The 57,671-nt window shown below is 34.3% G+C and carries 41 protein-coding genes (2 of these 41 cut by a window edge); 19 read left to right on the top strand and 22 right to left on the bottom strand.

The window, feature by feature from the left end; all coding sequences use genetic code 11:
* Window positions 1-1,028: the 5' portion of a glycoside hydrolase family 88 protein gene (locus tag AC3Y25_RS11090; RefSeq protein WP_489902790.1), read on the bottom strand. Its footprint begins 151 nt before the window's first position; only the first 1,028 of its 1,179 coding nucleotides appear in the window; its start codon is at window positions 1,026-1,028; the stop codon falls past the left edge of the window.
* Between the two features lie 211 nt (window positions 1,029-1,239).
* On the opposite strand from AC3Y25_RS11090, the gene AC3Y25_RS11085 reads away from it, so the two are divergent.
* Window positions 1,240-1,623, top strand: a complete 384-nt coding sequence (locus AC3Y25_RS11085; RefSeq protein ID WP_489902789.1) for a ribosomal maturation YjgA family protein — start codon at window positions 1,240-1,242, stop codon at window positions 1,621-1,623.
* On the opposite strand, the gene AC3Y25_RS11080 is transcribed toward AC3Y25_RS11085, so the two are convergent.
* Window positions 1,604-3,382, bottom strand: a complete 1,779-nt coding sequence (locus AC3Y25_RS11080) for an ABC transporter ATP-binding protein (protein WP_489902788.1) — start codon at window positions 3,380-3,382, stop codon at window positions 1,604-1,606. The two genes, AC3Y25_RS11085 and AC3Y25_RS11080, sit on opposite strands and share 20 nt — an antisense overlap.
* Before the next feature lie 76 nt (window positions 3,383-3,458).
* On the opposite strand from AC3Y25_RS11080, the gene AC3Y25_RS11075 reads away from it, so the two are divergent.
* The 3 genes from AC3Y25_RS11075 to AC3Y25_RS11065 all read left to right on the top strand — a co-directional run bounded on the left by AC3Y25_RS11075 (window position 3,459) and on the right by AC3Y25_RS11065 (window position 7,196).
* Entirely contained in the window at window positions 3,459-4,037 is a 579-nt protein-coding gene (locus AC3Y25_RS11075) for a non-canonical purine NTP diphosphatase (protein ID WP_489902787.1), read from the top strand.
* A gap of 204 nt (window positions 4,038-4,241) precedes the next feature.
* On the top strand, window positions 4,242-6,161 hold the full coding sequence (locus AC3Y25_RS11070; protein ID WP_489902786.1) for a DEAD/DEAH box helicase: 1,920 nt from the start codon (window positions 4,242-4,244) through the stop codon (window positions 6,159-6,161).
* 252 nt (window positions 6,162-6,413) lie between these two features.
* Window positions 6,414-7,196, top strand: a complete 783-nt coding sequence (locus AC3Y25_RS11065) for a carboxypeptidase-like regulatory domain-containing protein (RefSeq protein ID WP_095929943.1) — start codon at window positions 6,414-6,416, stop codon at window positions 7,194-7,196.
* Window positions 7,197-7,499: 303 nt separating this feature from the next.
* On the opposite strand, the gene AC3Y25_RS11060 is transcribed toward AC3Y25_RS11065, so the two are convergent.
* Window positions 7,500-8,960, bottom strand: coding sequence for an aminoacyl-histidine dipeptidase (locus AC3Y25_RS11060; RefSeq protein ID WP_489902785.1), 1,461 nt, complete (start codon window positions 8,958-8,960; stop codon window positions 7,500-7,502).
* 178 nt (window positions 8,961-9,138) lie between these two features.
* Here AC3Y25_RS11060 and AC3Y25_RS11055 point away from each other — a divergent pair, with 178 nt between their 5' ends.
* From AC3Y25_RS11055 to AC3Y25_RS11045, 3 genes are all read left to right on the top strand, one after another.
* Window positions 9,139-10,200, top strand: coding sequence for a DUF3810 domain-containing protein (locus tag AC3Y25_RS11055; RefSeq protein WP_489902784.1), 1,062 nt, complete (start codon window positions 9,139-9,141; stop codon window positions 10,198-10,200).
* A gap of 155 nt (window positions 10,201-10,355) precedes the next feature.
* Window positions 10,356-10,850, top strand: a complete 495-nt coding sequence (locus tag AC3Y25_RS11050) for an RNA polymerase sigma factor (RefSeq protein WP_008462500.1) — start codon at window positions 10,356-10,358, stop codon at window positions 10,848-10,850.
* Window positions 10,851-10,858: 8 nt separating this feature from the next.
* The gene (locus AC3Y25_RS11045) at window positions 10,859-11,491 is read left to right on the top strand and encodes a DUF8845 family protein (protein ID WP_095929939.1); all 633 of its coding nucleotides are present in this window, start codon (window positions 10,859-10,861) and stop codon (window positions 11,489-11,491) included.
* Window positions 11,492-11,726: 235 nt separating this feature from the next.
* Here the strand turns inward: AC3Y25_RS11045 and AC3Y25_RS11040 are convergent, their stop codons facing one another.
* The gene (locus AC3Y25_RS11040) at window positions 11,727-12,536 is read right to left on the bottom strand and encodes a lysophospholipid acyltransferase family protein (RefSeq protein ID WP_250835391.1); all 810 of its coding nucleotides are present in this window, start codon (window positions 12,534-12,536) and stop codon (window positions 11,727-11,729) included.
* A 126-nt stretch (window positions 12,537-12,662) separates the two neighbouring features.
* Entirely contained in the window at window positions 12,663-13,313 is a 651-nt protein-coding gene (locus AC3Y25_RS11035; protein ID WP_489902783.1) for an NUDIX hydrolase, read from the bottom strand.
* Between the two features lie 92 nt (window positions 13,314-13,405).
* On the opposite strand from AC3Y25_RS11035, the gene AC3Y25_RS11030 reads away from it, so the two are divergent.
* On the top strand, window positions 13,406-13,846 hold the full coding sequence (locus tag AC3Y25_RS11030) for a DUF4268 domain-containing protein (RefSeq protein ID WP_489902782.1): 441 nt from the start codon (window positions 13,406-13,408) through the stop codon (window positions 13,844-13,846).
* A gap of 137 nt (window positions 13,847-13,983) precedes the next feature.
* Here the strand turns inward: AC3Y25_RS11030 and AC3Y25_RS11025 are convergent, their stop codons facing one another.
* Genes AC3Y25_RS11025 through mnmA form a run of 4 tightly spaced genes read right to left on the bottom strand, consistent with a single transcriptional unit; the run spans window position 13,984 to window position 18,204 of the window.
* Window positions 13,984-14,394, bottom strand: coding sequence for a hypothetical protein (locus AC3Y25_RS11025; RefSeq protein ID WP_489902781.1), 411 nt, complete (start codon window positions 14,392-14,394; stop codon window positions 13,984-13,986).
* A 20-nt stretch (window positions 14,395-14,414) separates the two neighbouring features.
* On the bottom strand, window positions 14,415-15,359 hold the full coding sequence (locus AC3Y25_RS11020) for an NAD(P)H-dependent flavin oxidoreductase (protein WP_489902780.1): 945 nt from the start codon (window positions 15,357-15,359) through the stop codon (window positions 14,415-14,417).
* A 5-nt stretch (window positions 15,360-15,364) separates the two neighbouring features.
* A complete protein-coding gene (locus AC3Y25_RS11015; protein WP_489902779.1) occupies window positions 15,365-16,972 on the bottom strand; it encodes a S8 family serine peptidase in 1,608 nt (535 codons plus the stop codon).
* A 44-nt stretch (window positions 16,973-17,016) separates the two neighbouring features.
* Entirely contained in the window at window positions 17,017-18,204 is a 1,188-nt protein-coding gene (gene mnmA / locus AC3Y25_RS11010) for a tRNA 2-thiouridine(34) synthase MnmA (protein WP_489902778.1), read from the bottom strand.
* 344 nt (window positions 18,205-18,548) lie between these two features.
* Here mnmA and AC3Y25_RS11005 point away from each other — a divergent pair, with 344 nt between their 5' ends.
* Window positions 18,549-20,426 (top strand): PEP/pyruvate-binding domain-containing protein, encoded by a 1,878-nt coding sequence (locus AC3Y25_RS11005; protein ID WP_489902777.1) that lies wholly within the window; start codon window positions 18,549-18,551, stop codon window positions 20,424-20,426.
* Here the strand turns inward: AC3Y25_RS11005 and AC3Y25_RS11000 are convergent.
* The gene (locus tag AC3Y25_RS11000) at window positions 20,423-20,980 is read right to left on the bottom strand and encodes a DUF4956 domain-containing protein (protein ID WP_250835384.1); all 558 of its coding nucleotides are present in this window, start codon (window positions 20,978-20,980) and stop codon (window positions 20,423-20,425) included. The two genes, AC3Y25_RS11005 and AC3Y25_RS11000, sit on opposite strands and share 4 nt — an antisense overlap.
* Window positions 20,981-21,067: 87 nt before the next feature.
* Complete coding sequence (locus AC3Y25_RS10995; RefSeq protein WP_489902776.1) at window positions 21,068-21,781, bottom strand: toxin-antitoxin system YwqK family antitoxin; 714 nt, start codon at window positions 21,779-21,781, stop codon at window positions 21,068-21,070.
* Window positions 21,782-22,079: 298 nt separating this feature from the next.
* Here AC3Y25_RS10995 and AC3Y25_RS10990 point away from each other — a divergent pair, with 298 nt between their 5' ends.
* Entirely contained in the window at window positions 22,080-23,057 is a 978-nt protein-coding gene (locus tag AC3Y25_RS10990) for a fasciclin domain-containing protein (RefSeq protein ID WP_489902775.1), read from the top strand.
* Window positions 23,058-23,127: 70 nt separating this feature from the next.
* Here the strand turns inward: AC3Y25_RS10990 and yidC are convergent, their stop codons facing one another.
* From yidC to AC3Y25_RS10955, 7 genes are all read right to left on the bottom strand, one after another.
* Complete coding sequence (gene yidC, locus AC3Y25_RS10985; RefSeq protein WP_489902774.1) at window positions 23,128-25,044, bottom strand: membrane protein insertase YidC; 1,917 nt, start codon at window positions 25,042-25,044, stop codon at window positions 23,128-23,130.
* A gap of 79 nt (window positions 25,045-25,123) precedes the next feature.
* Window positions 25,124-26,740, bottom strand: a complete 1,617-nt coding sequence (gene pyrG / locus AC3Y25_RS10980) for a CTP synthase (RefSeq protein ID WP_095929926.1) — start codon at window positions 26,738-26,740, stop codon at window positions 25,124-25,126.
* Between the two features lie 240 nt (window positions 26,741-26,980).
* Window positions 26,981-27,214, bottom strand: coding sequence for a DUF3820 family protein (locus AC3Y25_RS10975; RefSeq protein WP_250835380.1), 234 nt, complete (start codon window positions 27,212-27,214; stop codon window positions 26,981-26,983).
* Window positions 27,215-27,510: 296 nt separating this feature from the next.
* Window positions 27,511-29,439 carry a glucosamine-6-phosphate deaminase gene (gene nagB, locus AC3Y25_RS10970; RefSeq protein WP_489902773.1) on the bottom strand — a complete coding sequence of 643 codons (1,929 nt, stop codon included), beginning with the start codon at window positions 29,437-29,439 and terminating at the stop codon, window positions 27,511-27,513.
* A gap of 24 nt (window positions 29,440-29,463) precedes the next feature.
* Window positions 29,464-30,843: a sugar MFS transporter gene (locus AC3Y25_RS10965; RefSeq protein WP_489902772.1), complete on the bottom strand. Its 1,380-nt coding sequence runs from the start codon at window positions 30,841-30,843 to the stop codon at window positions 29,464-29,466.
* 165 nt (window positions 30,844-31,008) lie between these two features.
* Window positions 31,009-31,890 carry a sugar phosphate nucleotidyltransferase gene (locus tag AC3Y25_RS10960; protein ID WP_489902771.1) on the bottom strand — a complete coding sequence of 294 codons (882 nt, stop codon included), beginning with the start codon at window positions 31,888-31,890 and terminating at the stop codon, window positions 31,009-31,011.
* Between the two features lie 6 nt (window positions 31,891-31,896).
* Window positions 31,897-32,988 (bottom strand): mevalonate kinase family protein, encoded by a 1,092-nt coding sequence (locus AC3Y25_RS10955; RefSeq protein WP_489902770.1) that lies wholly within the window; start codon window positions 32,986-32,988, stop codon window positions 31,897-31,899.
* Window positions 32,989-33,219: 231 nt separating this feature from the next.
* Here AC3Y25_RS10955 and AC3Y25_RS10950 point away from each other — a divergent pair, with 231 nt between their 5' ends.
* Window positions 33,220-34,260, top strand: a complete 1,041-nt coding sequence (locus tag AC3Y25_RS10950) for a LacI family DNA-binding transcriptional regulator (protein ID WP_482500562.1) — start codon at window positions 33,220-33,222, stop codon at window positions 34,258-34,260.
* Between the two features lie 123 nt (window positions 34,261-34,383).
* Here AC3Y25_RS10950 and AC3Y25_RS10945 read toward each other — a convergent pair whose 3' ends face one another.
* Entirely contained in the window at window positions 34,384-35,019 is a 636-nt protein-coding gene (locus AC3Y25_RS10945) for a sugar-binding protein (RefSeq protein ID WP_489902769.1), read from the bottom strand.
* A 678-nt stretch (window positions 35,020-35,697) separates the two neighbouring features.
* Between AC3Y25_RS10945 and AC3Y25_RS10940 the strand changes: the two genes are divergently transcribed.
* The 8 genes from AC3Y25_RS10940 to AC3Y25_RS10905 all read left to right on the top strand — a co-directional run bounded on the left by AC3Y25_RS10940 (window position 35,698) and on the right by AC3Y25_RS10905 (window position 53,084).
* Window positions 35,698-38,784, top strand: a complete 3,087-nt coding sequence (locus AC3Y25_RS10940) for a SusC/RagA family TonB-linked outer membrane protein (protein WP_489902768.1) — start codon at window positions 35,698-35,700, stop codon at window positions 38,782-38,784.
* Between the two features lie 36 nt (window positions 38,785-38,820).
* A complete protein-coding gene (locus tag AC3Y25_RS10935; RefSeq protein WP_489902767.1) occupies window positions 38,821-40,332 on the top strand; it encodes a RagB/SusD family nutrient uptake outer membrane protein in 1,512 nt (503 codons plus the stop codon).
* 99 nt (window positions 40,333-40,431) lie between these two features.
* Window positions 40,432-41,838: an aryl-sulfate sulfotransferase gene (locus AC3Y25_RS10930; protein ID WP_489902766.1), complete on the top strand. Its 1,407-nt coding sequence runs from the start codon at window positions 40,432-40,434 to the stop codon at window positions 41,836-41,838.
* Window positions 41,839-41,942: 104 nt separating this feature from the next.
* Window positions 41,943-42,944: a c-type cytochrome gene (locus AC3Y25_RS10925; protein ID WP_489902765.1), complete on the top strand. Its 1,002-nt coding sequence runs from the start codon at window positions 41,943-41,945 to the stop codon at window positions 42,942-42,944.
* Window positions 42,945-42,981: 37 nt separating this feature from the next.
* Window positions 42,982-45,984, top strand: a complete 3,003-nt coding sequence (locus AC3Y25_RS10920; RefSeq protein WP_489902764.1) for a glycoside hydrolase domain-containing protein — start codon at window positions 42,982-42,984, stop codon at window positions 45,982-45,984.
* Window positions 45,985-46,098: 114 nt separating this feature from the next.
* Entirely contained in the window at window positions 46,099-49,194 is a 3,096-nt protein-coding gene (locus tag AC3Y25_RS10915) for a DUF5107 domain-containing protein (RefSeq protein ID WP_489902763.1), read from the top strand.
* A 22-nt stretch (window positions 49,195-49,216) separates the two neighbouring features.
* Window positions 49,217-51,400: a M1 family metallopeptidase gene (locus tag AC3Y25_RS10910; protein ID WP_489902762.1), complete on the top strand. Its 2,184-nt coding sequence runs from the start codon at window positions 49,217-49,219 to the stop codon at window positions 51,398-51,400.
* 304 nt (window positions 51,401-51,704) lie between these two features.
* On the top strand, window positions 51,705-53,084 hold the full coding sequence (locus tag AC3Y25_RS10905; RefSeq protein ID WP_489902761.1) for a Gfo/Idh/MocA family protein: 1,380 nt from the start codon (window positions 51,705-51,707) through the stop codon (window positions 53,082-53,084).
* 130 nt (window positions 53,085-53,214) lie between these two features.
* Here AC3Y25_RS10905 and AC3Y25_RS10900 read toward each other — a convergent pair whose 3' ends face one another.
* From AC3Y25_RS10900 to AC3Y25_RS10890, 3 genes are all read right to left on the bottom strand, one after another.
* A complete protein-coding gene (locus tag AC3Y25_RS10900) occupies window positions 53,215-53,616 on the bottom strand; it encodes an OsmC family protein (RefSeq protein ID WP_427872743.1) in 402 nt (133 codons plus the stop codon).
* Window positions 53,616-55,688: a PBP1 and LysM peptidoglycan-binding domain-containing protein gene (locus AC3Y25_RS10895; protein ID WP_489902760.1), complete on the bottom strand. Its 2,073-nt coding sequence runs from the start codon at window positions 55,686-55,688 to the stop codon at window positions 53,616-53,618. Before AC3Y25_RS10895 ends, AC3Y25_RS10900 begins: the two co-directional genes overlap by 1 nt.
* 94 nt (window positions 55,689-55,782) lie before the next feature.
* Window positions 55,783-57,671, bottom strand: partial view of a LysM peptidoglycan-binding domain-containing protein gene (locus AC3Y25_RS10890; RefSeq protein ID WP_489902759.1) — the 3' portion only. Its footprint extends 28 nt past the window's final position; only the last 1,889 of its 1,917 coding nucleotides appear in the window; the start codon falls outside the window, past its right edge; its stop codon occupies window positions 55,783-55,785.

The raw sequence follows: 57,671 nt of genomic DNA, 5'->3' as shown, positions 1-57,671 counted from the left end.
AGCGAAACGATCATTTTTTTGGCTTTTGTCAAATATTCAGCTTTTAAATTCTTGTCTTTTGTGTACGAACTTAATTCTAAAAGCGCAGATGAGACAATAGCCGCCGCCGAAGCATCACGAGGTTCGTTCGGAATATTTGGCGCATTAAAATCCCAATACGGAACTAAATCTTCTGTGGCTAATTTATCCAAATAAACACGGGCTAATTTATGGGCAAAATCTAAAAACTTAGCGTCTTTTGTTTCTCTATACGTCATTGTAAAACCGTAAATCGCCCAAGCCTGACCACGCGCCCACATACTGTCATCACTATATCCTTGTGCTGTTCTTCCTTTTATTTTTTTTCCAGTTTCGAAATCATAGATTATAACATGATAAGAAGTGTTATCTGGTCTAAAATGATTGCCCATTGTGGTTTCCGCATGTTTAACTGCTATATCGTATAATTTTTTACTTCCTCCATTTTTTGAAGCCCAAAACAAAAGCTCCAAATTCATCATATTATCAATAATAGTATTATGCCCTCCCATTTTGTTATGAGGCCAAGATTGAATGGTTCCCACTTTCGGATTAAAAAGCGTTGCCAATGTATCGGCAGTTCTTAAAATAATTTGCTTGTATTCTGGATTTTTAGTCAATCTATATCCGTTTCCAAAACTATTAAAAATCTGAAAACCTAAATCATGATCACCGGCTTTGCTAACAGATAATGGTGTTAAAAAACGACTGAATTTATCGGCTTCTTTTTCCCATTTTTTATCTTTAGTTGCTTCATACAAAAACCATAACTCTCCAGGCCAGAATCCACTTGTCCAGTCTTTATAGCCAACAAATTTCCATTCTTTGCTTCCGTTTGGAACTGTTCGCGGAGAAGTTCCGTCGTCAGGAATCACCTTTAAGGTTTTTGAAGCTTGCTCTACACAATAATCTAACTGTTTTTTAATATTAAACGTTTTGTCTTTCTGAGAATAACCTTGATTTCCTAGAAAAAACAAAGCTGCAATCAGAGTAAAAAATTTTGCATTCATGTGGTTGATAGTTTGTTTAATCGATAAATTTATGAAATAAAGTGAATCTAATTGGGGTTTGTATTTTTTGTTACCTAAAAGTGGATTATTGGTGTACCATTTTATTTAGACTTTTTCCCGTTATACTTCTCTTTGTCAAAGTTTTAAACTTTGACGAAGAAGAATTACAACTGATTACATACATTTGCTTTAACTAAAACCCAATCTCAACTTGAACAAAACCAGAATTACCTATTTCCTAGTTCTTCTAAGCATCATTTTCCTTGGAATCCTTTCCAGAAAAATATCGTTTATCCCCTTATGGATTGGTGATTTTCTATACGCTGTCATGATATATTTTCTGATTCGGATATTTCTTCCCTTCAAAAATGCTTTCGCAATTGCGTGTCTTTCTCTATTGATTTGTTATGGAATTGAATTTTTACAATTATATCAAGCCGATTGGATTGTAGCACTTAGAAAAACACTTTTTGGAAGATATGTTTTAGGCCAGGGATTTCTTTGGGAAGATATTCTGGCTTATACTTTTGGAGTTCTTGTAGTTTTTGTTTTTGAAAAAATAACCTTGAATTATTTCAGTCGAAAATCTGTGTAATTTTTTCGATGTTTAAGCTGTTGGCCATTGCCATGAATATCTGATGATACGTTCCTTTATTATCATATAATTCGTCGTGAGTTCCTTTTTCGACACATCTTCCTTTTTCTAAAACAATAATATTGGAAGCGTCTATGATTTGCGAAATACTATGAGAAATTATAATAACGGTTCTGTCTTTTTTGATGGCATCCAGAGATTTCTTAATCTGTTCTGTCGCGATGGCGTCTAAACTAGCGGTTGGTTCATCAAGGAAAATGATTGGCGGATTTTTGAGAAACAATCTAGCGATCGCTATTCGCTGCTGTTGGCCGCCTGAAAGTAAATGCGCATCAGAATCATAACCTTTTGGCAATTGAATAACCTGCTCGTGAATATAAGCTTGCTTTGCCGCTTCTATAATTTCATCTTTTGAAGCTTCTGGTTTTCCATATAAAATATTCTCTAAAATTGTGCCTTTAAAAATGTGATTTTTCTGAAGCACCAAACCAATATTTTTGCGCAGAAAATCGGTATTGTATTCAACCAAATCAACTCCATCCAAAAATATCTGACCAGTTGAAGGCAAGTAAAATTTATCCAATAAATTAATAATGGTACTTTTTCCAGCTCCGCTTAATCCGACCAAAGCAGTGGTTTCATTTGGTTTTACAGTAAAATTTATATCATAAAGTGCCTGAGTTCCGTTTGGATATACAAAATCTACATTTTTCACTTCTATTAATCCAACAATTTTTTCTGGGATGTAATTACCGCTAGTTTCTGTCTCATGCTCTGCTTCCAAAATATCAAAGAATCCTTCAGAATAAATTAATGCATCATTTACCTCGTCATAAATTCGGTGTAATTGTCTAATTGGCGATGAAACATTATTAAAGAGCATAATATGAAACATAATCGCACCAATTGTCATTTGATTATTCAAAACAAAATAAGCCGTTAGAATAATTATAATTACTACTCCTATCTGTTCAACAAAGCTTTTTATACTTTCAAAAATAAAACTGGTTTTTCTGGTTTGCAGCTGATTTTCGGTCATTTCAAATTGTATCCTTTCATGACGATCGGCTTCTGTAGATTCACGCACAAAGGACTTAATTACCGTTATCGACTCAATTAAACTAATGATTCCGTTGTTTTTAGTTTCGCGATACTTACGCATTCTTCGTCGGAATCCGCTTAATCTCGTTGCCTGCAATTGACTGATGTAAAAATAAATCGGGATAATGCACAAACTTACCAAACCTACATAAACATTGGCATAGAACATAATTACCAAAGCCACAAAAGCGTTAGCAAATAATGGCAGAATATCAATAAAGAAGTTTTGCACCAATCTGGTTAAACTGCTAATTCCGGCATCAATTCTAGTCTGGAGTTTTCCGCTTTCATTTTCATCAGAAGTATAAAATTCCATTCTGTAGCTTAGAATTTTTTCTACTATAGTTTGAGAAATATCACGCGTAATAAAAATACGGAGTTTTTCTCCGTAGAATTTTTGTCCAAATTGAACAACTGAATTCACCAATTCTTTAGTTAACAAAACAATACTAATTATACCAAGCAAATGAAATCCTTTGGATAATGGTTCGTGAGCTACCATCAAATTATTTATAGTATCGACAGTATATTTTAAAATTACAGCATTTACCTGTGCTGCAAACGAACCCAAGAAAGTTAACAGTAAAGTTGCAATTACCATTTTTCTGTACGGCTTTACAAAAGGCAGGATTTTTTTATAAAGTACTGATAATTGCATTTATTTGAATTTTAGCTAACATATCAAATATAAGAATTCTAAATTTGTGTTGAAAATCATTTAAACACATAATGCTATGAAACTCGTTTTCGCCTCAAACAACAAAAATAAAATAACCGAAATTCAAAGTATGCTTCCAGAAAGCATCAAAATATTAAGTTTAGAAGATATTAATTGTTTTGAAGATATTCCGGAAACTGCAGATACCATAGAAGGGAATGCGATTTTAAAAGCAGATTATGTAACTCAAAAATATGGCTATGATTGTTTTGCAGATGATACAGGTCTAGAAGTAAATGCTTTAAATGGAGAACCTGGAGTATATTCTGCACGATATGCAGGCGAGCAAAAAAATGCAGACGACAACATGAACAAGCTTTTAGATGCTTTAAAAAACGAAGAAAATCGCAACGCTCAGTTCAAAACTGTTATAACTTTAAACCTAAATGGAAAACAATATTTGTTTACTGGGATTGCAAAAGGAGAAATTACTTTAACCAAAACAGGCACAAATGGTTTTGGATACGACCCCATTTTTAAACCCGAAAATTTTAACGAGACCTTTGCAGAACTGCCTTTGGAAACCAAAAATACAATTGGACATCGGGGAAAAGCAGTTCAGCAACTAATTGATTACCTGACTACCACAAAATAATTGTTTCAAATACAACATTTTAAAGCTCAAATTTTACATTTTCAGACGTGTTTTTAGGGCAAATTCTGGATTTTTTGCAAAAAATCATTTTACCAAAATCGTAACTTTTTGATAATCAAATAATAACAAATGCATAATTCTTGAAATTGCATTAGTTTATCTGAATAATTAACAGTAATTTTGCACCCTATTTTAAATACATATATGAATAAATTTGAACAATTAGGATTGAATGAATCGTTACTGAAGGCGATTTTAGATCTAGGATTTGAAAATCCGTCAGAGGTACAGGAAAAGGCGATTCCCCTATTATTGGAAAAAGACACAGATATGGTTGCGTTGGCTCAGACAGGGACAGGGAAAACGGCAGCTTTCGGTTTTCCGCTAATTCAAAAAATTGATGCTGACAATAGAAACACACAAGCATTAGTTTTATCGCCAACACGAGAACTTTGTTTACAGATTACCAACGAACTTAAAAACTACTCAAAATACGAAAAAGGTATTAATGTGGTAGCAGTTTACGGCGGGGCTAGTATTACAGAGCAAGCTAGAGAGATCAAAAGAGGCGCACAAATTATTGTGGCTACTCCAGGAAGAATGCAAGACATGATTAACAGAGGTTTAGTTAACATTAAAAATATAGATTACTGTATTTTGGATGAAGCTGATGAGATGTTGAACATGGGATTCTATGAAGACATCGTATCTATCTTATCAGATACTCCAGATCAAAAAAACACATGGTTGTTCTCTGCAACTATGCCGCAAGAGGTTGCTAGAATTGCAAAACAATTCATGAGCGAACCTGTTGAAATTACTGTTGGAGCTAAAAACTCAGGTTCTGCAACAGTTTCTCACGAATTTTACTTAGTAAATGCTCGCGATCGTTACGAAGCTCTAAAACGTTTAGCAGATGCTAACCCGGATATTTTCTCTGTAGTTTTCTGTCGTACTAAAAGAGATACACAGGCTGTAGCTGAAAAATTAATTGAAGATGGATATAGCGCCGCTGCGTTACACGGAGATTTATCTCAAGCGCAACGTGATGGTGTAATGAAATCGTTCCGTGGAAGACAAATTCAGATGCTTGTTGCTACTGACGTTGCTGCACGTGGTATTGACGTTGATAACGTAACTCACGTTGTTAACTATCAATTGCCTGACGAAATTGAAACATACAACCACCGTTCGGGCCGTACTGGTAGAGCTGGAAAATTAGGTACTTCTATTGTAATTGTTACAAAAAGCGAGTTACGTAAAATTTCTTCTATCGAGAGAATCATCAAACAGAAATTCGAAGAAAAAACGATTCCATCTGGAATTGAAATCTGCGAAATTCAGTTGTTACACTTAGCAAACAAAATTAAAGATACTGAAGTTGATCACGAAATTGACAACTATTTACCAGCAATCAATAATGTTCTTGAAGATTTATCTAAAGAAGAATTGATCAAAAAAATGGTATCAGTAGAATTTAACCGTTTCATCGCATACTACAAAAAGAACAGAGATATTTCTACGCAATCTTCAGACAGACGTGAAAGAGGCGATTCTGAACCAAGAGAATTCAGTAATAATGGAGCAGTTCGTTATTTCGTAAACATTGGTTCTAGAGATAACTTCGACTGGATGTCATTAAAAGATTACTTGAAAGAAACATTAGATTTAGGTCGTGATGATATCTTTAAAGTTGACGTAAAAGAAGGATTCTCATTCTTTAATACTGATCCTCAATTTACTGATAAAGTAATGGATGTTTTAAACAACGTTCAATTAGAAGGTCGTCGTATCAATGTTGAGATTTCTAAAAATGATGGTGGAGGAAGACGTGATCACAATAACCGTGGTGGAGGAAGACGTGATTCTGGAAGAAGAGACGGAAACTTCGCTCCAAGACGTGAAGGCGGATTTAGAAGTGATAGAAATTCTTCTAGAGACGGTGGATCACGCGAAGGTGGATCTCGTGAAGGAGGTTTTAGAGGTGATAGAAACTCAGCTCCTAGAAGAGAAGGTGGTTTCAGAAGTTCTGCACCAAGAAGCGAAGGTGGTTCAGATAGAGCACCAAGACGTTCTGAAAACTTCGGCGACAGCTCAAGACCAAGAAGATCTAGAAGAGATTAATAATTTAATTTCTTAAAATACAAAATCCCAAATTCCAGACATACTTGGAAGTTGGGATTTTTTTTATTTACAGAATTTTATACCTTATAAATAAGTTTTGCAATCCAAAACAATAGAATATAACTCTCTATCCCTTTTTATTTAACACAAAAAAAGCAATACTGTTGCCTTTGTTAATTTTCTTATAATTAAATTCCAAGACTGCGAGATATTTAATCCCGATTTACTACTTTTAGTGCTTTAAATCAGGATATGAAATATTTCGCAGTTTTCTTTTTTACACTTCTCGCCAACATTGGTTTTGCACAAGATACGCAAGATGCACAGCCAACAGTTCCACAAAGAGTTTCAGGTTACGTTATTAATGACGACAGCAAACAACCGCTGGCTGGCGTAAATATCATTAACACCAACAAAGTGCGTGGTGCAAAATCTGACGAAAAAGGGTATTTTGAAATTGACGTGCAAGTAAACGATACACTTCATTTTTCTATTCTAGGATTTCAATCACTAAGAATTAGAGTTACAAATGACTGGATTAAGAATAAAGTGACTAGAATTCAGCTTACAGAAAAAGCAATTGCTTTGGAAGAAGTTGTTATTGCTCCTTTCTCTTTGACAGGATATCTTGAAATTGACTCTAAATTAATTCCAACAAAAGAAAACTATCGTTACAGTATTTCGGGACTTACACAAGGTTATGAAGCTGGAGAATATGCTCCAAATGCTTTTGGAAAAGTCCTCGGTTCGATCTTTAACCCTGCCGATATGCTCTATAATTTCTTTGGCAAGAACGGTAAAGAACTCAAGAAACTAAAGGAAATGAAAAAAGATGATACGGTAAGAACGCTGTTAGAATCAAAATACGATCGTGAAACAGTTGCCGTATTATTAGGAGTCAGCAAAGATGAAATCCCCGAAATTATGCATCGCTGTAACTATTCCGATTCTTTCATCCAGACCGCAAATGATCTTCAGATTATGGACGCAATCAGCGCTTGTTATGAACAATATAAAGTATTAAAACGCAATTAAACTTTTAATACCAATAAAAGAACACCTAAATCCTCAATTTTTAAAATTGGGGATTTTTTTTGGCGTTTCGGATTTTAAAAACCTTACATTTACTTACAAAACAGCAAAATCAATATTATGGCAAAAGGTCAAGACGCTAAAAAAACAGCAAAAAAAGAACCGTTAAAAACGGCTAAAGAAAAGAAAGAAGAAAAGAGAGAAAAGAAAAATACTCCTAAGAGGGATTAATTTTTAGTCTCAGTTTACAGTCTCAGTTTACAGTTCTTTTAAACTGATTACCGAGACTGCGACTGAATACTAAAACTATTTAACTGGAATATTAGAAAGGATTTCTAACACAAATTTCCAATATTTCTGTGCAGAAGAAATACTTGCTCTTTCGTCTGGAGAATGCGCTCCGTGAATTGTTGGACCGAAAGAAATCATGTCCATATCAGGGTAATTTGTTCCTAAAATTCCGCATTCTAAACCAGCGTGACAAGCCACAACTTTAGGCTGTTCTCCATTTTGTTTTTCGTAGATCTCTTTTAAGACTTCTAAAATTTCCGAATTTACATTTGGTGTCCATCCTGGATAAGAACCAGAAAGCTCCACTTCACACCCAACCAATTCAAAAGCAGAACGTAAAGAATTTGCCAAATCAAATTTTGAAGATTCAACAGAAGAACGTGTTAAACATCCTACCAAGATTTCTCCATCTTTAATAACGACGCGAGCAATATTATTTGAAGTTTCAACCAAATCGGCCATATCAGCGCTCATTTTATAAACTCCATTCTGAGCTGCATAAATCGCTCTGATAATTCCTTCCTGCACACCTAAATCCATTACTTTCTCAGGTAAATCTCCTTTTACGATTTCAATAGTCAAATTAGGCTCGGTTGTTTTGTATTCTGCTTTTATATCAGAAATAATTTCCTGCATATCATAAACAAAAGCTTCATCAAACATTTGAGAAATAACCACCTTTGCAACACTTTCTCTCGGAATTGCATTTCTAAGGCTTCCTCCGTTGATTTCTACAACCTGTAAACCAAAGTTTTCAAATGCATCAAACAACAAACGGTTCATAATTTTATTAGCGTTTCCTAAACCTTTATGAATATCCATTCCTGAATGCCCGCCATTTAAACCTTTTACTGTAATAGTATAACCAACAGATCCTTCTGGAACTTCTTCTTCATGATACGTTCTTGTAGCCGTTACATCAATTCCACCTGCACATCCAATATCAATTTCATCATCTTCTTCTGTATCCAAGTTCAACAAAATCTGACCTTGCAAGATTCCTCCTTTTAAGTTTAAAGCACCAGTCATTCCTGTTTCTTCATCAATTGTAAATAAAGCTTCAATTGCAGGATGCGGAATATCTTTGCTTTCAAGAATTGCCATAATAGTCGCCACTCCTAGTCCATTATCAGCTCCAAGTGTTGTGCCTCGCGCGCGAACCCAGTCACCATCAACATACATATCGATTCCTTGTGTATCAAAATCAAAAACTGTATCAGCATTCTTTTGATGCACCATATCTAAATGCCCTTGCATTACGATTGGTTTACGATTTTCCATTCCTGGAGTAGCCGGTTTTCTTATGATTACATTTCTGATTTCATCTTCGAAAGTTTCTAAACCCAAGCTATTTCCAAAGTTCTTCATAAACTCAATTACACGTTCTTCTTTTTTAGACGGACGGGGAACAGCATTTAAATCTGCGAATTTATTCCAAAGTGCTTTTGGCTCCAGATTTCTAATTTCTTGACTCATTATATTTTGTTTGATGTTTAACAATTAAGAGTCCCAAAGTTACAAAGTTTCAACTTTTTTTGAGCACAAATTTGAGGAATTAGCACGAATCCAAATTCTTAAAATCAATTCCTACAAATACAATCCTTTTTTTTAATAATAATATTGTGTTTATATTTACGTATCTAAAAACTATACTGTGAAATCAAAATACGTTTTACCTTTATTTCTCTTAGTTCAAATTATCTTTTATAAAATCCTACCATTCTTTCCTGACTTCGTGGAAGGCTTTTACAGCAAAAATTTATTCGTTAGAATTTCTCATTTTTCAAGAACAATCTTAGGTAAAATTCCTTTTTCTGTCGGTGATATTATTTATGCTCTTTTAATGATTTCTATAATTAGTTGGTTTTGGAAAACCAGAAAAACTTGGAAAACAGACTGGAAGGATCATCTTCTTAAAATCCTAGGTAAGATCTCTGTTTTTTACTTTTTCTTTCACCTGCTTTGGGCTTTCAATTATTACCGTAAACCTCTTTTTGAAAAAATGGAAATCAAAAGAGAATATACCGATGCTGATCTTTTGGCTTTCACTAAAAGATTAATTGCAAAGACGAATGAAGTTCAGTTTCAAATTACAAAAAATGAAAGCTCTAAAATTGTCTTTCCATATTCACAGAAAGAGTCATTTAACATGATTTTAAACGGTTACGATAATTTAGCGAAAGAACATCCTTATTTTAAATACAAAACATTAAGCGTAAAAAAATCACTGTTTAGCCTTCCTTTAACTTATATGGGATTTGGCGGTTATTTAAATCCATTTACAAACGAAGCGCAAATTAACGACTTATTGCCAATGTACACTTTTCCACTAACTACATCTCATGAAATGGCACATCAGATTGGTTTTGCAAGTGAAAGTGAATGCAATTTTATTGGCCTTTTGGCTTCTGTCAAAAATGACAATTTATATTATCAATATGCAGGATATAGTTTTGCATTACGCTATTGTCTAGGAATCTGGCAGTTTAAAAACGAGAAAATTTTTGAAATACTAAAGAAACAAGTAAATACTGGAATTTTAAAAAACTATCAAGAAGACCAAGATTTTTGGAAAAAATATGACACCTTTATAGATAAAGGTTTTCATTTTCTATGGGATAGTTTTTTAAAAACAAATAACCAAAAAGATGGAATGAAAAGCTATAGTAAGTTTATTGATTTGACGATTAATTACTATAAAACAAGGCAACTATAAAGTTTGCCACGAATTGCACGAATTGGCACGAATTTTAAAAAAAGTAAACTTTAGTTTTTTCCCTTTTGAGAAGTAATTCGGGAAATTTGTGAAATTCGTGGCAAAAAATAAAACATCAACTGTAACAAAAATGTTTTCATAACTACTAATACATTATGAGTGAAAATCTAGAACAGTCATTTGTTGCGCAGCTGCAGGCAAATCAGAATATAATCCACAAGATTTGTAGATTATATACTGCTGGCGAAGATGCTCATAAAGATCTGTTTCAAGAAATCACCATTCAGCTGTGGAAAGCTTATCCAAAATTTAGAGGCGACAGTAAATTTTCGACTTGGACCTATCGTGTTGCCTTAAACACTGCCATTACCTTATACCGAAAAACCAAAAGAACTATATCGACCGTAGATTATGAAAATCATCAGCATTTTGTAAAAGATGTTGACTATAATTATGAAGAAGAAGAACAGATAAAACTGATGTATAAGGCAGTTTATCAATTAAATGACATTGAAAAGGCATTAGTTTTTATGTATTTAGAAGACAAAGATTATCAAGAAATAGCTGAAACTTTAGGAATCAGCGAAGTGAATGCGCGCGTGAAAATGAACAGAATTAAAGGGAAACTTAAAAAAATACTAAATCCTTAAAAATTATTATGAAAGAACTGGATTTACTAAAAAAAGACTGGCAAAAGAACTCTGATTCTTTTCAACAAATTTCTGAAAATGAAATCTACAAGATGATTCATAGAAAATCATCTTCAATTGTAAAATGGATTTTAATCATCAGCATTTTGGAGATTTCGTTTTGGACTTTTTCCAACTTGTTTATCAATACAGATGATGTATTGCGAAAAATGAATCATCCTGAAATAGTAACAGCTTTAGAGTTTCTAACCTACTTTAATTATGTTGTTGTATTAATTTTTGTTTACATTTTCTATAAAAACTACAGAACAATTTCGACCACAATAGCAACAAAATCATTGATGAGTGCTATTTTAAAAACCCGAAAAACTGTACAATATTATGTTTGGTATAATCTCGGAATGATTGTGATTACCGCAATTCTAAGCTTCTTTATTGCTTTTGTCTACAATCCAGATATGGAGTTTCTTAGAGAAAAATTAGCGATGAACGGAAAAGCCATGTTTGTTACTATAGGAATATTATTCCTTGTCATTTTAGGTTTCTTTGGATTATTCTGGTGTTTTTACCGAATTATTTACGGAACACTTTTACGCAGATTATACGCTAATTATAAAGAGTTGAAGAAGATAGATTTTTAATTTAAGTTGCTAAGGTTCTGAGATGCTAAGGTTCTAAGTTTTCTTTAAGACACAAAGATTCTAAGTTGCAAAGGGACAAAGTTTCTACTAAATTGAAACCTAAAAACCATAAACCAGATACAAAATCGATTTTGTCACCCTGAGCGAAGTCGAAGGACACAACGTTAGGCTTCGACTTCGCTCAGCCAGACAAAGCAAACTTGAAACCTTAAACTTTAAACAAAAAAAAACTATTCTAATAATCCCAGCGTCTTAATTTATTCAGTTCCTCTTGTACTTTGATTTCTTCTGCAGGAATAACTTTTAAAAATGATGGATGTTGTTCAATTGCGTATTCTACTTTTTCTACAATTTGTTCGATTGTATCGTTTTCATAATCAATATCTAAAGGTTCTTTGATAATGAAAGATTGCAGTATTCCTTTTTTCTTCATTCGAAGTCCTTTTTTATCGAACGATCTGCGGAAACCGTCAATTACAATTGGAATAACAAGCGGTTTGTGCTGTTTGATAATATGTGCTGTTCCTTTACGAACTGGTTTGAATGATTTTGTTGTTCCTTGAGGAAAAGTAATAACCCAGCCGTCTTCTAGAGCAATTCGGATGTTTTCTGTATCGTTTGGATTTACATCACGTTTTTCTGTAACATCAACGCCTTTAGAACGCCAAGTTCTCTCAACGGTGATTGCGCCCACATAAGCTAAAATTCTTGGCAGTAATCCAGCCTGCATGGTTTCTTTGGCTGCTACGTAGTAAATATTCATTTTTGGCTGCCACAAGTAGCCAATATTCTTAATCGTGTCTTGACGCCCTGATAAACTGGCGTTAAAAACATGAAACATTGCTACAACATCTGCAAAATAAGTCTGGTGATTGGATATAAATAAAACATTAGTATCTGGGAGTGTTTTAATAATTTCAGATCCTTCAATCTGCAATTCATTAAAACCTCTATACCTTCTATGAGTCATGGCACCGAGAACTCGGATTAACCATTTCTTGATGAATAATATATGCCCAAAAGGATTTCGTTTAAACAATCCCATAACTAATTTATCTTATTTTTTTGTTAGGTCGCAAACATACAAAAATTATTCTTTTAGCAACACTTTAAAACAATTTCTCCAAATAACAGTTATCCAAATGAATATCAAATCATTAAATAAACTTTATCAAATTTCTTTTGCAATAGCGACATTCAAAACATCGCGCAATTCACTCAAAATCATTGCTGTGGCACCCCAAACAACGTGATTTTGAATATTAAAGGCAGGAACTAAAATATTTGCTCCGTAAGAAGTTGATAATCTGGCTTCAATAATTATATCATCATTCAAAAAAACAGACAAAGGCAGTTCAATAATTGCAGCCACTTCTCGTATATCAGGATAAAAGGAAAGTTCTTCTGTAGCAATTCCTAAAAAAGGATGCACCAAAAAATTACTTGGCGGAATATACATTGGGGAAAAATGTTTAATTATATTTATTTTATCCCTCGTTACCCCTACCTCTTCATGTGTTTCTCTAAGTGCAGTGGTTTCAAAATTAATATCTTCCTTTTCATATTTTCCTCCTGGAAATGCTATCTGAGCAGAATGAACGCCATCATAAGCATTTCTAACAATCAAAACCAAATGTGTTTTTTCCTGTTTTGGATAAAACAGCATCATTACTCCCGCCATTCTGGCATTTAATGCATCAATATCAAGATTTTTTAATCCCTCTATACGCTCTTTTGGAGCCATTTTTAAGTGTGACGTTACTGCTGGTAATTCTAGCGGAATTATATTGGGAACATATTTCAAAAAGTCTTGAAAATTCATAATCAAAGCTTATTTTTGTATTTTCAAATAAAACATAAATATACTCCAGAAAACGCAGTACCGCAAGTTTTCTAATCTTAAAGCCAAAAAAAATGTACAGCAGAGAAGAATCGCAAAGAATAAAAAGAGAATTTTGGGTAGCTTTTGCCGAAAAATACCCTCGCAAATGGGTGCTTTACGACACTAAAATCAAAGATTTTTCTTTTAAATTTTATGTAGATAATAAGAAAGCACAGGTTTTAATTGATATCGAACACAGAAGCGATGAAAAACGTATTGCCTACTTTGAAAAACTTGAAGCTTTAAAAAACATCCTAGAGGAAGAATTTATCAAAGACTTGGTTTTTGAAAAAAATTATACTCTTGAAAGCGGTAAAAACATCAGTAGAATTTGGGTAGAAAAACTTGGCGTTGGTTTCAGCAATAAAAACACTTGGGATGCTATTTTTGATTTCTTCAACGAAAATATGCACGCTCTAGAAATGTTCTATTTAGAATATGATGAGTTTATTAAGGATGTAGATTCTTTGTAGTTTCTGAGATGCCAAGATTCCAAGACACTGAGCTTTTTTTATATAGCAAACCCGACAGTTCTTAAAAAATCTGTCGGGTTTATTATTTTATTAAATTCAAAAGACTTAGCGACTTAGAATCTTAGCATCTTAGAAACTTAGACAGTAATAATATTATAAACGATGATATGATCATCATAATTAATATAAAGCTGTTTTCTATAATCTTGTTTTTTACGTGTAATAATTGACAGCTTGCATTCTTTTCCATCATTATCTTTGCACATAAAAGAATACACAATATCTGTGTCGTTTTCTTCTCTTTCTATGTAATCTAAAATATTGTAAAGCTGGATTTCTTGAGAATAAACTACAATTCTATGTTTATTGGTATCTAAAACAACCGAAAGATTTACTAAATCTAGATTGGACCACTCGCCCCATTTTCCTCTTTCATTTTTTTCTAGAACGCTAAATCCTGAAGTTTTAAAATGATATGATTGACTTTTAGCTTGTTGAAGGCCTAACACTAAAAAAAGTAATAGTATATATGTGCGTATAGAATTCATAAATTATTTCTTGCAGTCAATTAAAACTCAAATGTAGTCTTTTCTTTGGATGCGACTTCAAATTCGGCTATCATTTGTCGAATAATTTCTTCAACTGGCAAAATTTCATGAATCAGACCTGCAACCTGTCCAATCTCCAATTCTCCCTCATCCAAATCTCCTTCAAACATTCCTTTTTTGGCTCTTGCACGTCCTAAAAGCTGTATTAATTCTTCTTTAGATGGACATTTTTGATACAAATCCTGAACATCCTGATAGAACTTATTTTTCACTAATCGTACGGGTGCCAATTCTTTCAAAGTCAAATGAGTACCTCCTTCTATAGTATTAACTATCGTATCTTTAAAATTATTGTGTGCCGAAGATTCAAAAGATGCTGCAAAACGGCTTCCAACCTGAACACCATCTGCGCCTAAAACCATTGCCGCAAGCATTCCTCTTCCTGTCGCAATTCCACCCGCTGCAATTAAAGGGATTTGTATTTTTTCTTTCACCATCGGAATCAAAGTCAACGTTGTGGTTTCTTCGCGTCCGTTATGTCCGCCCGCTTCAAAACCTTCTGCCACAACGGCATCCACACCAGCATCTTGCGCTTTTAAAGCAAAAACACTGCTGCTTACCACGTGAACAACTGTAATACCTCTTTCTTTCAAAAAAGAAGTCCAAGTTTTCGGATTTCCTGCAGAAGTAAAAACAATTTTAACACCTTCATCAACCACAATATTCATAATTTCTTCGATGTTAGGATATAACATCGGAATATTGACACCAAAAGGTTTGTCTGTGACTTTTTTACATTTTTGAATGTGTTCTCTAAGAACTTCTGGATACATAGAACCTGCACCAATAAGTCCTAAACCTCCTGCATTACTTACCGCCGAAGCCAATTTGTAACCACTATTCCAGATCATTCCACCTTGAATGATTGGATATTTTATATTAAAGAGTTGGGTAATTTTATTCATTAAAACTATTGCTTGATTATTTTTCCTGTTTTATGCAGATTATCACCATCAAAACTATAAATATAAAGTCCGCTTTGAAGTGATTGCAAGGAAAGAACTGGATTTGAATTATTAATTTTTTCTTCGATTAATTTTTGCCCTAAAATAGAATAAATGGTTACCGATGCGGTATTGCTTTCGTTAAAAAAAGAAAAACAAACTTCAGTCTTTGCAGGATTCGGATAGACCAAAAACGAGGCTTCAGCTATAAAATCATCAACACCTAATGCTGTACCAAAATTCGGAATTCCATATCCATAGTTATTATCCGGATTCGCATATTTATCTGCAGAAGCCAAAATCATCTGTCTAATTTCTTTGTTCGTTTTTGATGGAAAAGCTTGCCACAACGAAGCCGCCATCCCTGCCATAATCGGACATGAAAATGAAGTTCCGCTTGCTGTACCAATAGTTCCATTTGCATCAGAAACTACCGCCGATGCTCCTTGTGCCATAACATCGGGCTTAATTCTGCCATCGTAACTTGGCCCAATTGAACTTGAACTAGCTCTTACTTTGTTAGCTGTAACTGATCCAATTGCCAAAACAGAGACAGCATCGGCTGGAGCACCAATGTGCTTTTCAGGTTGAGTTCCTTCATTTCCAGCAGAAGCCAAAACTAATATTCCTTTACTAAAAGCGATTTCGGCACCACGCGAAATAAAAGTGGTAATTCCGTTCATATCGCTGTATGTATGATTGTACCTAACTTCATCTCGATCAAGAAAATATCCAAGCGAAGTCGTAATAATATCTACTCCCAAAGCGTCCGCTTTCTCCGCCGCTTCAACCCAAAGTGATTCTTCAAGAGGATTCTCATCAGCAACAATTTCAGTTATAAAAAGATAGTAGGAAGCGTTTGGAGCCGTACCTATTAAAGCATTTTCTTTGTAACCGCCCATTGTAGAAAGCACTTTCGTTCCATGATCTCCTCCAGTATAGAAATTAGCATTTCGAGTGGTAAAATCGTATCCTCCTAGAATTTTATTATTATTTCTAAGATTTTCAAATGGTTGAGCGGTATTGACACCTGGAAATCCAGCATCTAAAACAGCAATAATTTTACCTACTCCTGTGTAATTCTGTTGATGCAAAACCTGCCCATTCAACATCTGAATTTGATTGGCAGAATTACCATAAGCATAATCAATAGCGGTTTGTATTTGCTTTTTCGTCTGATTGATTGTCGTTTCTGAAACTTTTTTTCCCGTAGTATTTAAAGTTCTATCTGCAAATTCTACTTTCTGAACAAAAGCTAACGTTTTTAAAGCATTGATATTAGCCTGAGTTCCTTGAATATGAAGTGCATTCAGCCATTTCGATTGTGCTTTTATCGTAATTCCTGTACTTATTGAAATTTGATTAACATATGAGGTCTCTAAAGGAGCATCTGTAATATCCAAAACGATATTCTGGTTCGTTCTTCGATCCAGAGCTCTTTGCGAAAGTACAGCTTGAGGATTGTCATAAAAAGCCTGAGCATTAGGCTTACCATTAAAATAAACCCATGCATCTTCTTGTGCAAATACTGTAAACGAAAGAAGTATTAAAAGAAAAGTAAAGCTACATCTCATTCATCTATACTTTTTAGGGATCTTCTCCCAAATAAAGTATAAAGCTAAGAAATTACTCCCGAACCAACTAATTCATTTTCTAAATACCAAGCAACAAATTGTCCCTCTGTAATAGCAGACTGTGGTTCTTCAAACTCTACATACATTCCGTCTTCAAATTGATGTAAAACCGCTTTTTGAAGAGGCTGACGGTAACGAATTCTAGCCATCACTTCCATTTTCTCACCCGATTTCAAAGTCATATCTTCTCTAATCCAATGAACTTCAGATTTTCCAACAAAAAGTGCTTTTTTAAATAAACCCGGATGCTGGCTCGACATACCTGTGTAAATTGTATTAGTTTCTACATCGGTTGCAATTACAAATAAAGGATCTGTTGTTCCTCCTACATTTAGACCTTTTCTTTGCCCAACTGTAAAATAATGAGCTCCTTGGTGTTTTCCAACCACTTTTCCCATTGTTGGAAGATAATCTAGTTTTTGAGATTCTAACTTTAATCTTTCTTCCAAAGAAAGTTCAGCTGATTTTTCAGAAGTATAAATCGAATCATCTTTATCTACTTGAACAATTTTACCATCTTTTGGCTGTAATTTTTGCTGTAAAAATTCTGGAAGACGAACTTTTCCAATAAAACATAAACCTTGTGAATCTTTCTTTTCTGCTGTAACCAATTCCATTTCAGCAGCAATTTCGCGCACTTCAGGTTTTGTCAAAGCTCCGATAGGAAATAAAGCTTTAGACAATTGTTCTTGTGACAATTGGCACAAGAAATACGATTGATCTTTATTATTGTCAACTCCAGCAACTAGTTGGTAAACTGGTTTTCCGTCTACCTCTATTTCGCTTTTTTGACAATAATGTCCCGTTGCCACATAATCTGCACCAAGACTTAAAGCGATTTTCATAAACACATCAAATTTGATTTCGCGGTTACAAAGCACGTCAGGATTTGGAGTTCTTCCTTTTTCGTATTCGTTGAACATATAATCAACGATTTTTTCTTTGTATTCCTCGCTTAAATCAACAGTTTGAAACGGTATGCCTAATTTTTCAGCCACAAGCAAAGCATCATTACTGTCTTCCAGCCAAGGACATTCGTTAGAAATAGTAACAGAGTCATCGTGCCAATTTTTCATAAAAAGGCCAATAACTTCGTATCCCTGCTGTTGCAATAAATACGCCGCAACACTAGAATCTACTCCACCTGAAAGTCCAACAACTACTCGTTTCATTTTGAAAAGTTTAATTTTTTAAGGTTGCAAAGGTACGCCAAATAATAGAAAATTTCACCATGGTTTTCATTACTTTAAGCAATCCCGCGGTAGATAAAACTTATTCTATTTTTACCCATTGGGCAAAATAGAATAATTAATAGAATAAAAATCAAATTTGATCTGCTTTAATCTTTTAAAATCTGCGTGAAATACTTTTTTCAGTCGATATTTTCACGCAGATTTTAAAAGATTAAAGCAGATTTGCAAAGATTTAAATTTAATTGGACGAGGTAAAATTGACAAAAACAATTTCACACAATGAGTTCTTTTTTTAATTACATTTAATCATCCATTTTTATGATATGAAAAAATACATTTATAGCTTGTTTTTCCTTTTCGTATTAACTTCGTTAAGTGCGCAGCGATTTAGCGCGTCTTTACCAAATTATGAAGCTTACAAAGCATTTAGAGGAAAACCTTTGTCTGATAAATTTTCGAATATTGAATCAGTAAAAGTCATTTACGATCTCAGAAAACAAAAAATGTATTATTTCAACAGCAGTGTTATTTTGCTTCATTACGATTTTGTAGTTAATTATTTGGGATATAGCCATGATTTAGAAATCTTTAATAATGAAAACTACAGCAACACTGAAAAGAATAGAGATTTTCTTCTCGGAAATTTAAATCACATTAAAGGAACCGACAAATGGATTTTTGAACTCGCCGCATCCGATCATATGCCTCTACCACTGATTGAACGTTTTTTTACTATGGTTAAAAATTCCACTTTTATTGGAGAAAAACTGAAATTTTATCTGAACAATCCAGAAATGATGAATTGGTTCCAGCGCGAGGAATTCAAAATTCCGTGTGTGAAATCTGATTATATTTTTGGCGAATTAAAATATCAGGAAGTTGTTCGTGGAAGTACTATTGGGATTCTGCGACAATACAAAATCAAAGATTTAGAAACTACAAAACCTAGTTCTGACGAGATTATTATTCTGGATGGAACGCCTGATATTCTCCCAAATGTGAGAGGAATTATTGTCAACGAACTTCAAACTCCATTAAGCCATTTGGTTCTTTTAGGAAAAAACAGAAAGATTCCGATAATGGCTTATACGGATATTGAAAAAGACAAAAACATCAAAAGGTTGCTTTCTAAAAAAGTAGAAATAAAAATTGAAGTCGATACTTTTTTCATTAAAGAAACCACTAAAAAAATTCCAACCAAGTCTCCTGGAAAAAAGAAAAAGCTAGTTATAGACAATAGCGTTACAGAATTGGTTAATCTATCTGAAATTCCAAAAAAGGGAATTAATTATATCGGTTCGAAGGCACAAAACATGGCGTATTTAATTGCCATTTCTAAAGAGATTTCCTTTAAAGTTCCCGAAAATGCACATGCTATTCCGTTTTACTATTATACAAAGCATATTCAGAACCCTGCTATTTCTCCATTAATTGCAGAGCTTTTAGCTTTCCCACAAAAAGATTCTGCAGTTTGGATTAACAAACAACTTAAAAAAATTAGAGACGCTATCAAAAAAGAACCAATTGATCCTGAATTAATATCGAAATTGAATTTTGCTTTCAAAGACGCCAAATTTAAAAACTTCAGATTTCGTTCGTCTACGAATGCAGAAGATTTAGATGATTTTAATGGCGCTGGATTGTACGATTCTAAAACCGGAATTGTAGGTGATTCGATCAAAACTTTCGAAAAAGCCATAAAGCAAGTCTGGGCAAGTGTCTGGAATGAAGCCTCGTATAACGAACGAGAACTTTTTGGAATTGACCAGCAAAATATTGCAATGGGCGTCTTGGTGCATCGCTCTTTTCCAGATGAATTGGCAAATGGCGTAATTATTACCAAAAATATATTTAGAGAAAATTTTCCTGGAATTACGGTCAATGTTCAAAAGGGAGAAAATTCGGTTGTGAAACCCGAAAAAGGAGAAATCTGCGAACAGTTTGTAGCCTATCATTTCAATGACGGTAAAGATGAAACCGATTTTGATATTGATTACACTTCCAATTCCAATTTGAATGATAATGAACCGTTATTGACTCGAAAAGAAATGAGTAATCTATACGATGTCAGTAAAAAAATTGAAACTAAAATGTATCGCTATTGGCGTAAAAACCAATTTCATCCGGTAGATATTGAATTTAAAATTGTGGGCGAAAAAAGAGATTTGTACATCAAACAAGTCCGTCCATTCAACGATTAATAGAACACTAATAAATCTATTTCGTTGCTTGCTGTATTGATTAATACAATTCTAAAGTCGAAATCTTCAATCTTAATTTTCTGCTGAATTGATTTTCGAATTACTTCTGAGTTTAAAGAAAAATTATCGTCAAGCGGAATTTTCACATCTACGGAATTCAGATATTTTGAAGCTTTTTTGTTGACAATAACCGAAGCTGCAATATAAAATCCGATAATAATAATTTGAAAAAACAGCAACAGTTCAATCTTTTCAAACGGATACATAATGTCCAGAATTGACAATGTAATTGTGGCAAAAAGAAAGATTATAGCATTTACCGTGAAAGATTGTGTTCTAAATCGAAGTATCGAAAAAATAGCAAAAAGACCAAAACCAATTCCGACTCCAATTTCTATTTTGGTAAAAAGATAACAAAGGGAAAAAGTACAAAGTCCCACAATAACCATTAATGGATTTATAGTAGCATTATCTTTTCTGTTGGAGAAAAAATACAAAACCAAAATCGAAAAAAACAACAGTAAAAATCGTCCTAAAAGTTCTTGTAAATCCATTGGTTAGAATAAATTGGTTACTCAAAAGTAAACAATTTATTCTTTATCTATTTTATTTTTCAAGGAATGAATTCTGAACTTTTTAGGCTATTCCTTTTTTGGCGCTGGTCCTTTTTCAGAAGCTTTATTCGTGTTTTTAGGATCACTCATATTTACTTCTTTCACTAATTTTCCTTTTTGGTAAAACTGCCAGATTCCAGCTTTTTTACCATTTATAAACTTTCCTTTAGAAGCAACAGACTTATCTGAATCATAAAAAACAGCTGCACCATTGTATTCATTATTTACAAAGTTCGATTCTTCAAGAAGCGTTCCGTCCTGCCCTATTTTTTTATAGGGCCCTTCCTTTAAACCATTTTTATAAGTCATCTCTTCCGCAACTTGCGCATTGGGATAATAAACAGTTTTTAAACCTTCTAATTTTCCATTTTTATAATTCTCAACCGCCATTAAAACTTTAGAAGCTTTATGGTAATATTTCCATTCCCCTTCGCGAGCTTTTCCTATCTCTTTTCCTTCACTTACTTTGTTTTTATTTTGATCAAAAAAGACAGTATACGAACTTCCATCATTGGCACTAAAATCTCTTGTTGCTAAGACATCACCTTTTTTAGTATCATCAAAAAATTTAAAAACACCAGTTTCCTTTCCATGATCAAAAGTCCCTTCGTAACGAGGGCGTTTAGATTCAGCATAAGTGCCTTTCCAAAGTCCGTCTTTTTTTCCAGCTGCGTCAACTTTATTGGTTTCTTGAGAAAAAGCTGCTGTACTGATTAGAAATAAGATCCAAATTTTTTTCATAAACTGTTTTTCTTTATAACATTAAAAAGCGTGTTTTATTATTGCAAAAGTATAACCAATTTTACTTTTTTACCGATTTTTAAAGTCTTAAATACTATTTAAAATTATGTTAAACAATATTTGGCACTACGAATAATAAAATCAGAACTAAATCAACATAAACAACTAAATATCAATACTATAAAAACAAAAAATAAAGCAAGTAAAACATGTAATGAATATAACTTTTGTTTAACATTATGTAAATAAACTTAAACAAAAACTCATAATTTAGCCCTAACAAACTAAAAACTATATTATGAAAACATTGAAAATTAAATTAATTGCTTTTTTAGCATTAATTGCTTTCGTTAGCATTTCATGTAATAATGATGACGACGACTCGCAACAGACTCCACAAACGATTGTATCTATTGCGAAAGCAAATCCAGACCTTAGCAGTTTAGTTGCTGCTTTAGAAAAAGCAGATCTAGCTGCTACATTGAACTCTTCTGCCTCTTACACCGTCTTTGCACCTAATAATAAAGCTTTTAGCGCTTTCCTCTCTGCAAACGGTTATGCTAATCTTAATGCAGTTCCTGTTGCTGCTTTAAAAGAAATATTACTCAACCATGTTTTAAGCACAAAAGTAAAATCTAGCGAGATTACTACAGGATATGTAAAAACTCTGGCAAAAGGAAATGCTTCAGCATCAAACACCATAAGTATGTATCTTGAAAAAAACACAGGAGTTGATATTAATGGCGGAAAAGCCAATGGCGGTGCAACAGTAACAACTGCAGATATTGAAGCTTCAAATGGCGTTATTCATTTGGTTGATGGTGTAATAGGATTACCTACTATTGTTAACCATGCTGTGGCTAACAAAAATTTCACAACACTTGTAACAGCATTGAGCTACAACTCTGCATCTGGTTTTGTTGGAATATTATCTGGAACGGCAAGTTCACCTTTTACTGTTTTTGCACCTACAAATACTGCATTTGCAAGTTTCTTAACCGAAACTGGATTCTCTGGCCTTTCTGCTATTCCTGCTAATGTTTTAGAAACTACCCTAAAATATCATGTGGTTGCTGGTGCGAATGTGCAATCGACTTCTTTAACAAACGGACAGGTAGTTAATACTTTTGCCAGTCAAAGTTTCACAATTGGCCTTACTGGAGGCGCAAAAATTACGGACACCAATAATAGAGTTAGTAATATTATTGTAACAGATGTTCAATGTTCAAACGGTATAATCCATGCTATTGATAAGGTTTTATTACCTAAATTTTAAAAAACTAATTACTAATAAAAAACCGTCTCGTTTTTCAACGAGACGGTTTTTTTGTTTTATTGATATAGAATTATTTCTTTTTCTTATTCTGAGCTTTTGCTGCTTCCTGTTGTTCCATTACTTCTTGAAGACGCTGTTGGAACTTACTTGGCTTTTTAGGCTCTCTTTGCTTGTTTTCTTGAATCTGAGCGTGAATCTTATCACTGTCTACAATATAATTCTTGATTACAAACATGATTCCGATTGTAATTAAGTTTGAAATAAAGTTATACAAACTCAATCCTGAACCGTAGTTATTGAAGAAAATTAACATCATTAATGGTGAAACATAAATCATGATTTTCATCATTTTTGCCATATCTGGCATACCTTCCTGCTGAGGAGCTGCCATTTGCTGATCTCCAGAAGTCATTTTCATGTAGAAGAAAATCGCAATTGCAGCCAAGATTGGAAACAAACTAATGTGATCTCCGTACATCGGAATAGTAAATGGTAATTTTACAACAGAGTCAAAAGATGATAAATCGTCTGCCCAAAGGAAACTTTTCTGTCTTAATTCAAATGCTGCAGGGAAAAACTGGAACGATGCGTACATAAATGGCAACTGAATCAATGCCGGAATACATCCTGCCATTGGGTTTACACCTGCTTTGTTGTACAGTTTCATTGTTTCCTGTTGTTTCTTCATTGGGTCTTTTTTGAATTTCTCTCCCAACTCAGCAATATCAGGTCTTAAAACTTTCATTTTAGCCTGAGACAAAAATGATTTATACGTAATTGGCGACATGGCCAATTTGATGATAATTGTAAAAATAATGATTGCAATACCTAACGACAATCCCATTGTTGAACTTAAGAACCCGAATAATGGAATGAAAATCCATTTGTTGATCCATCCAAAAATCCCCCATCCTAATGGAATAATTTTTTCGAAGTTTTTATCGTAAGCTTTTAATGTTTTATAATCTGCAGGACCCATGTACAAATTCATTTTGTAATCGATCTCTCCGTTTGAAAACGCTAAAGGCAAATTAGCTCTAAACTGTTTGGTAAAAACAGTATCGATCTTTTCGTCTTTAACTAAATCATCAGATTGTAACTTTGAAGTTTCAAAAGGTTTTTCTGTAGATAAAATAGTCGTAAAGAAATGCTGTTTAAAAGCTATATAACTTACTTTTTCAGGAGTTTCTTCTTTTCCTTGTCCGTGTGAACTAACGTTATTGTATTTTGATTCGTTGTATTTGTAATCAATTTGCGCATAACGGTTTTCGTAAGCTACACTTTTCTCATTTCTATATGTTTTTAAATCCCATTGCAAATCAATTGGTTTTGCAGAATTTAAAACTCTGTTTAATCCTTGAGAACGGATATCAAAACCAACTAAATAATCGTTTGGTTTTAAAACATATTTGTACTCTAAAAATTCATTAGCTCCAGCTTTCAAACGCATAGATAAAACTTGGTCTCCTCCAATTTTCTCTAATGTTGGTTCGAAATACAAATCTTTAGAATTTAATGTTCTATTGTCTGTAGTAAGAAGCTGTAAATTTAAATTTGAGTTGTTATTTTTGATTAACTCAACTAGCTCTCCAGAACCTTTTTTTAATCTTTCGAATTCTTTTAAAGTAGCTTCAACAATATAACCACCTTTATTAGCAATCTTTAATTTTAATTTTTCATTTTCGATTGTAGTAAAAGCTTCTTTTGCAGAAGGAAGTGTTGCAGAATAAGCAAATCCTCCTAAAGTTTTTTGCAATTGAGCCAATTGAACTGTATCTCCAGGAGTTACAGCAGCAGCTGGTAATGATGCCGTTTTTGCTTTATCTGCTTTTGCTTGTGCTTCTTGTTTAGCAACTAATTCTTTCTTGGCTTTTTCAGCAGCAATTTCTTTTTCAGAAGGTTGATTTTGGTACATAATCCAAATCAAAATTCCGAAGATCAATACAAAACCAATGATCGAATTGAGGTCTAATTTTTTTTCTTCCATTATAATTTAAAAAAGTTATTCGTTGAAGTCTATTAGTACTGAGTTTATCTCAAAAGTTACAAACTTCTCAAAATATTAATTACTGTTTTTTATGCGCATTTACTGCAGCAGCCACAAAGTTTACAAAGATTGGGTGCGGATTTGCAACCGTACTTTTGTATTCTGGATGGTATTGAACACCAATAAAAAATGGGTGGTTTTCAAGCTCAACGATTTCCACTAAACCTGTATCAGGGTTAACTCCAGAAGCCTTTAAACCTGCTTTTTGCAATTCATCAGCATATTTATTATTGTACTCATAACGGTGGCGGTGACGCTCCGAAATAGTTTTTTCTCCGTAAATTCTGTGTGCCAAAGTGTTTGGTTTAATATCACATTTCCAAGCACCTAAACGCATTGTTCCTCCTTTATCGGTTACATTTTTCTGTTCTTCCATTAAATTCACAACTGGATGAGGCGTTTTATCGTTCATCTCTGTAGAATTCGCATCAGCATAACCTAAAATATTTCTAGAATATTCGATAACAGACATCTGCATTCCTAAACAAATTCCGAAGAAAGGAATGTTATTTTCACGTACAAAACGAACTGCTTCAATTTTTCCTTCAATACCTCTTTCACCAAAACCTGGAGCAACTAAAACTCCGTCTAAAGAACCTAATTTTTCTTCAACATTATCCGCATTAATATGCTCTGAGTGAATAGAAATTACATTTACTTTTGTTTCGTTTGCAGCTCCTGCATGAATGAACGCCTCCAAAATAGATTTGTAGCAATCTTGCATTTCTACATATTTTCCAACTAAACCAATGTTTACAGTTTGTTTTGGATTTTTTAATCTTTTTAAGAAAGTATTCCAGTTTTTAAGATCTGGAGATGCTTTTTTAGGTAAATCTAATTTCTTTAAAGCCACAACATCTAATCCTTCTTCAAGCATTAAATTTGGAACTTCATATATAGTAGAAGCATCAATTGATTGAATAACTGCTTCTTTCTTAACATTACAGAATAAAGCTAATTTCTGGCGCAATTCCTGAGACAATTCGTGCTCCGTTCTACAAACCAAAATATCTGCTTTAATACCACTCTCCATTAAAGTCTTAACAGAGTGCTGAGTTGGTTTTGTTTTCAACTCACCTGCAGCTGCCAAATATGGAACTAATGTTAAATGAATCACGATTCCGTTATTTTCACCTAACTCCCAAACTAATTGACGAACAGATTCTATATAAGGTAAAGATTCGATATCACCAACTGTACCACCAATTTCAGTAATTACAATATCATAGTCGCCAGATTTACCTAGCAATTGCATTCTGTCTTTGATTTCGTTTGTGATATGAGGAACAACCTGAACTGTTTTTCCTAAAAATTCTCCTCTTCTTTCTTTTTCAATAACCGAAAGATAAACTCTTCCTGTAGTAACGTTATTAGCCTGAGAAGTAGGAACGTTCAAGAAACGCTCGTAGTGCCCTAAGTCTAAGTCTGTTTCAGCTCCATCATCTGTCACATAACATTCTCCGTGCTCATACGGGTTTAGTGTCCCCGGATCTACGTTAATATATGGATCAAATTTTTGAATAGTCGTGCGATATCCTCTTCCTTGTAACAATTTTGCCAAAGATGCCGCGATAATCCCTTTTCCTAATGAAGAGGTCACACCTCCTGTAACAAAAATATATTTTGTTTGATTCATTCTGTTGTTGTTTGTAAGTAGTTGTGTAAAAAACTTGGCAAAAGTACAAATTTAATTAGACAATTTATACAATAGACTTCTTAGATTTTTAGAATTTTAGAATGCTGATTTTTTAGCTTTTTCAAATCAAAAGAAAACCTTCCTATATATTAATTTTTATCTATTGTTTAAAAGATTTTCAGTCATTATAATGAAAATTTTATCTAATTATATAAAAATCCCATAATCATAAAAAGCATGTTACATTGGCTTGGGATATTGCTTCTTAATATTCCGAATTAATTCTTCTAAACCATTCAATTTCAATTCATAAATAAGTTGCAATTGTTGACCAAGCTCTCCTTTTGGAAATCCTTTATTATGATACCAAACAACATAATACTCAGGTAAATCAATTAAATATTTTCCCTCGTATTTCCCGAAAGGCATTTTGGTGTGCGCTAATTTTATGAGTTGTTTTTTATCTTGATCCATAGTTTTCTTGTAGAAGAAAGAAGCAAGATGAAAGACTTCATAGATTTTCTGCTTATTTCATTTCATGCAAAACTACTATTTATTTTTTCTTTTGCCACAGATTAAAAGGATTCTCACAGATTAAAAACCTAGAACCTTAGTATCTCAGCAACTTAGAAGCTTAAAAAAAAGAAGCAAGAAAAAAGAACTTATTTGCGTTCCCTCTTCCTGCTTCAAAAATATCATTTAAGACTTATTACTAATTTCTAAAAACGCTAAAAAAACTTAGCATCTTAGCATCTCAGAACCTTAGCATCTTAGTAGTGCCATCTCACAAAAGCTTCCATTGCAGCATACGTTGCTAAACCTAATTGGTGATATAAAGCTGCCGTCTCGCGGTTTCTGTCTTCTGCTCTCTGCCAGAACTCTCTTGCGTCTGTTCCTTGGAAAACAACCCCATCTTTTTGAGACTGGTGTTTGAAGATTCCATGACGTTTTTCTAGAACTTGATCTGGACTCATTGGAACAGCCATCTCAACTTCGTCAATTCCCCACTCTTGCCAAGCTCCACGGTATAACCATAACCAACAATCGTTCATGAACTCTTTTGGTTTTAAAACTTTTACTGCCTCAAAAATTGCATCTAGACAAACTTTGTGAGTTCCGTGTGGATCTGCTAAATCTCCCGCTGCGTAAATCTGGTGTGGTTTAATTTTCTCAATTAAATCAACTGTCAACTGAACATCTTCTGCTCCAATTGGTTTTTTCTCGATTGTCCCTGTTTCATAGAAAGGTAATTCCATAAAGTGAATCTGCTCGTCTGGAAGACCAACAAAATGACTTGTAGCTCTCGCCTCTCCTTTTCTGATCAAACCTTTAATATAACGAACCTCTGGAATATCAATTTCGCTGTTCTTTTTGTTCTGTAAGAAAGCTTCTGCCTTTTTGTAAATACTATCTGCCTCAGCGCTTTTGATTCCAAATTTCTCATTGTAATCAATCACGAATCTTGCAAAACGAAGCGCTTCATCATCAGCAACGGCGATATTTCCAGATGTTTGATAAGCAACGTGTACTTCATGTCCTTGCTCTTGCAAACGCATAAACGTTCCTCCCATACTAATAATATCATCATCTGGGTGCGGACTGAAAATCAACACACGTTTTTTAGCTGGCTCCGCTCTTTCAGGACGATTTGAGTCGTCTGCATTTGGTTTTCCACCTGGCCAACCTGTAATGGTATTTTGTAATTTATTAAAAATCTTAATATTAGTATCGTAAGCTGGACCCGAATCTGCCAACAAATCGCTCATACCGTTTTCGATATAATCTGCATCTGTAAGCATTAAAATTGGTTTTTTAAGATCTAATGCCAATCCTAAAACTGCTTTACGAGTCAATTTATCTGTCCAAACAATTTTTTCAACCAGCCAAGGCTTGTTGATTCTCGTTAATTTTGAAGAAGCTTCTTTGTCTAAAACAAAAACTGCGTTGTTATGCTCTTGCAAGAATGAAGCAGGAACTCGGTTTGTAACTTCGTCTTCAACGGATTTTTTTACAATGTTTGCTTTTCCTTCACCCCAAGCTAATAAGATCACTCTTTTTGCTTCCATGATTTTTTTAACCCCAAGCGTAATTGCTGTTCTTGGCGTATTATTTAAACCAAAGAAATCTTTACTTGCCGCAACTCTTGTAATATGATCTAAAGCCACTAAACGAGTTTTAGAGTTTTGAAGCGAACCAGACTCATTAAATCCGATGTGTCCGTTTCCTCCAATTCCAAGAATCTGAAGATCGATTCCGCCTAAAGCTTCAATTTTAGCTTCATATTCGTGGCAATAATCTGCAATTTGTTCTTTTGTTAAAAGTCCGTCTGGAACATGAGCGTTTTCAGGTAAAATATCAACATGATCAAACAAAAGTTCCTTCATGAAACGAACATAACTATTGATTGAATTGGGTTCCATTGGATAATATTCATCCAAGTTAAAACTGATTACGTTTTTGAAACTCAAACCTTCTTCTTTATGCAGACGCACTAATTCGGCATACAATCCTTTTGGAGAAGAACCTGTTGCCAAACCAAGAATACATGGCTTTCCTTCTTTTTCTTTTTCTTTGATTAATGCTGCAATTTCTTGCGCTACTTCTTTTGAAGCATCTGTTGAGTTTTCAAAAACAACTGTATTAATGTTTTCGAATCGTTTTTCGAAACCTGTTGCTTTGTCGATTTTACTTTTTAACATGATATATTAATTTTTTATTTTTGTTCAACTATTCCATTTCCTGTATTTATGCCCTTTTACAGCATAAAACAAAATCATTGCATAAGAAGGTAATAACATTAAATACGCCAACTGATTACCGCTTTTTGAAACACCTTGCATATTTTTTGCAATATTTGCAGAATTGATGCTTTCAGTAATCATTCCGTAAAAAAGCGGAAAAACTGCACCACCGATAATTCCCATAATCAAAATAGCACTACCAATTTTTGTATAACCGCCTAAATCCTGCAAAGCCATTGGCCAAATTGCTGGCCAGCATAATGCATTTGCCAATCCTAAAAGCGCTACCAAAAGTATTACCAATGGTATATTTGGAGTTCCAGGAACTGCGATCATTATTTTTGGCGAAATCAAAACAATTGCCAAAACCAACACCAAGCCCAATATTCCCGACACTTTTAAAGCAGTGACCTGAGAAAGATATTTAGGAATCAATACTATTCCAAGAACGTATCCAATAACCATTGCCGACATGGTAAATGAGGTTAGTTTAAGATAGAAATTCCCTTCTTCACCATAAACTCCAAGTTGTTTTCCGAAAGCTCCAATAGAATCTCCTGCCAAAACTTCGGCAGACAAATACAACATTAAAGTAATTACTCCTAAAACAAGCTGCGGATATTTAAATGCATTTTTAATCTGTTGAAAAACACTTAAATTCGAAACATTTCCCTCTTCATCCAAATCAATTTCTGGAAGAGGAGAAAATTTTACCATTAAGGCTAAAACAGTAATAATCAACCCCATATAAAGATACGGTGTTTGTAATTGCAAAGCAAGAGAATTTAACGCAGTCGTTTTTGCAACTTCATCCATCGCCGCGATTTTGTCTGCGGTAAAGTCCTGCATATTAGACAAAACCAAAACCGTAAGAACGATTGGCGCTACAAACCCAGCGAGTTTATTTGCAATTCCTAAAACACTGATCCTTGCAGCTGCACTTTCTCTAGGCCCAATTACAACAACATATGGATTTGATGCTGTCTGTAAAACCGCCAAACCGGTTCCCATTACAAATAAGGCCAATAAAAACAAAAGAAAAGTACGACTAGAAGCCGCTGGATAAAACATAAAAGCTCCTGCGGCGATAATTAGCAATCCTAAAGAAATTCCGTTTTTATATCCCACTTTTTCAATTATATAAGAAGAAGGAACTGCCATTACGAAGTAGGCAACATAAAATGCGAAAGTCACAAAATAAGCTTGCGAAGAAGTTAGTTCGCAGGCTAATTCAAAAAACGGAATTAGTGGTCCGTTAAGCCAGGTTACGAATCCTAGAATAAAAAACAATAAGGTTAAAATTACCATCGGAACAATGGCACTTTTTTTCTCTACCTGTAATGTACTTTGAATGTTTGTCATAATTTTTGGTTGATTAGTTTATAGATTTATTTAATTCAAAATCTAAATTAGAATCAACTCTCACATTATTGATTGCGTAATTTATGCAAATATCTGCATTTTTTTTGCAAAACAAAAGTACTACATTAAATTTCCTTATTTTCTAATTTAGATATGAAAGTTTTGTTAATTTTTGCTATTCCAGTTTAAATCAGGGTAATATTTTGCCAAATATGTTTTTACATCGGCAATATCTTCTTTGGCTGTTAGGTCTGGAACATGCTCCGAAAACGGAATTCCAATCGTTGTATTCGGATTTTCCTTAACGGAGTTCAAAAGCACTGTTGGAAGCTCCTTTTCATCACGCTCTGGATGCACTGGACAATTTTTAAGATGCACATATAAGGTTTTTCCCTTAAACTTAAAAGCATTCATACTCACACGTATCTTTCCTTCTGCATCTTTATATTGTTCCAAATCCTCTTCTGAAGGCTTTTCTAAAATATCCAAAAGCTGATTATTTGCATCTAATTTTGCAATTGCAAAACGAGAAATACGCTCCAGTGGAAAATCCATTGCATCGCGATCGTAACTAATAAAAGCATTCGGACTTTCAGTTTCTTTTAAAGCACGCAATGCTTCAGCCGAATACAAATTATCGCTATTACAAACCGAATAAAACTGCGAATTCAATTCTGGATATTGCTCTACGGCCTGAAACAAAGCGTCTGCAGTTCCAAAAGGTTTCACTCTTCCTTCAGGAATATATTGAATCGCAAATGAGATGTTCAATCCATGAAAATCATTATCCTTCATTTTACTTCCGTAAAACTCTTTAAACAATTCTCCCTGCTCACCTATTATAATATAGATGTTTTTATAGCCTGCTTTTTTTGCATTCCACAAAAGATAATCCAACAGCGGCCTTCCGCTTGCGCCAACTCCTATTAAACCTTTACTTCTTTCATTGGCCTGCGCAATTTCTTCAGGAGAAAGATTATTGGTGAGCGCTTCTTTTTTCATACGAGAAGAAACTCCACCAGCTAGAATTACTAAATTGTTGTGCATTTTATTTTAATTTTCAATATTATCAATAATTCGTACTCCCGGATCAACATTTACAGCATAAGCCTCTTGTGCTCCTGCGTCTAAAATTGCCTTAATAACCCCATCTTCATTTTTTGGATCAGCGATCACCACAATGCTTCCGCCGCCGCCAGAGCCTACAATTTTTGCTCCGTATGCTCCTGCTTTTAAGGCTGCGTTAATCATTGCATCAATTCTTGGAACGGTTATTTTCAGCAAATCGCGTAAAATTTCATGATGCCCATTCATTAAAGCACCAATTTTTTTAAGATCTAAAACTGGTTTTTCAAATTCCTTGAAAGCTTCTTTGGTAAAATAATAATTTCTAATGGCCGCTTCAAAAAACGGAATTAGACGATCTGGAAGACAATTTCTATATTTATCCAAATCCTCTATTTCAGATGAATTCAAGTCAAACTGCGGATAATTTTGCTTCACAATATCAATTGCCATTAAAGCATTTCCTTTTAATTCGCCAAGCAATCCAATAGTTTCTTTTGGAACACCTGAAACTCCAGTAATTAAACCCTTCAACTCTATTCCTATTACATTAAAAGAAAACGGTTTTTGGGTATTAATATAAACGATATTTCCAACGCCAATACTAAAATGATCCATCATTCCACCAGGTTCTCCATGCTCCAATACTTCAGATTCGTAACCTAATTTAGAAAGAAATTCAGGCGTAACTTCATGATCTACTCCGAAAGCCTCTATCAGGAAACGAATCCAAGCCATTAATAAGGCTGACGAACTTGAGGTACCTGAATTAATTGGAATATCTCCAGTAATGGTAATCGTATAACCAGATGTTGGTTTACAGCCATATCTTCGCAATACTCGCAACGCAGATGCAAAATAATCTCTTGGTTCTAATTTTTCGAAAGCCTCGTATATATCGATAACTCGAATTTCATTAATATCAACCATATTCAGAACAAAAGTTTTGGTCTGATTTTCTTTTGCAATTAATTTAATATTTCGATCTATCGCACAGGCTATAACAGGCAACCCTAAATAATCTTGATGATCTCCAAAAAGACAGGTTCGGCCGGGAGCTAATGAGGTAATTTTTTTCACTTAAACACTTTGTGTTAAAATACTTTATTTCAATAAATTAAAGCATTATTTGGTTATAGATTTATTTTAGTTTTTCGGTTTTTATTTCACGAAACTAGAGATTATATTTTTATAAAACAAGAAAAAATATAAAAATGTGCTCGAACACACTATTTTTATGTTCTCGAGCACATTTATTAATTCTTACATAAAAAATGCGTTTATTAACTCAAAGTTTTTATATTTGTCTATATGGACAAAAAGTACACAATTAAGGATATAGCACAAATGGCTGGAGTTTCTAAGGGAACTGTAGACCGTGTGCTACACAATAGAGGAAAAGTCTCTCCTGCTGCACTCGAAAAAATCAATGAAGTTTTGAATGTTATTGATTATGAGCCCAACTTAATTGCACGAAATCTGAAAAGCACCAAAGTGTATCGTATTTGCGTTTTACTTCCTGATCCTGTATTTGATCCATACTGGCTTCCTTGTGTTAACGGAATTCAGGATGCCATTACAGAATTCAAAGCTTATAATGTCGTTATAGAAATACATTACTTTAATCCAGAAAGCACCAAATCTTTTTTAAAGACAAATGAAACTATTATATCGCAATCACCAGATGCTGTTTTATTGACTCCGCTTTTCCATAAAGAAACCATCGAAATCATAAATCAATATGACGAACTGGGGATTATGGTCAACACCTTTAACAACCAGGTGGAATCCTCTTCTATTAAAAGTTTCGTGGGACAAGATTTATACAAAAGCGGCCGAGTTGCCGCCAGTTTAATGAATCTGATTCTTCCGAAAGGGCAAATTGCGATTATACATATTGATGAAAGTCTTAAAAATGCTGTTCACATGCAGGAAAAAGAACGCGGCTTTAGAAGTTATTTTGAAGAAAAAAAACTTTCTAATTTCTCTTTAACCACTTTAAAACTAAAATATTCCAACATTGAAACCAAGCTACCAGCTTTCATAAATGAAAATCCAGATTTAAGCGGCATTTTCATCACCACTTCAAAAGCCTACCAAATTGCCTCTACACTTTCAAACGTAACAGACAAAAAGATCGCTTTGATTGGATATGATTTAATTGATAAAAATGTTAGTTTTTTAAATCAAGGATTGGTTCACTTCTTAATCCATCAAAACCAAAAAAGACAGGCTTATTTAGGCGTAAGCACTTTAGCAGATCACTTTATATTTAGAAAAGACATTCCGGAAACTATATTGCTTCCTATTGATATTATAAATGTAGAAAATGCTTCTTTTTACGTTAGTTAATTTTTTTTTGCCGCTAAGACTCTAAGGCACAAAGTTTTTTTTTTAAAACCGTTATCAATTTAAATTTCGCAAAGACACAAAGCTAAAAAAAAACTTTGTGCCTTAGCGCCTTTGCGGCAAACTTTACTTCAAGATAAACCTCCCAAAAGAAGAAGCGATATGAAAATTCGGTTCTGCAGTATTGGGATCTATCCACGTAATCCAAGTTGGTTCGTAATTTCCGTTTTCATCTTTAGAGAATTTAGCGCGGTAAACTCCAGCTTCGATAATATTATCCTGAATTAAATCCAATTCTTTTAAAGACGCAATACTAATTCTTCCCACAACCGTAAACGAATTTTGTGCTTTTACCGACTGTATTTCCAACTGTTTTTCTGGCCATCTCCAATTGTAATCAAAATTCCAATTCGGATAAGCTTCAAAATCCAAAATACGCGCATCTACATCCATTTCCAAACAATAATACGGACTTAGTTTTTCATTTTTTCTAAAAAAGAGCTCTACTCTATCCGAATTACAAATACTGTCTGTGGAATTGTCTTTTCGATCAATATAAACCTCTGAATCAAAAACTTGAAAATTAAAATAAAGATAATCTAAATCCCAAAGTGCGCGAAATTCAATCTTTAAAACTGGATCATTATTCCATGGCGAAGTAAAATCGGTTAAACAATTTGCTTTTTCCCAAAAAACAGGATCCATAATTTCACTTACGTTTTTTTTACTTTTATCGATAATTTCTACGTGGTATTCTTTCAAAATTCTTCTTCTTAAAATCTGTTAATTTTTCATTTTCAAAAAAGGTCAAAATGACCATTAATTCATTTCGCGATTTCGGCCTTTTTATCGTTGACCAATATAGTTCAAAAATCGAATTAAAAAACAAACCGAATTCATAATTAAAACTAAAAATCACTTCCTTTTCAGCATAAGAAAAGACTGCTTAATTTTTAAGTTTTTCGTTTAGTGATTGCGAAATTCACAAGTTTTTAATAAATCCTTATTTATAATTCAAAAAACCACCAATATCACACACAATGTTTTTTCTAAACTATTTTAAAAATATCACAGCAATTTAAGTCAAAAAAAACGATTCGCACAATTTTATGTGCTCGAGAACATAAATTTTGTGTGTTCGAGCACATTTTTTGTGTTTTTTCTTGTTTTATAAAAATATAATCTCTAGTTTCGTCAGAGATTAATCTTAAAACTAAGTTAATTATGCAGAAATCGGGGCGATTTTAACCTTTAAAAAAGAAGAAAATAGAACTAAACAAGCCGTGTTTAGCGCAAAAGCAAAACCTCTTATTTGCATAGAAAACAATTTAATCAACACGTAACTAAAAAAAACAAAATGAATTCCACGATCAAAAAAGAAATCTAAAACCTACAAACAAGAAAAAAACAATTAAACATTAACCAAAACCAATTTAAAGTATGAAATTATTAACCCAAAAAAAGCCAAGAGATTTTCGGATTAACAATTTATCCCGCAAAGAAATCGGAATAACGGTTCTCTCGTTATTAGTTTTTACATTTCAAGCCTCTGCAGCTTCTTCTATAAATATTTCTGATAAAAACAACACGGTACTATTTTTTGAAAAAACAGTAAAAGGTACTGTAACAGATCAAAACGGTTTGCCTCTTCCAGGAGCAAATGTTGTGGTTAAAGGCACTACGAAAGGTGTTCAGACCGATGTTGACGGAACTTTTGCTATTACAGTTCCAGACAATGCTACAAAATTGGTGATTACTTTCATCGGCATGGAAGACCAAGAAGTAAGTATTGGAAGCGCTCCTCTAAAAATTGTCATGAAAGAAGCTGGACAAAAATTAGAAGAAGTCGTTATTGGATACGGAAAATCTAAGAAAAAAGACCTTACAGGTTCTGTGAGTTCACTTAGTAAAGACAATTTAAACTTAGGCGGAACGGTTGCAAACGTTGGACAAGCTCTTCAAGGACGTGCTTCTGGGGTACAGGTACAGCAAAACAGTTATGCGCCAGGAACAAATCCGTCAGTAATAATTAGAGGTGGAAACTCAATCAATACTTCGAATGCTCCTTTATATGTTGTTGACGGATTCATTACTAGCACCGGAGGTTCAATTAGTCCAAACGATATTGAAAATATTCAGATTCTTAAAGATGCGGCTTCTACAGCAATTTATGGTGCTCGTGGAGGAAATGGGGTAATTTTGATTACTACTAAAAAAGGAAAAGCTGGAAAAATGAATGTGGAAGCTGAGATTTCTGATGGTTTTCAAAACATCATAAAAGAACCATCTTTAATGACTGGACAGCAATATGCAGATTATCAGAATGCTCTTAATGCTGAAAACGGACGACCGCCACTTTTCCCTTCAAGTTTTCCTGTTGCCAATACGAATTGGTTTGACGCTGCAACTCGTCCTGGAGAAGTGCTTAACAGAACGCTTACTTTTAGCGGAAGCGACCAAACTTCTAAATTCTTTCTTTCTGGAAACTATTTAAAACAAACTGGATCCATCGTAAACACTGATTTTGAAAGATACAGTGTGAGAATGGGTGCAGAAAAGAAATTCAACGATAAGCTAAACATGGGAATGAATGCTTATGGCGCTGTTGCTGAAGGAAATAATAGTGATTTTGGCGATAATATCTTATCTCCAATGTTCTCTATCCAGACGGCTCCTCCAGCTATTCCGATTTACAATGCAGATGGTTCGTACTATAAATTTCAAGGAAAGGATAATGCTTTAGCACTTTTACTTGAGCCTACAGATCATACAATCAATAGATTGGTAAACGGAAACATGTTTTTGGATTACCAGATCATTAAAGGTTTAACGTATCATTTTGGTGCTGGCGCAGAATGGCAAGAAAACATTCAAGGAAAATATACTCCTAGTACTTTAGTAGCGGGAGCTGCATTAAAAGGTTCTGGTTCTGAAGAAAATAAAACATATTTCAGATGGAGTACAGAACAGTATTTGACATATAAATTTGATATTAAAGAAGTACATTCTATAACAGCTATGATTGGTACTTCGAACCAAAAAGATACTTATGAAAGAGTAAGAGCGGCTGGCACAGGTTTCTCTAGCGATTTATTGACTTATTACAATCTTCAAGGAGCTTCAGTGTATCTAAAACCTGAAACAGAAAAAACAGAAACGAAATTGACTTCTTATTTTGGAAGGTTAAATTATGCGTTCAACGATAAATACTTAGCCACTTTTACAATTAGAAAAGACGGTTCTTCTCGTTTTGGACCAAACAACAGATTTGGTATTTTCCCTTCTGGAGCCGTTGCCTGGAAAATCTCTAACGAATCTTTTATGCAAAACGTAAAAGCAATTTCAGAACTTAAGTTGAGAGCGAGTTATGGTATTACAGGTAGTGATGGTATTGGTGACTACTCTTATATGAGCCGCTTGTCTTCTTGGGGTGTTACTATTGCTCCAGATGAATTTGTTGCAGGAACAGAACCAGCCAACTTAGCCAACCCAAATCTAAAATGGGAAGAAACCGCTCAGACTGATATCGGTTTAGATTTAGGTTTATTTAATGACAAACTTTCAATTACATTCGATTATTACAAAAAAAGAACAACAGATGCGCTTTTAAATGTTCCTGTTGGAGGATGGTGGGGATTTGGCACTCAAAGAGTTAACGCAGGAGTTATTGATAACCAAGGTATTGAGTTAGGAATTAGCACTACAAACTTTAGAACAGATAAATTTACTTGGACTACCTCATTAAACGTAGCATACAATAAACAAGAAGTAGTATCTCTAGCAGATAACGTAAAAATTATTAGTACAAACACTTCAAACCCAAGCGGAACAGTTTCTGGTCAAGAATTTACAAGATTGGAGCCTGGAAAAGAAATGGGAGTTTTATTTGGATACAAGTATGCAGGAGTTATCAAAACAGGAGAAACTTATGCCCCTCAGCCATTATCTGCTCCTGGAGATCCTAAATATGTAGACGTTGATGGTGATGGACAAATTACAGCAAAAGACAGAACCTATTTAGGAAATACTATTCCTCATTATGTTGCAGGTTTCAATAACGATTTTAAGTATAGAAATTTCGATATGAATATCTTTTTCCAAGGCGCTTTTGACTATTCAGTTTACAATATGACTAAAATGGTTGGTGAGTCTTCTACAAGCACAGATGCATTAAACCGCTGGGTCGCTGGACAAAACGAAAACACCGATATTCCTAGAGATGGTTATTACAAAAGCACTTACGGAAGTTATGTGAATTCTAAATTTGTTGAAGAAGCTTCTTACTTACGTTTGAAAAATGTTTCTATCGGATATACAATTCCTGAAAGTGCATTAAAAACGGTGAAATTTATTGATAGCATCAGATTATATGCAATCGGACAAAATTTATTGACGATTACAAATTATTCTGGAAATGATCCTGAGGTAAACGGACACTCTACAAACAATTTAGGTGGTGGAATCGACTTTAACTCATTCCCAGCTTCAAGAACTTTTATACTTGGAATTAAAGTAGCAATTCACTAGTCTAAAATGCTTTACAGTAACATTAAATTGATTAAAATGAAAAAATATACAATCTTATTACTTTTACTTACCGCTGGGACACAATTTTCGTGTAACCAAGATTTGGATCCTACGGTATACAGCAGCTTGACTAATACCAATGGGTATCAGACAAAATCGGATGCTATTGCGGCTATCAATTCCATTTATGGAAGATTAAAAGGACCTTCTGTAGGCGATAACTTCTCATATTGGGCTACAAGGCACTTTGCTCTAACAGATATTGCTACAGATTTAGGACACTGCCAATTTGGAGGAGATCCAGGACAATTATCTTTAGGAACTTGGAACTCAGCAAACGGTCTTTTGAAAGAAGACTGGAACGCGATGTACAAATTGATTGCCAATGCAAACAATGCTATTTTCAACATTACACCAATGGGTGGCATTACAGCTGCAGAAAAAGCACAATTTATTGCAGAAGCTAAATTCTTAAGATGTTCTGCTTACATGGATTTGACAGATTCTTGGGGGCCAGTAATTTTGATTACCGAAGCCAACCTTGGAAATCCTGGGTATTTAGAACAAACTCCGCCATCATCTGTAGAAGAAATCGATGCTTTTATGATTAAAGAATTGACTGAAGCTGCTGATGTTCTTCCGGTTAATTATAAAAACAATGATATTTATGGTACAAATGATGTGGGACGCGCTACAAAAGGTGCTGCTCTCACATTATTAGCAAAATTATACTTGAGAAGCCACGATTGGCAAAAAGTAGTTACCTATACACAAAAAGTAATGGATTTAAACGAATACCAACTTTATCCTTCTTACTTAGGTTTGTTTAAAGAAAGTAACAAATGGTGCAGCGAAAACATCTTCTCTTCTTTGAGTGACGCCAACACAAACGGAACAGAGTTATTAAACCACTTTGGTCCAGTTGATCATCCTGTTGTTCAAAATAGATGGCAGTATTATACCGTAAACTGGGATTTCTACAACACTTTTGGTGATGAAGACGAAAGAAAACAATGCTTCTTCCCGGAATTTATGGGTACAGATGGTCTTCTTCATAAACAAGCACCTTCATTGGGAGCTCAACCACCTGCTGGAGAATTCTACATGCAAGACGTTTCTACAAAAAAATATGCAGATGATGAAACTACTACATATTATGATGGTCATAGTGTAAATATTCTTCGTTATGCAGATGTTTTGTTAAGCAGAGCTGAAGCATTAAACGAAATCAGTGGGCCAACTCAAGAGGCGATTGACCTTATTAATCAAGTAAAAGGAAGATCGCATGCAAAACTTCTAGTTTTATCAGATCATACGCAAACTAGTTTGAGAGATGCTATTTTACAAGAAAGAGGTTGGGAACTTTTCTACGAAGGAAAACGTCGTTCAGATCTAATCAGAATGAACAAATATGATGTTTTGGTAAATGCATACCACCTTAGAGTTGGTGAGGCAGCTTTAATCAAAATGCCGCAAAACAAATATTACACGTATCCGCAGAGTCAGGTAGACCTTAATCCAAACTTAAGTAACGCCGACAGACAATAAAGAATATCTAAATCAAGAACAGACAGTTAAATGTCTGTCTGTTCTTGAATTTTTATAACAATAAAAGTACTTTTCTGTTTCACAAAAGAAGCTTTTCAGATGATCAAAAAATTAATACAAATAGGAAGTTTTATTTTAGTCCTGCTTGCATTGGCAAGTTGTTCTAACAACCAAATTATCTCCAATATCAATATTGGCACTCATGGCAACAACGAATTGAAAATTCAGATCGATGTTACTACGAATGACCAAGCTCAGGTATATGCAGAATATTGGTCTGACAAAAAAGGAATAGAACACAAAATAATCTCTCCTATTTCAAAATCAGGTCTTAAACACTCGTTGGTACTTTGCAACATAACTCCTGAAACCAATTATAGTTTTCAGTTAGTTACAGTTCAAGACGGCAATAAACAAACCAGTAAAATTTATACTTTCAAATCGAGAAAGCTTCCAGAATGGCTGCAGAAACAATTCAAAGCCAATTGTCCGAAACCAGAATTGCTTCCTGAAAACTTCAAAAAAGGCTTTATGCTTTTAGCGAAAAGAGAAACTCCTGGAACGGCTTATATTGTAGATTATAAAGGAAATTTAAGATGGTATCATACGCTTGAAGGAACTGGATTTAAAGTTACTCATTTTACAAAAGAGCAAACCATTCTTTCTATTTTGGGAACAAATGATGAACCAACAAGTTATGGAAGTGAAATCCTAGAAATTAATCTTCAAGGCGATACTTTAACCCACATCAAAAAAGGACAAGGCGATTTGAAGCAGGTTCTTCATCATGAAATCATAAAAAAATCGGCAGACGAAATTGTCGCTTTAACTGTTGAGCAAAAAATAATCGATTTGACTTCTATTGGAGGGAAAAAACAAGATACAATCAACGGAGACGGAATTATAATCTTAAATAAAAAAGGAAAACAGCTTTGGAAATGGAGCGTTTTTGATGATTTAGATCCGTTTAAAGATAAAGATTTACTTAAAACTAAAAAGGATTGGACGCATGCCAACAGTTTGAGTTACGATAAAGATGGAAATTTCTTAATCTCATTCTATAATAACGGTCAGATTTGGAAAATCAATTCTAAAACTGGAAAAGTAATCTGGAAATTAGGAAAAGGCGGCACAATGAAAATGGCTCCAGATACCAATTTCTCTCAGGCACATGCCGCACATATCGATCAAGAAGGAAGTTTATTGTTTTTTGATAATGGAGTCGATATCAAACAATCTTCTGTTTTTGCCTTAAAAGTGGACGAAAAAAATAATGATGTAAAACTTGATTTTCATATCAAATTACCAAAAGATATATACAACGATAGAATGGGAAGCGCTTATATGATCAATAAAGACCTCTTTTTGGTTTGTTGCTCTAAAAGACATATTACCGTTTTAACCAATAAAAAAGGAGTTCTGTTATGGGCTTTAGAATCTGAAATTCCGCCTTATAGAACCATCTTTATTCCAGAAGAAAAACTGAAACCTTTTTTTTTGAATTAGAAAAATGACTCTCCTGCAAGGTTTTCAAAACCTTGCAGGTCTAAATAAAATAAGAATAAATACCTAACAGGTTTTTAAAACCTGTTAGGATAAAAATAATAGACATGAAAAAAACAATTCTTATCGGACTTTTTTCAGCATTATCAATGGCTGTTTTCAATTCCTGTACCAAAAGCAATTCTCAGACTTTGGCTTCAAAAACAACCGAAGAAGGAGAAGAAGATGAAAGCTATATCACAATCGACACCTCTAAAATTCCTGACGATCAATTTGGAGAATCGGTTCGTTACGGTAGAGAATTAATGATGAAAACGGCTTATTACATTGGGCCAAACGGAAAAAACGGACAATATTTAGGCAATAAAATGAACTGCACCAACTGTCATCAAGATGCAGGAACAAAACCTCATGCGTTCAATTTGATGTCTTCACACGATAATTATCCACAATATCGCGGGCGCGAAAACAAGGTGCTGACACTAGCAGAAAGAGTTAATAACTGCATTATGCGCCCACATTCTGGTAAACCGCTTCCGCTGGACAGTAAAGAAATGGTGGCATTTTTATCATACTTTAAATGGATCAGCAAATTTGTGCCAAAAGATGGTAATTTCAAAGGAGCTAAAAATTTGGAAATCGAATTTCCAGATGTTGCCGCAAGTCCAGAAAGAGGAAAAGTTTTATTTGCTGAAAACTGCGCAAGATGCCACGGAAACAATGGTGAAGGAGTTTACAATGCCGACAAATCGGGTTACACCTACCCTCCTCTTTGGGGACAATACGGTTATCAGCCAGGCTCAAGCATGCACCGCGTAATCAAACAGGCGCAATGGTTAAAAAGCAATATGCCTTATGATAAAGTACAACTTGGAAAACCATATCTTACAGACAAACAAGCGCTTGATATTGCTGCTTATGTAAATGACGATTCCCAACATACAAGACCAAACCCAAAAACATTGGATTATCCAAACAAAATGGGCAAACCGATCGATTATGCACACAGTCCGTTTAATGATAATTTCTCTGAAGAACAGCATAAATATGGGCCTTACAAACCCATTATTGCCTACTGGAAAAAACAAGGATGGAAAGCCGTTTACTAAACTCAAAATATACTATTTAACCTGATTATACAATACAATGAAACTAAACCTAAACAACACAACGCTTTTAAGCAGAATATTGATAATGTGTTTTATCACGATCAGCATTCCTCTAATTGCACAAATTAAATATTCAGACGGAAATGAGAGCTGGAATCCGAATCAATTAGGAAATCACCGCGCTGTAGTTGCTTTTTCTGGCTCAGGAAATGTTGCTAAAACGACTATCGAATGGCGAAGAAGAGACACAAATCCAGAACTTAAAAAGATTATCGTTCAGGATGCATCTGGAAAAGAAATTCAGAACATAAAAACCGAAAATATCAATAGAGAAAAAGGAACTATTTTCTTTGAACCCATTTCAGGAAAAGGAACATACTACGTTTATTATATGCCTTATGTTGATGAAGGAACTGCAAATTACCCAAAAGGAATTTATCAGAAACCTGAAGATAAAGCCGATGCTAAATGGCTTTCTAACATAAAGGCAAACTTAAAAGACAATGCCGCTGTAACAGAGATTCAGAGTGTAAATGCTTTCAATAGTTTTTACCCAATGGAAGTAATTGCTACAGCTGCTGAAACTTCTGCTCTTGTGGCAAAAAACAGCGGAAATTCTTTCTTGGTTTTCCCAGAAGACAGAGAACATTCTATCAAATTAAAATCAGATTTGCCACAAAGATGGATTCAGAAGGGCGTTCAAAACAATTTTTCAGATACGGCAATGAAGGGCGAATATTTAGCTTTTCAATTAGGGGTTTATGCTCTTGAAGATTTAAAAAACATAAAAGTAACTTTTACTAATTTAGTTAGTACAACTGGCGCAACAATCGAAGCGAAAGATATTAGCTGTATCAATACTGACGGAACTAAATATGACGGTAATCCTTTCACCAATACGGTTTCTGTTTCAAAAGGAAAAATTCAAGCAATGTGGTGCGGTATCGATGTTCCGCAAACAGCTGCTGCAGGGACTTACAACGGAAAAGCAACTGTAATTGCTGACGGGAAATCAAAAGAAATCAATCTACAAATTACGGTTTCTAACCAAGTAACGAAAAACGGAGGCATCGACAGTCCAGAAAAAATGACACGTCTAAAATGGTTAAACTCAACATTAGCTCAGGAAAATACCGTTATTGCTCCTTATACTCCATTAGTCGTAAACAATTCTGAAATTGCTTTATTAGGAAGAAAACTGGTTTTAGCTCCAAACGGATTCCCAGCGCAAATTCAGACTTTCTTTACTCCAGAAATGACTTCTGTAACAGCAAAAGCAAATGATGTTTTAAGCTCACCAATCGATTTTCATTTTGTTGACGCTTCTGGAAAAGAAGCGCAATGGAAAAACAGCGGTGTAAAATTCACTAAAAAAGAAGCTGGAATAGTTTCTTGGGAAAACACTTCAACTTCAAAATCGGTTCAAATGGATGTAAATGCTTCTGTTGAATTTGACGGTTTTGTACATTATATTGTGAAAGTTACAGCTCTTGAATACGTTACCTTTAATGATATTAATTTCCAAATGCCAATGCAGCCAGCATCTGCAAAATACATGATGGGATTAGGTCAAAAAGGTGGAGATCGCCCTGCAACTTTCGACTGGAAATGGGATGTAGCTCATAAAAATCAAGACGGCGCTTGGATTGGTGCTGTAAATTCTGGATTGCAGTTTTCTTTAAGAGACGAAAAATACAGCCGTCCATTAAACACGAATTTCTATTTACAAAAACCTTTGTTATTGCCAACTTCTTGGGGTAACGAAAATAAAGGTGGAATTACGATTACACCAAACCAAAAATCGGTTCTAGTAAATGCGTACAGCGGAGCTAGAACAATGAAAAAAGGAGAAGTGTTATACTATAATTTCAATTTGTTAATTACCCCTTTCCATACAATTAACACAGATTTTCAATGGGATACAAAGTTTTACCACAAATACAGTCCAATCGATTCTATTGCTAAAACTGGTGCAACGGTAATTAATATTCACCACGCAAATGCAATCAATCCGTATATCAATTATCCTTTTATCGAATTTAAAAAGATGAAATCGTATATCGATGAAGCGCATGAAAAAGGATTAAAAGTAAAAATCTACAATACGGTTAGAGAGGTTTCAAACAAAGCTTATGAGACTTTTGCTCTTAGAAGTTTAGGTCACGAAATCTATTCTCCAGGAAAAGGTGGCGGATTCTCTTGGCTTCAAGAACATGTGGGCGACGATTATATCGCAGCTTGGTTTGTTCCTGAAATTAAAGATGCAGCAATTGTTAATAGCGGTATGAACCGTTGGCACAATTATTATGTAGAAGGAATGAATTGGCTAACTCAAAATGTGGGTATTGACGGAATTTATCTAGACGACGTTGCTTTCGACAGAATCACAATGAAACGTATCAAAAGAGTTTTAACTAAAGACAGTCATCCTGGAATTATCGATCTACATAGCGCGAACCAATACAATAAAAGCGACGGATTTAATAACAGTGCCAACTTATACATGGAGCACTTTCCGTACATCAATAAATTATGGTTTGGAGAATATTTTGATTACGAGAAAAATCAGCCTGACTTTTTCTTGACTGAGGTAAGCGGAATTCCGTTTGGATTAATGGGAGAAATGCTTCAGGATGGAGGAAATCCGTGGAGAGGAATGGTTTACGGAATGACAAACAGATTACCTTGGAGCGATGGCGCTGACCCAAGAAACATCTGGAAACTTTGGGATTCTTTCGGAATCAAAGGTTCTGAAATGATTGGATATTGGAGCGAAAACTGTCCTGTAAAAACAAACAATGACAAAGTTCTTGCAACAGTTTATAAAAAGAATGGAACGGCTTTAATTTCGATTGCAAGCTGGGCAGATGCTGATGTTAATGTGAAACTAAATATCGATTGGAAAAAACTGGGAATCAATCCTGCAAAAGCAACAATTACAGCTCCAGAGGTTACCAATTTCCAACCTGCAAAAACGTTCACAACAAAAGACGAAATACCAGTTTCTAAAGGAAAAGGCTGGTTATTGATTGTGAAGTAAATACAACTAAAATTTAATGCCACAAATTACACAGATTAACACAGATTTAAAAAAAATCCTTTTAATCTGTGTAATCTGTGGCAAAAAAACAACCAAAAAACCAAGCTCTCCATTATGAAATTTAGACCATTACTATCCTTTTTACTCCTTGGAAGCCTCTTTGTCTCAGCACAAAACAAACCCACTATAAAAGAATACAAAAAAGTATTTACCACATATCCGTTTTCAGATCCTGATCCGATTCCGAAACCAGATACTAAGTTTTATCCGTATTTTCGTTTTGATGGTTTTACCGATAAACCCGTTCAGAAAGAATGGAAAGTAATCGAAATTGAAAACGATTATATCAAATTGATGATTCTGCCTGAAATTGGCGGAAAAGTCTGGTCGGCTATAGAAAAATCTACAGGAAAAGATATTGTTTACAATAATCATGTTGTAAAATTTAGAGACATTGCCATGCGCGGACCGTGGACAAGCGGAGGTGTTGAAGGCAATTATGGAATTATCGGACACACGCCAAACTGCGCCACTCCTGTCGATTACAAAATCATAAACAGAGAAGACGGAAGCATTAGCTGCGTTATCGGGGTTTTAGATTTATTGACGAGAACTTCTTGGAAATTAGACATCAATCTGCCAAAAGACAAAGCCTATTTTACCACAAATTCGTTTTGGTCAAACACAACCGAATTCGAACAGCCTTATTATACTTGGATGAATACGGGTATAAAAGCAGCCGAAAATCTGCAATTTATTTATCCGGGACAAACTTATATTGGTCATAACGGAGAATACAATTCGTGGCCAATTGACAAAGAAAACAGCAAAGATCTATCTTTCTACAAAAACAACAATTTTGGCGGTTACAAATCGTATCACGTATTCGGGAAATATGATGATTTTTTTGGCGGATATTATCATGACGAAGATTTCGGAATGGGAAGATATGGCAATCACGACGATAAACCGGGTAAAAAAATCTGGATTTGGGGATTGTCGCAGCAAGGCATGATTTGGGAAAAATTATTGACGGATACTGACGGACAATATGTAGAAGTGCAAAGCGGAAGATTGTTTAATCAAGCGAGCGAAGGCAGTAATCTTACGCCTTTCAAACAACGTTCATTTGCACCATATCAAACGGATACTTGGACCGAATATTGGTTTCCTGTAAAACACACAAAAGGTTTTGTAAAAGCCAACAATTATGGTTCAGTCAACATTAAAAACGAAAACGGCTGGCTGAAAATCTATTTTTCTCCCCTTCAAAAATTAAATGAAAAAATTGAAGTTTTTGAAAATGACAAAAAAGTGTATTCTAAAGATATTGCTTTGAATACCATGCAAACGTTCAAAGATTCCATTCAAGTAAAAGTCGATTCAAATAAATTGAAATTTGTTTTAGGCGGCAATAAATTGGTTTGGAATTCTGCTCCAGAAGACGGAAATATCAATCGCCCTTTAGAAATACCAAAAGATTTTGATCATAATTCGGTTTACGGATTGTATTTGCAGGGGAAAAATTACATCAGTTTTAAAGATTATGTACTTGCCGAAGACAAATTAAATGCCTGTTTAAAATTAGATGCTAACTACGCTCCTGCTCTTTCTGCATTGGCTTCTCTGCAAATCAGAAAACTAGATTACAAAGCGGCTGTAAATTCAGCAAGCAAAGCGTTATCAATAGACACTTACGATCCTTCCGCCAATTATTTTTATGCTTTGGCAAATTTCCATTTAGGAAATACTACCGATGCAAAAGACGGTTTTGATATTGCAGCTGCAAGTGTTGAATTTAGAAGTCCTGCTTATACTGCTTTAAGCAAAATTTATTTAGCCGAAAACGATCTTTCAAAAGCGGTTGAATATGCTGAGAAAAGTTTAATCTATAATCAATACAATGTTGAAGGTTTACAGGTTTTAGCGGTTTTATATCGTCTACAGAATAATTCAGATAAAGCAAATTTGGTTTTAAAAACCATTACAAAATTGGATCCGCTGAATCATTTTGCTGATTTTGAAAAATACCTTTTGAACAATTCAAACGATTCAAAAAATGCTTTTATTACAGCGATTCAAAACGAAATGCCAGAACAGACTTTTCTTGAATTAGGAATTTGGTACAATAATATTAGCCGAAAAGAAGAAGCTTTAAAAGTATTTTCTATCGCTGAACCAAGTGCTGAAATTATTTATTGGAAAGCCTTTTTAGAAAATAAATCGGTTGATGTAAGCAAAATCAAACCAGGAACTAGTTTCCCTTTTAGAAATGAAACTGCCGAAATCCTAAAATCATTAATTAAAACAAACGATCAGTATCAATTAAAATATCATTTAGGTTTAATTGAATGGAATCGCAATCGTATTTCAGAAGCTAAAGAATTGTTTTCACAATGCGGTACAACACCAACTGATCCTGCATTTTACGGCGCAAAAGCTTCTTTATTCAAAGATGATTCGGCAATCGTATTGGCAAGTCTTCAACAGGCAATAAAATTAGATCCACAAGGCTGGAGATACCATAAAATGCTGGCAGAACATTATATTGCTCAAAAACAATTTGATAAAGCACTTACAACGGCAGAGTCTTTCTATAAAAAACATCAAGATAATTATTTGATTGGAATGCTTTACGCTAAAACTTTAATACTAAATAAAAAATACCGCGAAGCAGATTCGTTCTTGACCAAATTGCAAATCCTTCCGTTTGAAGGCGCAACAGCAGGAAGACAATTGTATCACGAAGCTAAATTGATGCAGGCTTTAGCAGAAATCAAAAACAAGCAGTACAAAAAAGCATTACAATTTATTGCCGATGCCAAACTGTTTCCAGAGAATTTAGGCGTTGGAAAACCGTATGACGAAAACATAGATGAAAGATTAGAAAACTGGCTGGATTATGAATGTTATACCAATTTAGGAAACAAAGAAATGGCTTCTAAATCTTTGGACAAAATTGTCGCTTTCCGTCCTGTGATTGATAATACGGTTATGAATTTCCTTCCGGCAAATCAATTGGTTACGGCTTGGGCAATAGAAAAAACTTCTTCTGCGCAAGAGGCTGAAAAATGGATTAAAACTCAAGCCAATTTATATCCTACAAATAAAATAGTGCAGTGGACTTTATTGTCTTACACCAAAAAACCATCTAATATTTTGAGTGAAGATGAAAAAGACGGTGAAGTCAGAATTATCGAAAAACTGTAAAGAACTTTCTAAAACAATAAAAATGAAAAACCATTTTTTAAAATATACTTTTTTTGGTCTTGTCCTTTTGATGGCACCAAAAATAGAGGCACAAAACAAAACGGAAAAGGTTGATGAATTATCCATTTACCGCGCTACGCCTTTAAAAACACATGATTTAATCCATACCAAACTGGAAGTTTCATTCGATTACGGAAAACGTTATTTGTACGGAAAAGAATGGATTACTTTAAAACCTCATTTCTACGAAACCGATTCGCTTAAATTGGATGCAAAAGGAATGGATTTTAAAGAAATCGCTATTATTGATGGTAAAAAAAGTATTCCCTTACAATACAAATACGATAACGAAGAACTTTCTATTGCTTTAAACAGAAAATACAAACGAACTGAAAAGTACACGATTTTCATTAATTACACCGCAAAACCAGCAGAGCTGAAAAGCAAAGCTGGCGAATCGATTACCAATTCAAACGGATTGTATTTTATTAATCCTGATGGAAAAGGTGACAAACCAACACAAATATGGACTCAGGGCGAGACTGAAGCTTCTTCTTGCTGGTTCCCGACAATTGACAAACCAAATCAGAAAACAACTTCTGAAATTGCAATGACTGTTGAGGCAAAATATACCACGCTTTCAAACGGTAAATTAGCTTCCCAAAAAGTAAATAAAGATGGAACCAGAACTGATATCTGGAAAATGGAACAGCCAAATGCGCCTTATTTATTTATGATGGCCGTTGGTGATTTTAAAATCTATAAAGATTCTTATAACGGTAAAGAAGTCAGCTATTATTTAGAGCCTAAATATGCACCGTACGCCAAACAGATTTTTTATAAAACGCCAGACATGATGAATTTTTACAGCAAAATGCTTGGTGTAGAATATCCATGGGCAAAATATGCTCAAATTGTGGTGAAAGACTATTTTGGGGGTGCGATGGAAAATACTTCGGCAACCGTTCATGGTGAATATGTTCAGAAAACAGAACGAGAATTACTAGATGATAATCAAGAAAGTACCATTGCTCACGAACTTTTTCATCAATGGTTTGGAGATTATGTAACGGCTGAATCTTGGTCAAATTTAACCATGAATGAATCGTTTGCCACTTTTGGAGAAGTGCTTTGGCATGGGCATGATGCCGGACAAGATGGTGAAGACAGATCTCGTTATGAAAAATTGCAGAATTATCTACGCTCTCAAAAAAATGGTGACAGTCCTATCTTAGCCCGTTTTCATTACAGAAACGCAGACGATATGTTTGATAATATCAGCTATTCGAAAGGTTCGATTATTTTGTATGCCATGAAAAACCAAATGGGTGATGAAGCTTTTTTTAAAGGTTTAAATCATTATTTAACTACAAACGCTTATAAATCTGGCGAACCACATCAGTTGCGTTTATCGATGGAAGAAGTGACTGGAAAAGACTGGCTGCCTTATTTTGATCAATGGTATTATAATGCTGGAAGTCCGATTCTGGATGTGACTTACAAATACGCTAACGGAAAAGTTACCATTACAATAAGTCAATCTCAAGATAGTTCGGTGCAAACCTTTAGCCTGCCTTTAAAAGTTGATTTTTACGTAAACGGAACTAAAATAAGAAAGAATATTTTAATTGATAAAAGACAACAAAGTTTCAGTTTTGATCTTCCTTCAAAACCTGAATTTATTGATCTAGATCCAGATAAAATCCTAGTTGGAGAAGTTAATGTCGATAAAAAAACGGTTGCTGATTATCTTTTTCAATATAAAAATGCACCATCGTATTATAACCGAATTGAAGCTATAAAATTTGCTTCAAAAGACAGAAGTCAGGAATCACAGCTTATTTTATTAGAAGGTTTAAAAGATCCTCAAGAAGATTTAAGAGTGTTGAGCATCAAAGCAATTGATTTAAATGAAAAACAAACCAAAGATCAGGTTTTAAAATCACTGCTTGACATTGCAAAAAACGATAAAAAGACCATTGCAAGAGCAAATGCAATTGTAAAATTGGCTTCTACTGGCGATGCTTCTTACAAAACGTTAATGGAAGAAAGCATTAAAGAACAATCATACAACGTAATTGCTGCAGGATTAACAGGATTAACAAAATATGCACCAGCCGAAGCAGATAAGGCATTGGCTTCATTAGATGATGACACTCAAAAACATGTAACGCCATTAATGAAAAGATTTAGTAGTCAAAAATAATTATAGGAATTCTTAGAATCTGTTTTGTTTTTGAAAACCTCTCTAATTTGGTTCATTAGAGAGGTTACTTTTAGAATTACCAGCTATAAAAGATTCAATTTAACACATAGAAACATAGATTTTTGTTGCTTCTATTTAAGATTAGAGAAAAAGCAAGCTTTAACACATAGCTCTATGTGCATTAAAATTAGTGAAACGCCTTTTTTTAGTTTGCAATGACTATGTTTCTATGTGTTAAAAATCACATCCAACTAATTAAAATAAATGCCCTAAAAGCATTTTTTGAACACCAAATTACCAACTTATGAAAACTACCTTTTTTAAACCTCTAATCATCCTTTTTCTTTTGTTCGGATGGACAATTGCAACCGCACAAATGATTAAGACCAAAACTCCTGCGCGTGCAAAAGGACAGCAAGATGTATTGAGAATGGCAGCAGATCCGATTCCGACCGTTCGTGTTGCTTTTATCGGACTTGGAATGCGCGGTCCTGGCGCCGTTGAACGTATGACACATATTCCGGGTGTAGAAATTGTAGCGTTGTGCGATATGACTCAGGAAAATACAGCAAAATCAAATGAAATTCTAACCAAAGCAGGTTTTCCAAAAGCGCAGGAATTTTATGGCGATGAAAATGCTTGGAGAAAAGTAACGGCTTTGCCAAACGTAGATTTAGTTTATGTAGCTACAGACTGGCTTCATCATGCTTCTATCGGAGTTCAAGCCATGAAAGACGGAAAACACGTTGCGATTGAAGTTCCTGGCGCTTTAACCATGAAAGAAATCTGGGAATTGATTGATACTTCAGAAAAAACGAGAAAGCACTGTATGCAATTGGAAAACTGCGTTTATGATTTCTTCGAACTGACTACTTTAAACATGGCTCAGCAAGGCCTTTTTGGAGAAATTCTTCATGCTGAAGGTTCGTATATTCACGGTTTACAGCCTTTTTGGGGAGAATACTGGAATAACTGGAGAATGGATTACAATATCAAACACCGCGGCGATGTTTATGCGACACACGGTATGGGGCCTGCGTGTCAGGCACTAAATATTCATCGCGGTGACAAAATGAATTTCTTGGTTTCAATGGATACAAAAGCCGTCGGAAATCCTGCTTACATCAAAGAAAAATCAGGAAAAGAAATTAAAGATTTTAGAAACGGTGATCATACCATGACGATGATTCGTACCGAAAACGGAAAAACGATCCAAATTCAGCACGATGTGACTTCTCCTCGTCCCTACAGCAGAATGTATCAATTGAGTGGTACAAAAGGTTTTGCTAACAAATATCCATTAGAAGGTTATGCTTTGGATGGAAAAGAATTAGGTGATGATGTAAAACCAAATCACGAAAAATTAAGTGCTCATTCTTTTGTTCCTGAAGAAGTGAAAAAAGCATTAATGGAAAAATACAAACATCCAATTGCAAAAGGAATCGAAGAACAAGCCAAAAAAGTCGGCGGTCACGGCGGAATGGATTTTATAATGGATTATCGTTTAATTCACTGTCTGCAAAAAGGACTTCCGTTGGATATGGACGTGTACGATTTAGCCGAATGGTCTTGCCTTGGTCCATTAACCGAAATTTCATTAGACCATAATTCCGCTCCCGTTGAAATTCCAGATTTTACGCGTGGAGGCTGGAATAAACTTAAAAAATTAGAGTTTTCAGAATAAATATATTGGTTAGTTAAAGAGCGACAAGAGGGCAAAGTAGATGTTGCTCTCTTGTTCCATTTTTACACCATTCATAAAACAAAAAAGCCACCTGATTTTCTCAGATGGCTTCTTTTATTTTTAATAAAAATTAATTCCAGTTGAAAGTAATTCTCTTTTCTATTTCACTGCTTAAACTTAGAAATACTGGGCAAGTCATTGCAGCACGTTCCAAAATCGTTTTGCTTTTTTCATCAGCATTACTTTTCATTTGAAATACAATTTCGATTGCTCCAATTCTTCTTGGTTCAGCATTCATAATCTTAGTTACTTCAGCTGTAGAACCAACAAAATCTACTTCCAAATCACGGGCTTTAATTCCCATAATGGTCATCATGCAGCTTGCTAATGCGTTTGCTACAGTATCTGTTGGAGAAAATGCCTCTCCTTTTCCGTTATTATCTACTGGCGCGTCAGAAATGATTTCGCTTCCTGATTGCACGTGAATTGAACTTGTTCTTAAATCTCCTAAATAGGTTACTTTTGATGTCATTAATTTGCTACTTTTAAAGTTAAGTCACTATCATAATATAAGATGTAAACACCTTTATTAGCGTGTCCGCCATCTTCTTTTCTATAATATTGAAATTTATTGTCTACTTGCTGAGTCGTCATCAAATCAGCTGTTTCTTGAAATGTTTTTCCTTGAGATAAACGCATCATCGTGTCAAAAGTTACATCAAATCCTCTAGTTGCATAAGTTGTTGGATTTGCTTTGTTTTTCAAACGAAATTGTTTTTCATAAATTAAAACTGGCTGTTCGTCACTTTCGCGCGTTACAGAAGGATACATTAATTTCAATTTTATCAAATTATCAAAACTAATTTCATCTGTATCCAATGTGCTGTTTGGCTCTAAAATCACCAATTGAACCTGACATGTTTTTTGAGAATCAAGCAATGCTTTAATCGTAGCTTTAACCATCGCTGTATTACCGGTTTCCATCACAACATAATTCATTCGATTTGGCATCAACAAGCTTTTTAAATTAGCCACATCCAAACCACCTGTTTCGGTTAAAGTTGCAAATGCAACTCCTTTTTGGTTTTGTCTGATATAATTAATAACCGACTCCTTTTTCTTATCTACTACCGCTACAATATTCCCGTTTTTAGAACGCATATAATCAAAAACCGAATTTCTAATTACATCACTTGAAGGTACGGTTTGGTATAAATTATCTATCGGATTTGCACTATCTTTTGATAAAGGAGAAATTACCGGAACATCATAAGAACGCAGCATGTTTGCTGTAGTTTCTGCGTTACTTTGGTAAAATGGTCCAATTACAGCATCTGCATCTTGAAGCTTCGGAGTTAAACCTACAACATTAGAAGTTGTTTTAGTTTCCTGAGAATCGTAAATAGCAACATCTATTGGAAGTTTTAATGTTTTTGCAGAATCAATCGCCATCATAGCTCCAGCATAAAAATCTAAAGTCATGTTTAAGAACTTGTCGTTTTTAATTCTGTTAGCTGTTCCAGAAGTATCGCTTTGTACTTTAGCCAAATTAAAAGGAAGCAATAAAACTACTTTTTTACGCTCGTTAAGACCTTTCTTTTTGGTCAATTCAACAATTTCCACGTTTTCGTTTTCAGTCGATTTTACTTTATCGACAATTTTAATTCCACCGCCAGTATTTTCAACTGGTTTATACACTGAAGAATCAGCAGGTTTATCTGGCACTTGTGCAGCAACAATTGGTGCTGGAGCCACATATCCTGTTGGAACTTTCAAAACCATTCCTTCTTTTACACCTTCAGAAAGTGACGGATTCAATGCCACTAGTTCTTCTTGCGACAGATGAAAAACCCTTCCTAAACTATAAAAAGTTTCCTTTGGTTTAACCTGATATTCCATATAAGTCACCGCTTTTTTAGAAGTTTCAGCAGGCTTTTTACTTTCTACAGCTTTTGCCGTTTCTACTGGAGCAGCTTCTGTTTTTGGAGCTGTTCCTTTTATCGTCAATCTGTAACCAACTGGCAAGCTGTTAACAATATCTGGATTGCGTTTTTCTAATTCGTCAACCGTAATATTATACTGTTTTGCAATACCAAATTTTGTTTCTTTTGGCTGAACATCATGATAAACATATTTTTCGGCACCTTTTTCTTTAGCAGGTTTTGTCGCTGCTTTTGGAGCAGATCCTTTTGCTGGAATAACTAACTTTTGTCCGATTTGAACACCAGTTTTTTCCAAAAACGGATTTGCAGCTTTTAAAGCTTCATCTGAAATTCCGTATTTTTTCTCGATACTATAAAAAGTTTCCTTTGGCTGCACTTCATGGATAATCTCTTTTCCTGAAGCCACTACAGTTTTAGTTTCAGAAACTTCTTTTTTTGCTTCTCCTGTTTTTGTCGGAATCAACAGCACAGAATTGGGCACCAATCCCGTTCTTGCATCTGGATTGAGCTGATAGATATCATAAGGCGTTACCTTAAATTTTTGTGCAATCTGATTAATCGTCTCACCGCTCGATACTTTGTACTTCACCACTTTTTCTTGCGAGAATGCGCTGGAAGTCATAAAAAATACGAGAGACAATACTGTTAAATAATATTTCATAATAAGGCTTAAAACAATTTAATTTCTAATTCTAAAATAAGTTACAATTTTACTAAAAGCAAAATTCGCGCCGTTTGCTTTATCGCTGTAAAAATTACCTTAAATCGATTTCTACTTTAGCAATAATGATTTCTTTATATAACTCATCTTCTTCTTTTTTCTTGCATTTATAAAGCACTTCTTCCATGTTTTCGAACTTATCGGCGTAAACATAATACGAAAGGCTGTTAATGTTGAAAAAGAAGCTAGCGTTAAATTCGCCAGAATCAATGAGTTTCATAATGAGCTTATCTCGGTCAACTGCGTCTGTAAATATACCTAAAACTAAGTAATACCCGTTTGAAACTTCTTTAAGATTATCATAAACTTCAACTTTTACTGTTTTGTCAGGTCTTAACGGATTGTCTTTCAATTCTTGTTTCATTTCTTGCAATGAAATTGTTTTTGAATTTTCTCCTGTACCATTTTTCTTCTGTTTCTTAACCGCTTCATCCTGATATTTTTTCAATTTGATCAAAGCCAATTTATCATCAAATTTTCGAGCTTCCATACTATAATAAGAGGCTTTACTGATGTGTCTTTTAACCTCAATTTTTTTCTGAGTATCCAAAGAATCTATTTTAGCAATTAAAAGCTGATTTTTTTCATCTCCTTTTTCCTGCTCGATTTTATAACGTTTAATTTCTTCTAAAGACAAACGCTGCTGTAAAGGTTCTGTATTGTTTTTTTTCTCGCTTTCGCGGATTTTCTTCTTGTATTCCTGATTTTCCTCAACTGCGATTTTCTCTACTTTATTCATCAAACCAGCGTAGGCTTTTCGATTTTCGGCCAATTCCTTTTTCAATTGAGACGATAATTCATTCGTTTTATTGATTCCTTCAGAAGATTGTTTTTCCAATCTTTTAGATTCCTCAACATTGAGAATATCCATTCGTTTCAATTCTTTCAAATCATTATTCATTGAAGTGACAAGCGAATCTAATTTTGCCATTAAAATATCCTGAACATTCTTATTAGCTTCTAAAACCAATCGGAGTTTTTCAACTGAGTTTTCTTTAGAACCATTCATATCGTTCAAATTCACTTTCAGATCATTAATTTTTATAATTTTCTGATTCATTTCTTTCTGAACCACAAGACGGTCTTTTAAATCCTCTATTTCGACTGTTTTAGCTTTTGTTTTTTCAACCACCACTTGTTTTTCGGCCAAAGCCAACATCAATTCTTCACTTTCGTTTGATGGTTTTATGGCTGCAGTATTAATGGCTAATTTGTTTCCAACAACTAATCCGTTTACGATTTCAGGATTTTGAGATTCTAATTGATCAATTGAAATTCCGTATTTCTTAGCAATCGAAAACTTGGTTTCTTTTGGCTCTACAACATGAAAAATGGTTTCTTGATTAATTACGCGAACTCTCCCATCCAAAGTTTTTCTTTTGTTCGGAATTGAAATCGTTTGACCAATTTGCAATCCATTAATCAAAATGTCTTTATTTAAATTTTCTAAATCTTGAACCGAAACATTGTATTGTCTCGCGATACTGAATAGAGATTCTTTAGCCACAACCTGATGCGTAGTTTTTGAAGAAACACCAACTTCTGATTTAGTTGCACTATCTAAATTTTGGGGAATTATTAATTCTTGACCAATTTGGAGTCCGCTGGCAAGAATTTCTGAATTGGCATTCTGAATGGCTTCAACTGAAACATGATATTGTTTTGACAAACCAAACAATGTTTCTTTGGGTGCAACAATATGGGTTTGCTGCTTTGAATTTGTATTTTCTAAGGAGTGATGAACTGGAATCTTTATAATTTGATTATCCTTGATTCCGTTTTGCGATTCGGGGTTGAGTTTGTAAATCTCGTCTACAGAAACCTTGTATTTTTTGGCAATGAAAAAAGCGGTTTCTCCTTTTTGAATTCTGTGTTCAATTATTGCATCTTGTGCAGTTATTTTGTTAAAAGACAAAACAAACA

This window comes from Flavobacterium sp. LK-23, from assembly GCF_058135255.1.
The sequence above is the reverse complement of the archived record's forward strand: the minus strand, read 5'-3'. Positions and strand labels throughout refer to the sequence as shown.

Coding starts and splice junctions, on each gene's coding strand:
- AC3Y25_RS10910 (WP_489902762.1), top strand. CDS start 49,217: ATGAAAAACCATTTTTTAAAATATACTTTTTTTGGTCTTGTCCTTTTG.
- AC3Y25_RS11075 (WP_489902787.1), top strand. CDS start 3,459: ATGAAACTCGTTTTCGCCTCAAACAACAAAAATAAAATAACCGAAATT.
- AC3Y25_RS10900 (WP_427872743.1), bottom strand. CDS start 53,616: ATGACATCAAAAGTAACCTATTTAGGAGATTTAAGAACAAGTTCAATT.
- AC3Y25_RS11050 (WP_008462500.1), top strand. CDS start 10,356: ATGAGTGAAAATCTAGAACAGTCATTTGTTGCGCAGCTGCAGGCAAAT.
- nagB (WP_489902773.1), bottom strand. CDS start 29,439: ATGTTAAAAAGTAAAATCGACAAAGCAACAGGTTTCGAAAAACGATTC.
- AC3Y25_RS11045 (WP_095929939.1), top strand. CDS start 10,859: ATGAAAGAACTGGATTTACTAAAAAAAGACTGGCAAAAGAACTCTGAT.
- AC3Y25_RS11005 (WP_489902777.1), top strand. CDS start 18,549: ATGAAAAAATACATTTATAGCTTGTTTTTCCTTTTCGTATTAACTTCG.
- pyrG (WP_095929926.1), bottom strand. CDS start 26,740: ATGAATCAAACAAAATATATTTTTGTTACAGGAGGTGTGACCTCTTCA.
- AC3Y25_RS10975 (WP_250835380.1), bottom strand. CDS start 27,214: ATGGATCAAGATAAAAAACAACTCATAAAATTAGCGCACACCAAAATG.
- AC3Y25_RS10950 (WP_482500562.1), top strand. CDS start 33,220: ATGGACAAAAAGTACACAATTAAGGATATAGCACAAATGGCTGGAGTT.
- AC3Y25_RS10940 (WP_489902768.1), top strand. CDS start 35,698: ATGAAATTATTAACCCAAAAAAAGCCAAGAGATTTTCGGATTAACAAT.
- AC3Y25_RS10930 (WP_489902766.1), top strand. CDS start 40,432: ATGATCAAAAAATTAATACAAATAGGAAGTTTTATTTTAGTCCTGCTT.
- AC3Y25_RS11070 (WP_489902786.1), top strand. CDS start 4,242: ATGAATAAATTTGAACAATTAGGATTGAATGAATCGTTACTGAAGGCG.
- AC3Y25_RS11080 (WP_489902788.1), bottom strand. CDS start 3,382: ATGCAATTATCAGTACTTTATAAAAAAATCCTGCCTTTTGTAAAGCCG.
- AC3Y25_RS11035 (WP_489902783.1), bottom strand. CDS start 13,313: ATGAATTTTCAAGACTTTTTGAAATATGTTCCCAATATAATTCCGCTA.
- AC3Y25_RS11000 (WP_250835384.1), bottom strand. CDS start 20,980: ATGGATTTACAAGAACTTTTAGGACGATTTTTACTGTTGTTTTTTTCG.
- AC3Y25_RS10915 (WP_489902763.1), top strand. CDS start 46,099: ATGAAATTTAGACCATTACTATCCTTTTTACTCCTTGGAAGCCTCTTT.
- AC3Y25_RS10960 (WP_489902771.1), bottom strand. CDS start 31,890: ATGCACAACAATTTAGTAATTCTAGCTGGTGGAGTTTCTTCTCGTATG.
- AC3Y25_RS10925 (WP_489902765.1), top strand. CDS start 41,943: ATGAAAAAAACAATTCTTATCGGACTTTTTTCAGCATTATCAATGGCT.
- AC3Y25_RS11040 (WP_250835391.1), bottom strand. CDS start 12,536: ATGGGATTGTTTAAACGAAATCCTTTTGGGCATATATTATTCATCAAG.
- AC3Y25_RS11025 (WP_489902781.1), bottom strand. CDS start 14,394: ATGAATTCTATACGCACATATATACTATTACTTTTTTTAGTGTTAGGC.
- AC3Y25_RS10995 (WP_489902776.1), bottom strand. CDS start 21,781: ATGAAAAAAATTTGGATCTTATTTCTAATCAGTACAGCAGCTTTTTCT.
- AC3Y25_RS11020 (WP_489902780.1), bottom strand. CDS start 15,359: ATGAATAAAATTACCCAACTCTTTAATATAAAATATCCAATCATTCAA.
- AC3Y25_RS10990 (WP_489902775.1), top strand. CDS start 22,080: ATGAAAACATTGAAAATTAAATTAATTGCTTTTTTAGCATTAATTGCT.
- AC3Y25_RS10895 (WP_489902760.1), bottom strand. CDS start 55,688: ATGAAATATTATTTAACAGTATTGTCTCTCGTATTTTTTATGACTTCC.
- mnmA (WP_489902778.1), bottom strand. CDS start 18,204: ATGAAACGAGTAGTTGTTGGACTTTCAGGTGGAGTAGATTCTAGTGTT.
- AC3Y25_RS11015 (WP_489902779.1), bottom strand. CDS start 16,972: ATGAGATGTAGCTTTACTTTTCTTTTAATACTTCTTTCGTTTACAGTA.
- yidC (WP_489902774.1), bottom strand. CDS start 25,044: ATGGAAGAAAAAAAATTAGACCTCAATTCGATCATTGGTTTTGTATTG.
- AC3Y25_RS10905 (WP_489902761.1), top strand. CDS start 51,705: ATGAAAACTACCTTTTTTAAACCTCTAATCATCCTTTTTCTTTTGTTC.
- AC3Y25_RS10935 (WP_489902767.1), top strand. CDS start 38,821: ATGAAAAAATATACAATCTTATTACTTTTACTTACCGCTGGGACACAA.
- AC3Y25_RS11060 (WP_489902785.1), bottom strand. CDS start 8,960: ATGAGTCAAGAAATTAGAAATCTGGAGCCAAAAGCACTTTGGAATAAA.
- AC3Y25_RS11065 (WP_095929943.1), top strand. CDS start 6,414: ATGAAATATTTCGCAGTTTTCTTTTTTACACTTCTCGCCAACATTGGT.
- AC3Y25_RS11030 (WP_489902782.1), top strand. CDS start 13,406: ATGTACAGCAGAGAAGAATCGCAAAGAATAAAAAGAGAATTTTGGGTA.
- AC3Y25_RS10920 (WP_489902764.1), top strand. CDS start 42,982: ATGAAACTAAACCTAAACAACACAACGCTTTTAAGCAGAATATTGATA.
- AC3Y25_RS10965 (WP_489902772.1), bottom strand. CDS start 30,843: ATGACAAACATTCAAAGTACATTACAGGTAGAGAAAAAAAGTGCCATT.